Source organism: Pseudomonas sp. GT1P32 (assembly GCF_054897805.1).
This window is the reverse complement of record NZ_CM142704.1, coordinates 2890608-2945934: the sequence shown is the minus strand read 5'-3', so window position 1 is coordinate 2945934 and position 55327 is coordinate 2890608. Positions and strand designations below refer to the sequence as shown.

The 55327-nt window shown below is 59.7% G+C and carries 54 protein-coding genes and 1 tRNA gene (2 of these 55 only partly in view); 29 read left to right on the top strand and 26 right to left on the bottom strand.

The genetic code is table 11. The features are described 5' to 3' along the window. The 5 genes from ACYZUC_RS13535 to ACYZUC_RS13515 form a co-directional block, all read left to right on the top strand. Nucleotides 1-45, top strand: the final stretch of a protein-coding gene (locus ACYZUC_RS13535) for an acyl-CoA dehydrogenase middle domain-containing protein (protein WP_461996273.1). It extends 834 nt beyond the left edge of the window; only the last 45 of its 879 coding nucleotides appear in the window; its start codon lies off the left edge, out of view; the stop codon is at nt 43-45. 154 nt (nt 46-199) lie between these two features. Continuing rightward, nucleotides 200-1294 carry a serine hydrolase domain-containing protein gene (locus ACYZUC_RS13530; protein ID WP_461996272.1) on the top strand — a complete coding sequence of 365 codons (1095 nt, stop codon included), beginning with the start codon at nt 200-202 and terminating at the stop codon, nt 1292-1294. Continuing rightward, nucleotides 1291-1620 carry an amidase gene (locus ACYZUC_RS13525; RefSeq protein ID WP_461996269.1) on the top strand — a complete coding sequence of 110 codons (330 nt, stop codon included), beginning with the start codon at nt 1291-1293 and terminating at the stop codon, nt 1618-1620. The genes ACYZUC_RS13530 and ACYZUC_RS13525 overlap by 4 nt, the downstream gene beginning before the upstream one ends. 267 nt (nt 1621-1887) lie before the next feature. After that, nucleotides 1888-2478, top strand: a complete 591-nt coding sequence (locus ACYZUC_RS13520) for a YceI family protein (protein ID WP_461996267.1) — start codon at nt 1888-1890, stop codon at nt 2476-2478. Nucleotide 2479: 1 nt separating this feature from the next. Continuing rightward, complete coding sequence (locus ACYZUC_RS13515) at nt 2480-3637, top strand: phospholipase D-like domain-containing protein (protein WP_461996265.1); 1158 nt, start codon at nt 2480-2482, stop codon at nt 3635-3637. 255 nt (nt 3638-3892) lie between these two features. On the opposite strand, the gene bglX is transcribed toward ACYZUC_RS13515, so the two are convergent. After that, nucleotides 3893-6184 (bottom strand): beta-glucosidase BglX, encoded by a 2292-nt coding sequence (gene bglX, locus ACYZUC_RS13510; RefSeq protein WP_461996263.1) that lies wholly within the window; start codon nt 6182-6184, stop codon nt 3893-3895. A gap of 239 nt (nt 6185-6423) precedes the next feature. Here bglX and ACYZUC_RS13505 point away from each other — a divergent pair, with 239 nt between their 5' ends. The 4 genes from ACYZUC_RS13505 to ACYZUC_RS13490 all read left to right on the top strand — a co-directional run bounded on the left by ACYZUC_RS13505 (nt 6424) and on the right by ACYZUC_RS13490 (nt 9911). Then, a complete protein-coding gene (locus ACYZUC_RS13505; protein WP_461996261.1) occupies nt 6424-7032 on the top strand; it encodes a LemA family protein in 609 nt (202 codons plus the stop codon). A gap of 34 nt (nt 7033-7066) precedes the next feature. Next, nucleotides 7067-7822, top strand: a complete 756-nt coding sequence (locus tag ACYZUC_RS13500) for a TPM domain-containing protein (RefSeq protein ID WP_461996260.1) — start codon at nt 7067-7069, stop codon at nt 7820-7822. A gap of 28 nt (nt 7823-7850) precedes the next feature. Further along, complete coding sequence (locus tag ACYZUC_RS13495; protein WP_008025698.1) at nt 7851-8468, top strand: TPM domain-containing protein; 618 nt, start codon at nt 7851-7853, stop codon at nt 8466-8468. A gap of 228 nt (nt 8469-8696) precedes the next feature. Beyond that, the gene (locus ACYZUC_RS13490; protein WP_461996257.1) at nt 8697-9911 is read left to right on the top strand and encodes a class I SAM-dependent methyltransferase; all 1215 of its coding nucleotides are present in this window, start codon (nt 8697-8699) and stop codon (nt 9909-9911) included. 111 nt (nt 9912-10022) lie between these two features. Here ACYZUC_RS13490 and ACYZUC_RS13485 read toward each other — a convergent pair whose 3' ends face one another. After that, nucleotides 10023-10913, bottom strand: coding sequence for a DMT family transporter (locus ACYZUC_RS13485; RefSeq protein WP_461996255.1), 891 nt, complete (start codon nt 10911-10913; stop codon nt 10023-10025). Between the two features lie 268 nt (nt 10914-11181). Between ACYZUC_RS13485 and ACYZUC_RS13480 the strand changes: the two genes are divergently transcribed. Together ACYZUC_RS13480 and ACYZUC_RS13475 are read left to right on the top strand one after the other, a co-directional pair. After that, nucleotides 11182-11763 (top strand): DJ-1/PfpI family protein, encoded by a 582-nt coding sequence (locus tag ACYZUC_RS13480; protein WP_008025704.1) that lies wholly within the window; start codon nt 11182-11184, stop codon nt 11761-11763. 14 nt (nt 11764-11777) lie between these two features. Continuing rightward, nucleotides 11778-12083, top strand: coding sequence for a ribbon-helix-helix domain-containing protein (locus ACYZUC_RS13475; RefSeq protein WP_090317308.1), 306 nt, complete (start codon nt 11778-11780; stop codon nt 12081-12083). A gap of 116 nt (nt 12084-12199) precedes the next feature. On the opposite strand, the gene ACYZUC_RS13470 is transcribed toward ACYZUC_RS13475, so the two are convergent. The 3 genes from ACYZUC_RS13470 to ACYZUC_RS13460 form a co-directional block, all read right to left on the bottom strand. Beyond that, nucleotides 12200-14758 (bottom strand): TonB-dependent receptor, encoded by a 2559-nt coding sequence (locus tag ACYZUC_RS13470; protein ID WP_461996254.1) that lies wholly within the window; start codon nt 14756-14758, stop codon nt 12200-12202. 121 nt (nt 14759-14879) lie between these two features. Further along, nucleotides 14880-15839 carry a FecR family protein gene (locus ACYZUC_RS13465; RefSeq protein ID WP_461996252.1) on the bottom strand — a complete coding sequence of 320 codons (960 nt, stop codon included), beginning with the start codon at nt 15837-15839 and terminating at the stop codon, nt 14880-14882. Beyond that, nucleotides 15836-16372 (bottom strand): RNA polymerase sigma factor, encoded by a 537-nt coding sequence (locus ACYZUC_RS13460; protein ID WP_461996250.1) that lies wholly within the window; start codon nt 16370-16372, stop codon nt 15836-15838. The genes ACYZUC_RS13465 and ACYZUC_RS13460 overlap by 4 nt, the downstream gene beginning before the upstream one ends. A 166-nt stretch (nt 16373-16538) precedes the next feature. On the opposite strand from ACYZUC_RS13460, the gene ACYZUC_RS13455 reads away from it, so the two are divergent. Then, on the top strand, nt 16539-16883 hold the full coding sequence (locus tag ACYZUC_RS13455) for a YegP family protein (RefSeq protein WP_226298757.1): 345 nt from the start codon (nt 16539-16541) through the stop codon (nt 16881-16883). A gap of 112 nt (nt 16884-16995) precedes the next feature. Here ACYZUC_RS13455 and ACYZUC_RS13450 read toward each other — a convergent pair whose 3' ends face one another. Both ACYZUC_RS13450 and ACYZUC_RS13445 read right to left on the bottom strand, forming a co-directional pair. After that, nucleotides 16996-17883: a dihydrodipicolinate synthase family protein gene (locus ACYZUC_RS13450; protein ID WP_461996248.1), complete on the bottom strand. Its 888-nt coding sequence runs from the start codon at nt 17881-17883 to the stop codon at nt 16996-16998. A 29-nt stretch (nt 17884-17912) separates the two neighbouring features. Further along, complete coding sequence (locus tag ACYZUC_RS13445; protein WP_461996246.1) at nt 17913-18695, bottom strand: aldolase; 783 nt, start codon at nt 18693-18695, stop codon at nt 17913-17915. Nucleotides 18696-18853: 158 nt separating this feature from the next. On the opposite strand from ACYZUC_RS13445, the gene ACYZUC_RS13440 reads away from it, so the two are divergent. Beyond that, nucleotides 18854-19396 (top strand): helix-turn-helix domain-containing protein, encoded by a 543-nt coding sequence (locus tag ACYZUC_RS13440; protein WP_461996244.1) that lies wholly within the window; start codon nt 18854-18856, stop codon nt 19394-19396. A gap of 138 nt (nt 19397-19534) precedes the next feature. On the opposite strand, the gene ACYZUC_RS13435 is transcribed toward ACYZUC_RS13440, so the two are convergent. Continuing rightward, on the bottom strand, nt 19535-20554 hold the full coding sequence (locus tag ACYZUC_RS13435) for a DUF4917 family protein (protein ID WP_461996243.1): 1020 nt from the start codon (nt 20552-20554) through the stop codon (nt 19535-19537). 156 nt (nt 20555-20710) lie between these two features. On the opposite strand from ACYZUC_RS13435, the gene yiaY reads away from it, so the two are divergent. Further along, nucleotides 20711-21859 carry an L-threonine dehydrogenase gene (gene yiaY, locus ACYZUC_RS13430; RefSeq protein WP_461996242.1) on the top strand — a complete coding sequence of 383 codons (1149 nt, stop codon included), beginning with the start codon at nt 20711-20713 and terminating at the stop codon, nt 21857-21859. Here the strand turns inward: yiaY and ACYZUC_RS13425 are convergent. Both ACYZUC_RS13425 and ACYZUC_RS13420 read right to left on the bottom strand, forming a co-directional pair. Next, the gene (locus ACYZUC_RS13425; protein ID WP_461996240.1) at nt 21856-22974 is read right to left on the bottom strand and encodes an MFS transporter; all 1119 of its coding nucleotides are present in this window, start codon (nt 22972-22974) and stop codon (nt 21856-21858) included. The two genes, yiaY and ACYZUC_RS13425, sit on opposite strands and share 4 nt — an antisense overlap. A gap of 15 nt (nt 22975-22989) precedes the next feature. Beyond that, on the bottom strand, nt 22990-24225 hold the full coding sequence (locus tag ACYZUC_RS13420) for an aminotransferase class I/II-fold pyridoxal phosphate-dependent enzyme (protein WP_461996238.1): 1236 nt from the start codon (nt 24223-24225) through the stop codon (nt 22990-22992). Nucleotides 24226-24466: 241 nt separating this feature from the next. On the opposite strand from ACYZUC_RS13420, the gene ACYZUC_RS13415 reads away from it, so the two are divergent. The 9 genes from ACYZUC_RS13415 (at nt 24467) to ACYZUC_RS13375 (ending at nt 33120) form a co-directional block, all read left to right on the top strand. Beyond that, nucleotides 24467-25375: a LysR family transcriptional regulator gene (locus ACYZUC_RS13415; protein WP_461996237.1), complete on the top strand. Its 909-nt coding sequence runs from the start codon at nt 24467-24469 to the stop codon at nt 25373-25375. 230 nt (nt 25376-25605) lie between these two features. Further along, a complete protein-coding gene (locus tag ACYZUC_RS13410; RefSeq protein WP_461996235.1) occupies nt 25606-26799 on the top strand; it encodes a CaiB/BaiF CoA transferase family protein in 1194 nt (397 codons plus the stop codon). Continuing rightward, nucleotides 26796-27722, top strand: coding sequence for a hydroxymethylglutaryl-CoA lyase (locus ACYZUC_RS13405; protein WP_461996234.1), 927 nt, complete (start codon nt 26796-26798; stop codon nt 27720-27722). The genes ACYZUC_RS13410 and ACYZUC_RS13405 overlap by 4 nt, the downstream gene beginning before the upstream one ends. Before the next feature lie 172 nt (nt 27723-27894). After that, on the top strand, nt 27895-29226 hold the full coding sequence (locus tag ACYZUC_RS13400; RefSeq protein WP_008025730.1) for an MFS transporter: 1332 nt from the start codon (nt 27895-27897) through the stop codon (nt 29224-29226). Between the two features lie 481 nt (nt 29227-29707). Continuing rightward, nucleotides 29708-30172 (top strand): fosfomycin resistance glutathione transferase, encoded by a 465-nt coding sequence (fos, locus tag ACYZUC_RS13395; RefSeq protein WP_461996232.1) that lies wholly within the window; start codon nt 29708-29710, stop codon nt 30170-30172. A gap of 17 nt (nt 30173-30189) precedes the next feature. Beyond that, complete coding sequence (locus tag ACYZUC_RS13390; protein WP_461996230.1) at nt 30190-30828, top strand: LysE family translocator; 639 nt, start codon at nt 30190-30192, stop codon at nt 30826-30828. Between the two features lie 87 nt (nt 30829-30915). Further along, nucleotides 30916-32265, top strand: coding sequence for a sensor domain-containing protein (locus tag ACYZUC_RS13385; protein WP_461996228.1), 1350 nt, complete (start codon nt 30916-30918; stop codon nt 32263-32265). Between the two features lie 118 nt (nt 32266-32383). Next, entirely contained in the window at nt 32384-32542 is a 159-nt protein-coding gene (locus ACYZUC_RS13380) for a KGG domain-containing protein (RefSeq protein WP_008025734.1), read from the top strand. Nucleotides 32543-32616: 74 nt separating this feature from the next. Beyond that, entirely contained in the window at nt 32617-33120 is a 504-nt protein-coding gene (locus tag ACYZUC_RS13375) for a DUF4142 domain-containing protein (RefSeq protein WP_461996225.1), read from the top strand. 104 nt (nt 33121-33224) lie between these two features. On the opposite strand, the gene ACYZUC_RS13370 is transcribed toward ACYZUC_RS13375, so the two are convergent. Both ACYZUC_RS13370 and ACYZUC_RS13365 read right to left on the bottom strand, forming a co-directional pair. Further along, nucleotides 33225-33761 carry an AidA/PixA family protein gene (locus ACYZUC_RS13370; RefSeq protein WP_461996709.1) on the bottom strand — a complete coding sequence of 179 codons (537 nt, stop codon included), beginning with the start codon at nt 33759-33761 and terminating at the stop codon, nt 33225-33227. A 126-nt stretch (nt 33762-33887) separates the two neighbouring features. Beyond that, nucleotides 33888-34391 carry an inclusion body family protein gene (locus tag ACYZUC_RS13365; protein WP_008025740.1) on the bottom strand — a complete coding sequence of 168 codons (504 nt, stop codon included), beginning with the start codon at nt 34389-34391 and terminating at the stop codon, nt 33888-33890. A 393-nt stretch (nt 34392-34784) separates the two neighbouring features. On the opposite strand from ACYZUC_RS13365, the gene tam reads away from it, so the two are divergent. Further along, a complete protein-coding gene (gene tam, locus ACYZUC_RS13360) occupies nt 34785-35555 on the top strand; it encodes a trans-aconitate 2-methyltransferase (RefSeq protein ID WP_461996223.1) in 771 nt (256 codons plus the stop codon). Between the two features lie 298 nt (nt 35556-35853). Here tam and ACYZUC_RS13355 read toward each other — a convergent pair whose 3' ends face one another. The 4 genes from ACYZUC_RS13355 to ACYZUC_RS13340 all read right to left on the bottom strand — a co-directional run bounded on the left by ACYZUC_RS13355 (nt 35854) and on the right by ACYZUC_RS13340 (nt 37842). Beyond that, the gene (locus tag ACYZUC_RS13355) at nt 35854-36120 is read right to left on the bottom strand and encodes a short-chain dehydrogenase (protein WP_461996221.1); all 267 of its coding nucleotides are present in this window, start codon (nt 36118-36120) and stop codon (nt 35854-35856) included. A gap of 437 nt (nt 36121-36557) precedes the next feature. Next, nucleotides 36558-36965, bottom strand: a complete 408-nt coding sequence (locus tag ACYZUC_RS13350; protein ID WP_461996708.1) for a type II toxin-antitoxin system HicB family antitoxin — start codon at nt 36963-36965, stop codon at nt 36558-36560. Between the two features lie 37 nt (nt 36966-37002). Further along, nucleotides 37003-37182 (bottom strand): type II toxin-antitoxin system HicA family toxin, encoded by a 180-nt coding sequence (locus tag ACYZUC_RS13345; protein WP_007984690.1) that lies wholly within the window; start codon nt 37180-37182, stop codon nt 37003-37005. A 321-nt stretch (nt 37183-37503) separates the two neighbouring features. Then, a complete protein-coding gene (locus ACYZUC_RS13340; RefSeq protein ID WP_461996218.1) occupies nt 37504-37842 on the bottom strand; it encodes a hypothetical protein in 339 nt (112 codons plus the stop codon). Between the two features lie 454 nt (nt 37843-38296). Between ACYZUC_RS13340 and ACYZUC_RS13335 the strand changes: the two genes are divergently transcribed. The 5 genes from ACYZUC_RS13335 to ACYZUC_RS13315 are packed head-to-tail and all read left to right on the top strand — an operon-like array spanning nt 38297 to nt 43372. Then, nucleotides 38297-39775 carry a c-type cytochrome gene (locus ACYZUC_RS13335; RefSeq protein ID WP_461996216.1) on the top strand — a complete coding sequence of 493 codons (1479 nt, stop codon included), beginning with the start codon at nt 38297-38299 and terminating at the stop codon, nt 39773-39775. 43 nt (nt 39776-39818) lie between these two features. Then, nucleotides 39819-41594 (top strand): cytochrome c oxidase subunit I, encoded by a 1776-nt coding sequence (gene ctaD, locus ACYZUC_RS13330; protein ID WP_461996707.1) that lies wholly within the window; start codon nt 39819-39821, stop codon nt 41592-41594. Further along, nucleotides 41591-42283: a cytochrome c oxidase subunit 3 gene (locus tag ACYZUC_RS13325; protein WP_461996214.1), complete on the top strand. Its 693-nt coding sequence runs from the start codon at nt 41591-41593 to the stop codon at nt 42281-42283. Before ctaD ends, ACYZUC_RS13325 begins: the two co-directional genes overlap by 4 nt. Before the next feature lie 6 nt (nt 42284-42289). After that, nucleotides 42290-43000 (top strand): heme-copper oxidase subunit III family protein, encoded by a 711-nt coding sequence (locus ACYZUC_RS13320; protein WP_461996212.1) that lies wholly within the window; start codon nt 42290-42292, stop codon nt 42998-43000. A 54-nt stretch (nt 43001-43054) separates the two neighbouring features. Beyond that, nucleotides 43055-43372, top strand: coding sequence for a cytochrome C oxidase subunit IV family protein (locus ACYZUC_RS13315; RefSeq protein WP_007988247.1), 318 nt, complete (start codon nt 43055-43057; stop codon nt 43370-43372). Nucleotides 43373-43425: 53 nt separating this feature from the next. On the opposite strand, the gene ACYZUC_RS13310 is transcribed toward ACYZUC_RS13315, so the two are convergent. From ACYZUC_RS13310 to ACYZUC_RS13265, 10 genes are all read right to left on the bottom strand, one after another. Next, a complete protein-coding gene (locus ACYZUC_RS13310; protein ID WP_461996210.1) occupies nt 43426-43980 on the bottom strand; it encodes a magnesium transporter in 555 nt (184 codons plus the stop codon). A 289-nt stretch (nt 43981-44269) separates the two neighbouring features. Continuing rightward, a tRNA-Gly gene (locus ACYZUC_RS13305) sits at nt 44270-44343 on the bottom strand. A gap of 174 nt (nt 44344-44517) precedes the next feature. Continuing rightward, nucleotides 44518-45402: an alpha/beta fold hydrolase gene (locus tag ACYZUC_RS13300; RefSeq protein WP_192228682.1), complete on the bottom strand. Its 885-nt coding sequence runs from the start codon at nt 45400-45402 to the stop codon at nt 44518-44520. 314 nt (nt 45403-45716) lie between these two features. Continuing rightward, complete coding sequence (locus tag ACYZUC_RS13295) at nt 45717-46409, bottom strand: pseudouridine synthase (RefSeq protein WP_461996207.1); 693 nt, start codon at nt 46407-46409, stop codon at nt 45717-45719. Nucleotides 46410-46466: 57 nt separating this feature from the next. Next, entirely contained in the window at nt 46467-46661 is a 195-nt protein-coding gene (locus ACYZUC_RS13290) for a cysteine-rich CWC family protein (protein WP_008025763.1), read from the bottom strand. A gap of 6 nt (nt 46662-46667) precedes the next feature. Then, on the bottom strand, nt 46668-48155 hold the full coding sequence (locus ACYZUC_RS13285) for a sensor domain-containing diguanylate cyclase (RefSeq protein ID WP_461996205.1): 1488 nt from the start codon (nt 48153-48155) through the stop codon (nt 46668-46670). Between the two features lie 190 nt (nt 48156-48345). After that, entirely contained in the window at nt 48346-50112 is a 1767-nt protein-coding gene (gene atzF, locus ACYZUC_RS13280; protein WP_461996203.1) for an allophanate hydrolase, read from the bottom strand. Nucleotides 50113-50137: 25 nt separating this feature from the next. Further along, nucleotides 50138-53755, bottom strand: a complete 3618-nt coding sequence (gene uca / locus ACYZUC_RS13275; protein ID WP_461996201.1) for an urea carboxylase — start codon at nt 53753-53755, stop codon at nt 50138-50140. A 280-nt stretch (nt 53756-54035) separates the two neighbouring features. Continuing rightward, nucleotides 54036-54677: an urea amidolyase associated protein UAAP2 gene (locus ACYZUC_RS13270; protein ID WP_017336948.1), complete on the bottom strand. Its 642-nt coding sequence runs from the start codon at nt 54675-54677 to the stop codon at nt 54036-54038. 11 nt (nt 54678-54688) lie between these two features. Then, nucleotides 54689-55327, bottom strand: the 3' portion of a protein-coding gene (locus ACYZUC_RS13265) for an urea amidolyase associated protein UAAP1 (RefSeq protein ID WP_008036212.1). The gene runs 87 nt beyond the window's last position; only the last 639 of its 726 coding nucleotides appear in the window; its start codon lies beyond the right edge, outside the window; it ends in the stop codon at nt 54689-54691.

Genomic DNA, 55327 nt, shown 5'->3' with positions numbered 1-55327 from the left:
GGCGCGCGGGGCAAGCGGTTGGCCAAGGCACTCGCGGCGATCTGACGGGCCTCTTCGCGGGCAAGCCTCGCTCCTACGGATTGCACCGTCCCTGTAGGAGCGAGGCTTGCCCGCGAAGGCGTCTTCATTGACGACACAAACTCCGAAACTGTCATCAACCTCAACTAGGCTCAGCAATCAAATCCGCCGAGCCCCTGCCATGTTCAAAGGCTTGTCCCTGTTTTTCATGCTGCTGCTCAGCCTCTCGACCCAGGCCGAAACCTGGCCCGCCGAGCAATGGTCGTCCGGTCCGACCCTGAGCGGCCCGGCGCTGCAAGCCCTGGAAACCTACGCCTTCCCACCCCGTGATGACATCAGCCGAAAAGGCGTCCGCACCGACGCCTTGCTGGTGATCCGCGACGGTCAGTTGATCTACGAACGCTACGCCGGCCCGACCAGCGTCGACACGCCGCACCTGACCTGGTCGATCAGCAAGAGCCTTATGGCCACGGTGCTCGGCGTTGCCTATGGCGAAGGCCTGTTCAAATTGCAGGACCCGGCGCTGAAGTTCTATCCATCGCTGGTAAAGCACCCGGCAATCACCCTGGCCGATCTGCTGCACTGGGCCTCGGGCCTGGACTGGCAGGAAGACTACGAATACGCGCCGTTGAAGTCCTCGGTGGTGGCGATGCTCTACACCCGCGGCCATCACGACATGGCCGCCTTCACCACCGATCACGCCGAGTACGCCAAGCCCGGTCAGGCTTTTCGCTATTCCAGCGGTGACAGCAATCTGTTGTCCGCGGCGTTGAAGAACATCGTCGGTCCGGCGCGTTATCCCGACTATCCATGGTCCGCGCTGTTCGAGCCGCTGGGGATTCGCCACGCGGTGTGGGAAACCGATGGCACGGGCACTTTCGTTGCCTCGTCCAATGCCTACCTCACCGCCCGCGACCTGGCGCGAGTCGGCCTGTTGATGGCGCGTGACGGCCGTTGGGGGGACCGGCAATTGCTGCCCAAAGACTGGGTCACCTTCAATCGCGAGCCCTTCGCCCACTATCAAGCGAATCAGGACGACGCGGTGCCAGGCGGTCAGTGGTGGCTCAATCGCGCCGTGGATGGCGCAGCGCAACCCTGGCCCGATGCACCCCACGACACCTTCGCCGCACTCGGTCATTGGGGCCAGGCGATGTACGTGATCCCCAGCGAAAAGCTGGTGATCGTGCGCTACGGCGACGACCGCGACGGTAGCTACAGCCACAACGCGTTGCTCAACCTCGCGCGCAAGGCAATCGCCGGGAAGGTGCAGCCATGAGCCGTCGCCCGTTTGTCCGCCGCCGACCGTTCAGCTCGGTGTTGTTGATCCTGCTGATCGCGTTGCTTGGCTGGATCTGGCACGAGCGGGTAGCGCTGTGGGCCTTCCCGGACATCATCAGTGCCTACACCGCCAAGGAATACTGCTCGTGCCGATACGTGATGAACAACGACGCCGAGTATTGCCGTGGCTATGTGAAGCAGTGGCTGCCCTTCAGCGGTTTTACCGATGACGCCGCCGGCAAACGCGTGACGGTCAGCGGCATGGGGCGCAGCAACAGCGCGCAATGGATCGGCGAACACCAAGGCTGCCGTCTGCAACCCTGACAGGTCACTTTTGTAGGAGCCGGCTTGCCGGCGATGGCGATCTCAGGGATGCCATCGCCAGCAAGCCGGCTCCTACAGGTTTGGCGTGAACCTTCAATCCCGAGCACACCGCAAATCCGTAGGAGCCGGCTTGCTGGCGATGGCAATCTCCGGGACGCCATCGCCGGCAAGCCGGGCTCCTACAGGGGTGGTCTTCAATCTTCGCGGTTTGCAATGCGCTCGCGGACGGTTAAGGTTCGTTCAGGTTTATCTGCCCCACGAGTCTTTATGTTCAAGCGGTCCCTCACCAAAACCCTCGCCTTTGTGCTGCTGGCCAGCGCTACTTTGTCGGCTCAGGCCAATTGGTACCTGGACGGCGAATCCTCGCGGCTGTCGTTCGTCAGCACCAAAAACGCCAATGTTTCCGAAGTGCAGCGCTTCCTGGTGCTGCATGGCAAGGTCAGTCCCAAAGGCCTGGCCGAGGTGGAAGTCGAGCTGGATTCGGTGAACAGCGGCATCCCCTTGCGCGACGAACGCATGCGCAAGGAGCTGTTCGAGGTCCAGACCTTTCCCGAAGCGTTGATCACTGCGCAGATTGATTTGCGCCCGATCAACGACCTCGCCCCCGGCGCGCAACTCGAACTGCGCTTGCCGGTCACCGTCAACCTCCACGGCAAAACCCGTGAGTACAACGCCGAGTTGTTGGCGACTCGCCTCGATGACCGGCGCTTTCAGGTGGTGACGCTCGAACCGCTGGTGATCAACGCCGAGGATTTTGATCTGGCGCCGGGGCTGGACAGCTTGCGCAAGGTCGCCGGGTTGTCGGCGATCAGTCTGTCGGTGCCGGTGGGTGCGGTGCTGATTTTCACGGCGCGCTGACATGGCCGGCGCGATTTTTCCCTGGCGTGAAGGCAACAGCTTCGAACTGCTGATTGACGGTCCGCAGTTCTTTCCACGGATGCTGGTCGCGATTGCGCGCGCCGAGGAACAAGTCGAACTGGAGCTGTACCTGGTGGAGGCGGGCGCGTGTGCCGAGGCCATGGTTCAGGCACTGGTCCAGGCCGCCGAGCGCGGCGTGCGGGTGCGCTGCCTGTTCGATGATTACGGCAGCCTCGCGTTTACCCTGACCTTGCGTCAGCGGCTGATGGCGGCCGGCGTAGAGCTGCGCTTCTACAATCGCCTGAGCTGGCGACGCTGGGTCGGCAATTTCTACCGCGATCATCGCAAGTTGTTGTTGGTCGATCAGAGCATGGCCGTGGTCGGCGGCACCGGTGTCACCGATGAGTTCTGGACGCCGGGCGAAGACGCCAGCGAATGGCACGAAGTGATGGTGGAAATCACCGGTCCTCTGGTCATCGACTGGCAGTTGTTGTTCGATCGCCAATGGATCGCCAACCGCCATCGCCGCGCATGGAAACCTGCCTCGCATTTCGGTTTGCCGCGATTGCCCCGCGTGCCGCCGATGGGCGAGGGCATGGGCCGGGTCGCGTATGCCGACGCCCGCCAGCACCGCGACATCCTGCAATCGCTGGTTCGTGCGCTGAACAGCGGACAAAAGCGAATCTGGCTGGCCACACCGTATTTCCTGCCGACCTGGAAAGTCCGCCGCTCGTTGCGCCGGGCGGCTGGCCGAGGCGTCGATGTACGGCTGTTGTTGACCGGGCCGCGCACCGATCACCCGTCGGTACGTTATGCCGGGCATCGTTACTACCCGCGATTGCTCAAGGCCGGGGTGAAGATCTTCGAATACCAGCCGTGTTTCCTGCACCTGAAAATGGTGCTGGTCGATGATTGGGTGAGCATTGGCTCGTGCAACTTCGATCACTGGAATTTGCGATTCAACCTGGAAGCCAACCTTGAAGCGCTGGACCCGGGGCTGACGCGTGCGGTGGCGGCGAGTTTCGAGAATGACTTTGCGCTGAGCCAGGAAGTGAGCCTGGAGGCCTGGCAACGCCGACCGCTGTGGCGGCGGGTGAAGCAGAGGATCTGGGGATGGGTGGATCGGTTGGTGGTGAATCTGCTGGATCGACGGGGCTGAACCCAATCTCCGCAACCCCCTAAAACCACTGTGGGAGCGGGCTTGCTCGCGAAGAGGCCGTGTCAGTCAACAATGATTTCGACTGACAGTCCGCTTTCGCGAGCAAGCCCGCTCCCACAGGGAATCGAGGTTGGATCGCTATTCTTTTGTCGACGCAATCCTTGTAGGAGCCGGCTTGCTGGCGATGGCATCACCGCGGTGTATCTGACAAACCGCGGAGATGCCATCGCCAGCAAGCCGGCTCCTACAAAGGTTCTACAGGAGTTCGAAGCTCTGCTGCGTCACGTCCTGGGAGTCCAGGCCGATCTGCACGTTGAACTTGCCTGGCTCCGCTGCGTACTTCAACTGAGCGTTGAAGAACTTCAGGTCATCCTCGGTGATGGTGAAGTGCACGACTTTCTGTTCGCCGGCCTTGAGCGTGACTTTCTGGAAGTTCTTCAGTTCCTTCAGTGGCCGGATCATCGAACCGGTCACGTCCTGGATGTACAGCTGCACCACGGTTTCGCCGTCGCGTTTGCCGGTGTTTTTCACCATGACGCTGGCGTCGAGCTTGCCGGTCTTGTTCAGCGTGGTCGATGACAGGGCCATGTCGGTCAGGCTGAAATCGGTGTAGCTCAGACCGAAGCCGAACGGGAACAGAGGCCCTGTGGTGTCATCGAAATACTGCGAGGTGTAGTTGCCCGGTTTGCCCGGCGTGAACGGCCGGCCAATGCTCAGGTGGTTGTAGTAGGTCGGAATCTGGCCCACCGAACGCGGGAAGGTGATCGGCAGTTTGCCCGACGGGTTGTAGTCGCCGAACAAAACGTCGGCGATGGCATTGCCGCCTTCGGTGCCGCTGAACCAGGTTTCCAGAATCGCGTCAGCCTGGTCTTTCTCTTCGAGAATCGACAGCGGACGGCCGTTCATCAACACCAGCACCAGCGGTTTGCCGGTGGCTTTCAAGGCCTTGAGCAATTCGCGCTGGTTGGCCGGGATGTTCAGGTCGGTGCGGCTCGACGATTCGTGGGACATGCCACGGGATTCGCCCACGGCTGCCACCACCACATCGGCATCCTTGGCGGCTTTCACCGCTTCGTCGATCAGCACTTGTGCCGAGCGCGGGTCATCGACCACTTCCGGGGCATCGAAGTTGAGGAAGTTCAGGTAATCCAGCGCCTTCTTGTCGCTGGTGATGTTGGCGCCACGGGCGTAGATCAGCGTCGACTGCGCACCGAGTGCGGTGGTCATGCCGTCGAACAGTGTCACCGATTGCGCAGGGCGACCGTTGGCGGCCCAACTGCCCATCATGTCGATCGGTGCCTTGGCCAATGGACCGACCAGCATGATTTTCGCGGTTTTCTTCAGCGGCAGGGTTTCGCCCTGGTTCTTCAGCAACACCAGGCTGCGGCGCGCAACGTCGCGCGCCTCGGCGCGGTGCAGGCGGCTGTCGGCGTTAGTGTCGACCGGATCATCTTCAGCCTTGCCGATGCGCAGGTACGGGTCCTTGAACAGGCCCATGTCGTACTTGGCGTCGAGCACCGCTCGCACGGCATTATCGATGTCGCTCTGCTGGATCTCGCCGGCCTTGAGCAGCCCTGGCAGCTCCTTGCCGTAGAGCGTGTCGTTCATGCTCATATGAATGCCGGCCTTGATCGCCAGCTTCGCGGCTTCGCGGCCGTCAGCGGCAACGCCGTGCTTGATCAGCTCGAAAATCGCCCCATGGTCGCTGACCGCCAGGCCCTTGAAGCCCCAGTCCTTGCGCAACAGGTCGTTCATCAGCCAGGTGTTGGCGGTGGCCGGTATGCCGTTGATCGAGTTCAACGCGACCATGACCCCACCAGCGCCGGCGTCAATCGCCGCGCGGTACGGTGGCAGATAGTCCTGGTACATCTTGACCGGGCTCATGTCGACGACGTTGTAGTCGCGACCGCCCTCGACCGCGCCATACAAGGCGAAGTGCTTGACGCTGGCCATAATGCTGTCGGCCGCGTTCGCGCCGGCGCCCTGGAATGCCTTGACCATCACGCCGGCGATGCGCGACACGAGATAGGTGTCTTCACCGAAGCCTTCGGAAGTACGGCCCCAGCGCGGGTCACGGGAGATGTCGACCATCGGTGCAAAAGTGAGGTCGACGCCGTCCGACGCAGCTTCCTTGGCGGCGATGCGCCCGGACAGGCCGATGGCGTCCATGTCCCAGCTCGAAGCGAGGGCGATAGGAATCGGGAAAATCGTGCGGTGGCCGTGGATCACGTCGTAGGCGAAGAACATCGGGATCTTCAACCGGCTGCGCATCGCCGCGTCCTGCATCGGACGGTTTTCCGGGCGGGTGATCGAGTTGAACGTACCGCCGATGTTACCGGCGGCAATTTCCTTGCGGATCAGCTCCCGAGGCATTTCCGGGCCGATGCTGATCAGGCGCAACTGGCCGATTTTTTCATCGAGGGTCATCTGCTTCATCAGGTTGCTGATGAAAGCGTCCTTGTTCTCCAGAGGTGTGGGCGTCGTGGCGGCCAATACGTTATGACTGGCCAGGCTGACGAACAGGCCCAGCAAACACAGCTTCTTCATGAATGGTTTTCTCAAAAGCCCAAACGGCAGTGAATACGCGCCGGTCAGCCAAAATTTAGGGAGCGACTATTGTTGTTCAAGTAAATGCGGGCACACTTGCGCAGTGTTTTTACGCTGGGGCATCTTTTAGCCCATTGGCTCGATGCAATCCAGTGGCGGCGGCAGATTATGCCCGAAGAGTCCGGTCAGGAGGTTGCTGGTTGTTTTTTCAACGGAATGTGCACGGGAGCGTCAACCAGATGAATGTACGACATCACACTCGGTCGAGCCTGCAGGTCGCAGCCTTGATGTTGCTGACCACGTTGCTGGCCGGTTGCGGCATCAACAATATTCCGACCCTCGACGAACAGGCCAAGGCCGCCTGGGGCCAGGTGCAAAACCAGTATCAGCGCCGCGCCGACCTGATCCCCAACCTGGTGGAAACCGTCAAGGGCTATGCGAAGCACGAGGAAGAAACCCTGACCGCGGTGATCGAAGCCCGGGCCAAGGCGACGTCCATTCAGGTGGATGCCAGCACCCTCGACAACCCCGAGAAACTCAAGCAGTTCCAGCAGGCGCAGGATCAGTTGACCGGCGCCTTGAGCCGTTTGATGGTGGTGTCCGAGCGTTACCCGGACCTCAAGGCCAACCAGAATTTTCTGGCGTTGCAATCGCAACTGGAAGGCACCGAGAATCGCATCGCCGTGGCGCGTCGCGACTTCATTCTCGCGGTGCAGAACTACAACACCGAAATCCGCACCTTCCCGGGCCGCTTGTGGCACACCGTGATGTACAGCGACTTGCCGATCCGCGAAACCTTTGAAGCCACCACCCCCGGTGCCGAGAAAGCGCCGCAAGTGAAGTTCTGACCGGCTTGAAGCATTACCACGGATGAGGTTGCCAATGCGCGTGTTGAATGTGGGCCTGGCGCTGTTGCTCTGGGTGTTTGCTGCCACGGCCCAGGCCGAGCTGAAGTTTCCGGAGTTGACCGGGCGGGTGGTGGACAACGCCGGGATGATCGAGCCGTCAGTGCGCGAGCAGGTGACGCAACAGCTCAATGCCCATGAAAAGGCCACTGGCGAGCAGTTGGTGGTGGTGACGGTGCCGGACTTGCAGGGCGCCGAGATTGCCGACTTCGGTTACCAACTCGGGCGCCACTGGGGCATCGGTCAGAAGGACAAGAACAATGGCGCGTTGCTGATCGTCGCCCGTGATGAGCGCAAGCTGCGGATTGAAGTCGGTTATGGCCTGGAAGATCGCCTGACCGATGCGCAGAGTTCGGTGATCATCCATCAGGTGATCACCCCGGCGTTCAAGACCGGAAACTTCAGCAAGGGCATCAGCGACGGGGTCGCGGCGATGCTGGTGGTGTTGGGCGGCAGCCCGCTGGATGAACCGTCGACTATTTATGAGTCGGGCGGCGATCAGGACGGTGATTTTGTTTCCCGACACCCAGGAATTTTCGTGTTTCTGGTGGTGCTGTTCATCCTGACGATATTCGTCTTGCAGATGTTCGGGATTCTGCCGGCGGGTCGAGGCGGGTCGGGCGGTTCGAGTGGTGGTTTCGGCGGTGGAGGTTTTGGGGGCGGCGGTGGAGGCGGGGGCTTCAGCGGCGGTGGGGGCAGTTTCGGGGGCGGCGGTTCGTCGGGCGGCTGGTGATAACAATAATGAACGAGCACTTTAAGACATGGCATTACTGACTGAACACGAACAACGCAAAGTCGCCGAGGCAATCGCCCGGGTCGAGCGCGACACCGACGCCGAGCTGGTGACGGTGCTTGCAGCCCGCGCCGACGACTATGCGTACATCCCGCTGCTATGGGCCAGCCTGCTGGCGCTGGTGGTGCCGGGTGTCGTGCATTATTTGACCGGCTGGCTGACCATGCACAGCCTGCTGCTGGTGCAATGGCTCACCTTCATCGTGCTGTGCCTGGTGTTCCGCATTCCGAAAGTCACCACGCACCTGATCCCGCGCTCGGTGCGTCACTGGCGCGCCTCGAACCTGGCGCGCCGGCAGTTCCTGGAGCAAAACCTGCACCACACCGTGGGCAGCACCGGCATGCTGATTTTCGTCTGCGAGGCCGAGCGCTATGTGGAAATCCTGGTGGACGAAGGGATTTCCAAACGGCTGGATAACAAAAACTGGGACGCCATTGTGGCGGCGTTCACCCAGCAGGTGAAACAGGGGCAGACGTTGCAGGGCTTTGTGACGTGCGTGGAAGCGTGCGGTGAGCTGCTCAAGGTGCACGTGCCGGTGACGCATGTGCGCAATGAGTTGCCGAATCGGTTGGTGGTTCTAGGCTAGTCGCGACGCATTCCCCTGTGGGAGCGAGCCTGCTCGCGATGGTCGTCAACGATAACGCGGGGTTACTGGATACTCGCGGTGCTCTTTAGTCCATCGCGAGCAGGCTCGCTCCCACAGGGGAATGCGTTCACATGCTGAACCGTTCGGGAAATTACCCGTGCCCTCAATCCTTATCCCCCCTAAAATACCCGCCATTCCCGATTCGCTCCGCCCGAGGCCGTTTTTTTCATGTCAGTCATTGCCACTTCCGCCAGCCTCGCGCCGGATCACCACGCCCAGTTCATCGACCTGCTGCAAACCAGCCTCGACGCCAATGCCTTCATCAAGCTGGTGCTGGCCAAGTACGTCGGCACCGAAGCGGATCTGCAACGGCTGATCATCAAGCAACTGACGGTCAAGGATCAGCCTTGCCTGTCCTTCGTCTACCGCTACAAAACCCGCGACATCACCAAGAACCTGCCGCTGGCCGAGGGCGTGGCGACCATCGCCGCGTTGCTGCCGGCCTCGTTCAAAAATGCGCATTTGTTATCGCTGACCGACGAAGCCCAGCTCGAATACAGCAAAAAGGGCAAGTCTTCGCTGTTCAAGAGCAAACCTCAGCAATTGCGTGAAGTGCCGTCCGCGGAGCACAACCGCGAGAAAAACCGCTTCCTAGACCTCAGCCGGCCGTTCCTCGCCGACCTCGGTGTGACCAACAGCAAGCACGAGCTGATCCCGGCGATGTCGCGCAAGTGGAAGCAGATCAACAAGTTCATCGAAGTCTTCAGCCATGCGCTGACCACCTCACCGCTGGCACTGGACAAACCGGTGCGGGTCGCAGATTTCGGTTCGGGCAAGGGCTACCTGACGTTTGCGATTCACGACTACCTGCGCAACACCTTGAACGCCGAAGGCGAGGTGACCGGCGTCGAGCTGCGTGAAGAAATGGTCAACCTGTGCAACGCCGCCGCCGCGAAACTGGAACACCCGGGGCTGGTGTTCAAGTGCGGTGACGTGCGCAGTGTGGCGCCGAGCGAGCTGGACGTGATGATCGCGCTGCATGCCTGCGACATCGCCACTGATTATGCGATCCACACCGGCATTCGTTCCGGCGCGTCGATCATCATGTGCTCGCCGTGCTGCCACAAGCAGATCCGCCTGCAAATCCAGAGCCCGGCGCTGCTCAAGCCGATGCTGCAATACGGTTTGCACCTGGGTCAGCAAGCGGAAATGGTCACCGACAGTTTGCGTGCGTTGTTCCTTGAAACCTGCGGTTACGAAACCAAGGTGTTCGAGTTCATCTCACTGGACCATACCAACAAGAACAAGATGATCCTGGCGGTCAAACGCGCCGAGCCGGTGGACCCGGCCCAGTTGTTGGTGAAGATTCAGGAGCTGAAGGATTTCTACCACATCACCGAACATTGCCTGGAAACCCTGCTGCGCGCTGACAACTACCTCTGAAACACCTTGTAGGAGCCGGCTTGCCGGCGATGGCGATTTCACGGACGCCATCGCCGGCAAGCCGGCTCCTACAGGGTTGAGTTGTGTCAATGCATTCGGGGGCGGTCAGAGTTACGTGGTGGCTATGCGGGCAGGTTTGACCGCGGTTTTGCGTCCGAGCATCACGGTAACAATCACCCCGGCAGCAAACAGCCAGGTGATCGGCTCGATGTGTTCACCGAAGAACAACGCCGAAAACGCGATGGTGAAGAAGATCTGCAACAGCTGGATCTGACTGACCCGGGCAATGCCACCCATGGCCAACCCGGCGTACCAGGCGAAGAAGCCAATGAACTGCGAGAACAGCGAAACATAACCAAACGCCCACCAGGTCTTGGCCGAAATTTCGCCCTGGTGTTGCAGCGCCAGGTACACCACCGGTCCGATCAACAGCGGCGTCGACAGCACCAGCGCCCAGCAGATCACCTGCCAGCCGCCCATCTCCTTGGCCAAGCGCCCCCCTTCGGCATACCCCAGACCGCCCACGGCAATCGCGCCGAGCATCAGCAGATCCCCGGCCTGAATGCTCCCGGCACCGCTGATCAACGCGTAACCCAGCACCAGCGCACTGCCCAGCGCGGCGCAGGCCCAGAAGGCTTTCGACGGGCGTTCGTGGGACAACCACGCGGCGTACAGCGCCACGCACAAGGGTTGCAGGCCGTTGACCAGTGCGCCGTGGGACGCGGGCAAGGTTTGCATGGCCCAAGCGGATAAAACCGGGAAGCCAAGGATCACGCCGGCGATCACCAGCGTCAGGCCTTTGACTTGTTTCCAGGTCGGCCATTTTTCCCTGCGCCACAGCAACAACAGCGCCGCCGGAACCGCCGCGAACAACGCACGACCGAGGCCGTTGAGCAACGGATGGAGCTCCTGCACGACGATCCGTGTGAAGGGCAGGGTCAGGCTGAAAATCACAACGCCGAGCAGGCCGAGGGCCATGCCGGTGTTTTCGCGCGTGGACATGATGGGAACCAGAATTCAGGGTGGCGGGAAGTGTCTTCATCTAGCCATAAATCCGGTGGCGGCCGCTGTTACAGCTAGGTGCAGAGTTATCCGTACAGTTGAGGACGCCTTCGCGGGCAAGCCTCGCTCCTACAGGGATCACGCATAACCTGTAGGAGCGAGGCTTGCCCGCGAAGAACGATAACGCCGTAGTAGCTGGTTATTACCCGACCCTCTGGATAACGACTACCTTGAATACTCCTGCCTATTTCCCAGAGGAGTCCTCCCCATGGCTGCCAAGAAAATCCTGATGCTGGTCGGCGATTACGTCGAAGACTACGAAGTGATGGTGCCGTTCCAGGCACTGCTGATGGTTGGTCACACGGTGCACGCGGTGTGCCCGGACAAATCCGCCGGCCAGACCGTGCGTACGGCGATCCACGACTTCGAAGGCGACCAGACCTACAGCGAAAAGCCTGGCCATCTGTTTGCCTTGAACTTCGATTTTGCCAAGGTCGCTGAAGCCGACTACGACGCGCTGCTGATCCCCGGCGGTCGTGCCCCGGAATACCTGCGCCTGAACGAAAAAGTCCTGGACCTGGTGCGTGCCTTCGACAAGGCCGGCAAACCGATCGCCGCCGTGTGCCACGGTGCGCAATTGCTGGCGGCGGCGGGAGTTCTGGAAGGTCGCGAATGCAGCGCCTACCCGGCTTGCGCACCGGAAGTACGCTTGGCCGGTGGAACGTTCATCGATATCCCGGTGACGGAAGGTCACGTTCAGGGCAATCTGGCCACTGCTCCGGCCTGGCCGGCCCACCCGAGCTGGCTCGCCGGTTTTCTCGGGTTGCTGGGCACCAAAATCACGCTGTAACGAGGGACTTTTTCATGTGCGAGCTCTACGTCAAGGCCGACCCGATCCTCTATGAATCGCGCTCCCGCTCGCTGCGCATCTGCGGGGTGGTCACCACCCTGCGGCTGGAGAATCAGTTCTGGGACATCCTCAGCGAAATCGCCGAGGTCGACGGCATGACCACCAACCAGTTGATCGCCAAGCTGTATGAAGAGGTGATGGATTACCGCGGGGAAGTGGTGAACTTTGCTTCGTTCTTGCGGGTGAGTTGTACGCGGTATTTGTCGCAACGGCGGGTGGCTGCTCCGGAGCTGTCGGTGGTGCGAACCGCTGTGAAATAACTTGGACCGCGTCGCCCCATTCGCGGGCAAGCCTCGCTCCTACAGGGGATCGCATACCACCGTAGGAGCGAGGCTTGCCCGCGAAGGCGTCAGATCAGGCATTACAAAAAACAGGATCAGAAGAACCGCGTCACGCTCACCTTGGCATTGCGCCCCTGGCTCCACGCACGATCACCGCTCAGCGCCGGCCGGTAGTTTTCGTTGAACAGGTTGTCGACCGTCAGATTGACCTCGGTACCTTTCAGGTAAGCCTGTTGCGGTTTCCAGTTGGCGAACAACCCCTGAACGTTGTAGCGCTCGTTGGCGAACTGGTTGTAGAACGCGTCCCCCACACTGTTTTTGCTGGCACCGTATTTGTCGCTCGGCAGGCGGTCGGTCTTGCGTACGAACTCGCCCTGCCAGCCAACCTGGGCATCCCAACTCGGGATTTTCACACCCAGCGTGGCATTCCATTTCGCTGGCGGAATGTCCCGTGCCCAAACGTCCGGTCCCCACGGGTTGGTGTACGCCCCTTCGTGTTTGCCGGTGAACCACGCATAGGACAGCGAGCCAAACAGGTAGGTGGAATCGTAGAAGCTTTCCACTTCAAAGCCTTTGATGGTCAGCCCGCCAATGTTGCGGTAATTGCCCATCGGGCCAGAGCCCTTGCAGTCTGTGGCGATGGTGCCGCCCTTGATCGCCTGGTTTTCGCAGCCGACACCGGTGGCCTTGAAAATTTCGTCGTCGATCTTGTTGCGCATCAGCGTGGTGCGAATCTGCACGCTGTCGTGGTCGGCGAACACGTTGGAGAAGCTGCTGATGTTACCGGCACGCCAACCGGTGATGCGTTCCCGGTCGAGGTCGACGCTGGTGGCGGTGCGGCTGCCAGTACCCTGGACTTCGTACTGCTCGTCGATGACCGGTGCGCGCCAGGTTTTGCTGTAGTCGACAAAGAACCCGACATTGGGCGTGACCCTCCAGAACGCCGACAGGCGCGGCGACCAGCCGGCGTAGGTCTGGTTGCTGTAATCGTGGCCGAACGACGGGTTCGGGTTGGTGTAGACCGACGCTTCGTTTTCCTCGCCACGGTTGCGCACATGGTCGTAGCGCAGGGACGGCGTGAGGGTGAAGTCGCCCAAAGTGATGGCGTCCTTCAAATAGGCGCTGTTGGTGTCGACCTTGCCTTGGGGCATGAAGCTGGGCTGGAAATAGCCGTAGTTGTAACTCGCCACTTCGTAGGTCTTGCCCGGCATCCACATTTCGGTGTCGCGGCTGTGCTTGCGGATTTCCACACCGCTGGTGACTGCGTGGGCCAGGTCGCCGGTGTCGAAGAGGCTGATGTTGCGCAACTCGACGATGCGGTCCTTGTAGGCGGTTTCCATCTTGCGTCCGCCGGTGGACGTCTGGAAAAACGCCGTGGCATCGCGCTCGTCGGTCTGGTCGGTGTGGGATTCCGAGTAAGTCAGCTCGAGGTCGACCAAGCGGTTCTCCAGCGGCTGGTAGCGGTACTTGGTCGACCAGGTAGTATCGATGGTTTCGCGATTGGCCAGAAAACGTTTCAGGGCATTTTTGTAGCCGTATTGCTTGATGTTTTGACTGGTCGGCGGGGTCGGGTAACTGGTCGAGGAAAAGGGTGTCCAGCGTTCGCTTTCGGAGTGCGAGTACGACAGGCCGACACTGTGCTCATCGTTGAGGCGCAGGTTGAGTTTGAACAGTTGGCCGTCCAGATCCTGGGCGCTGTTGGGCAGGCGCTTGGGGTTGATCGGGAAGCGGTTTTCCGGATCTGGGGTGGTGCCCGCCAGCTTCATGTCGTCGCCATCGCGCTTGGTCAGGTACAACAAGGCGTCGGCACGGCCATCGTCGGTGCGACCGAACAGCGCCGAGCTGTAGATTTGTTGATGGTCGTTGCTGGCGTAACCGTATTTGACCATGGCGCCGCTGTTGCGCCCGTCCTGAAGCAAGTCCGGGGCGTTCTTGGTTTCCATGTGCACGGTGCCGCCGAAACCACCGTTGCCGGTGAACACCGAGTGCGGGCCTTTTTCCACTTCAATGCGCTTGATCAGCTCCGGCTCGATGAACACCGTGCCTTGCTGGTAGCGCTCGAAGCCGCTTTTGGTCGCGCCGTCCACCGTCAGCGGTACGTCCTCGGCATCGCCCAGGCCCCAGATGTTGATGGTCTGGCCGCCGGGTTTCATCGAACCGCCCATGCTCACGCCGGGCAAGGTCGCCAGCAGGCTGGGAATGTTGCTCGGTTGGCGCCGATCGATATCGGTTTGGGTCAGGGTCGAGCGGCCGACAGTGCTGGAATCGACCTCGGTGCCGCTGCCGATCACGCTCAAGGCGTCGAGCTGAATCCCTTCGCTGCTGCTGGTAACCGGCTCGGCCGGGCGCACCACGTAAGTCTGATTGACCTTGATCAGACTGAACGGGCTGTTGTCGAGCAATTGGCGTATCGCCGCTTCCGCGCTGAAGTCGCCATCGAGGGCCGGCGCCTTGAGGTTGCGCAACTGCGCCTCGTCGAACAGCAACTGAATCTTCGCCTGCTGGGCAATCTGGCTCAGCGATGTGGCCAGCGGTTGCGCCGGCAGATGCAGGTTGATCGACTCGGCATGGGCTTGCAGGCTGAGCGCCAGGCATGCGGCGAGCAGGGTCGGTCGAAGGCAGGTGAGCGGATAAGGCGAAGACACGCGAAACATTGAATCCCCCGGGGCGGCTAAAAGGCCAAAAAGGTGTGCGTAAGGAACGCAGACCGGAGGAAGACGCGGCAGCCAAAAAAAACCTCACATGCGAATGAAAAATATTCTCATGTGAGATGTTTCAACGTGCTTCGATGCGCAACTGGCCGTCAGCGAGGGCGACGGTTTTCACCGGGATCAGCGCTGGCAGGGCGTTGAGCAGCGCATCGGGATCAGTGACATCGAGGTTGCCGGACACCTTGAACCGCCCCAGTTTCGGATCGGCCAGCAGTACCGGGCGGGCGCGATACAGGTTCAACTCGTCGACCAGGCTCGCCAGTTCCCGATTGCGAAACGCCAGGTGCCCGCTGCGCCAGTCGGCCACTTGCCCGTCGGCCAGGGTCTGCTGTTGCAGGGCGCCGCTGGCGAGGTCAACCGTGGCTTGCTGTTGGGCGCCGAGCATCACTTGCGTCTTGCTGCTCGGGGCAAACGCGACCTGGCCATGGGCGACACTCACCACCAGTTGCTTTTCGCCGCGCCGCACATCGAAACCGGTGCCGACCACGCGCACCGTGGCATCGCCCGCATGCACCCACAGCGGGCGCTCCTTGTCGGGGGCGACGTCGAGATAGAGCTGGCCCTGTTCGAGATAGAGCTGACGTTGCTGGCCAGTGAAATCAATGCGCAGCCGCGTATTGGCATTGACCGACAAGGTGCTGCCGTCCGGCAGGTTGAACGTCCGCGCGCCTTGGGACTGGGCGGCAATCTGTTGCTGATAGACACCGCGGGGCGTGCCGAGGCTGAACGCCAGCACGGCACACACCAGCGCCGCCGCGACGGCCAGGGACGGACGCCAGGCATTGGATTTACGGCGCGGAGTGAGGGGCAGCGGTTTGTTCAGTTCCCGGAGTTCGGCCAGGTCGGTCCACAGGTGTTCGAAGGCGTGGTAAGCCTTGGCCTGCTCGGGCACGCTCAGCCACTGTTCGAACGCCTTGCGATGAGCATCGCTGTGATCTTCGCGGTTGCGCACAAACCACACGGCCGCCTGGGCCTCGATGCTGTCATCCGGCAGGTCGCTGTCAATGTCGTGAGGGCCGTTCATTCTGGCTGCTCCATGCCGTTGTCGTGATCCAGGCGTTGCTTGCAATGCAGCAGGGCGATGGCGATGTGTTTTTCCACCATGCTCAGGGAAATGCCCATGCGCTCGGCAATCTGCGCCTGACTCAGGCCTTCGAAGCGGTGCAGCATAAGGGCTTCGCGGCGACGTGGCGAGAGTTCGGCGAGCACACTTTTAAGCTGTTCCAGACGTTGCATGCGTTGGGCTCCGGCCATCGGGTCATGATGGTCGTCAGAGACGGGTTCCGGCTCGGTGTCGTGACTTGGGTGCACGAGGTTGCGCACCTTCTGCCGACGCCAGTGATCACGCAGCAGGTTGCGCGCCATTTGAAACAGGAACGCCCGCGGCTGCTCGACCTTGGCCCGGTCGTTGTAATCCAGCCATTGGGTGAAGACGTCCTGCGTCATGTCCGCCGCGTCGCTGGGGTTATCCGTGCGTTTGCGCAGGTAATGCAGGATGTCCCCGTAGAACCGGCGAAAGAAATCAGCCGACAACGGGTCGGGCGTGAGGCGAGGCATGGATATCCTTCTTGACGACGCGCAGTGCAGAAAGTCGCGAATGATATCGAGAATTATTACTATTTGTCTTGTGGCAAATGCGGGATTTTGTTCGACAGTGGCTAAACCGTGCAGACGGTCTTTACTGTCAGGCAACTTTCGTTGAACGGTCTACAGGAGCAGCATCATGTCTGGATGGTATGAGTTGAGCAAAACCAGCAACGGCCAGTTTCGCTTCGTGCTGAAAGCGGCGAATGCCGAAACCATTCTGAACAGCGAGCACTACACCACTCGCAGCGCCGCCGAAAACGGCATCGCCTCAGTGCAGAAGAATAGCCCGCTGGATGAGCGCTACGAGAAAAAGACCACCAAGGATGGCCATCCGTATTTCAACCTCAAGGCCGCCAACCACGAGATTATCGGCAGCAGCGAGGCCTATTCTTCCGAGGCTGCGCGGGAAAAAGGCATCGCCAGCGTGAAGGCCAACGGCCCGACCACGGTGATCAAGGACAAGACCCTACCGGTGCTCTAAAAAACCACACAAAACCCTTGTAGGAGCCGGCTTGCCGGCGATGGTGTGTCAGCTACACAGGTGTCGACTGACACACCATCGCCAGCAAGCTGGCTCCTACAGGGTTTGGTGATCAACGCAACGCGTTCAACAAGCCTTGCAACTGACTCCGCCCAGCCTCACCGAGAGGAAACACCGGCAACCGTGGATCGCCCACTTCCAACCCGGTCGCACGCAAGCCGGCCTTGATCGTTGCCGGCAAGCCACCCTTCAAAATGAAGTCCAGCAACGGCAACTGGCGATAGAACAGTTCACGCGCCTTGCTCAAATCATTGGCCAATACAGCTTCATACAAATCAAGATTGAGCTGCGCAATCAGGTTCGGCGCCGCCGTGCACCAGCCTTTCGCCCCGGCGGCAAACGCCTCCAAAGCCAGCGGATTACAGCCGTTGTAGAACGGCACCTGACCTTCGCCGAGCCGTTGCAGTTGGTGCATGCGCTGGATGTCGCCGGTGCTCTCCTTGACCATGGTTACGTTGTCCACGGCGTTGACGATGCGCAGGATCAGGTCGACCGACATGTCCGTGCCGCTGGTGGCCGGGTTGTTGTAGAGCATGATCGGTACGCCGATGCTGTCACCGATGGCGCGGTAATGGGCGAGGATTTCCGCTTCGCTGAGTTTCCAGTAAGACGTCGGCAAGACCATCACCACGTCGGCGCCATGGGCTTCGGCGAAACGTGCGCGGCGTACGGCTTTGGCGGTGGTCAGGTCGGATACGCTGACGATGGTCGGCACCCGTTTGGCCACGTGCTTGATGCTGAACTCGCTGACCTGGTCCCACTCCGCGTCGCTCAGGTAAGCGCCTTCGCCGGTGCTGCCCAGCGGCGCGATCGAGTGGACGCCGTCGTCGATCAGACGGTCGATGGAACGTCCGAGCGCGTCGAGATCAACGCCTTCGCCATTGGCGGTGAACGGGGTGATGGTGTAGCCGATGATGCCGTGAATCGTTGGGGTCGACATGGCGACGCTCCTCTTGAAAATGCGTGGGTTCAGTTCAGGCAATCGGCGTGTTGGCGCAGGTTTTGCCGAGCGTAGTAGTTGAACGCAGCGCCATGGCGCTTGGGTTTCGAGATCCAGTCATGGGCTTCACGGCCCAGTTCCGGAATGATCGGTTTGATGGTCCCGGCGCTCATGGCCAACAGTTGCAGCTTCGCGGCGCGCTCGATCAGTTGCGCGATCACGCAGGCTTCCTCGATGGTCGTGCCGGTGGACAACTGGCCATGGTGAGAGAGCAGGACCGCACGCTTGTCGCCGAGGGCGCCGGCAATCAGTTCGCCTTCTTCGTTACCGACCGGCACACCCGGCCAGCCTTCGAGAAACGCGCAATCGTCGTAGAGCGGGCAGAGGTCCATGTGGGAAATCTGCAGCGGCACTTCGAGCATCGACAGCGCCGCGACGTGCGTCGGGTGCGTGTGAATGATGCAGTTCACGTCCGGTCGGGCGCGGTACACCCAACTGTGGAAACGGTTGGCCGGGTTGGGCATGCCGTGACCTTCAAGCACTTCCAGGTCTTCGTTGACCAGCAGCAGGTTGCTGGCGGTGATTTCGTCGAAACCCAGGCCCAGTTGTTGAGTGTAGTAAGTGCCGGGCTGCGGGCCACGGGCGGTGATCTGCCCGGCCAGGCCGGAGTCGTGGCCGTTCTCGAACAGAATGCGGCAGGTCAGGGCCAGCTTTTGCCGGTCGGTCCACGTATTATCTGCCAGGGTATTTTGCATCTGGGTCAGCGCTTGCTTGACCAGTTGCTCTTTGGGTAATGCTAAGGTCTTGGCCATATCGGTGTCCTTTGGGTGGTTCAATGGACGTCGGATTTGCCGTTCACTCGTTGCTCGCAAGGCCTTGGTGAATGCAAATGACACAAATGATGCTATATGACACTTTGTGTCATTGGCAAGGATGAATCGTTGCCTCCTCGATGGATTAATCGTTCTGCATGTCTATCCGTTTGAAATTACTGAGAAAAAAATTGGGCGTGACGCTTGAGGCCCTGGCTGAAAAATCCGGGATGACCAAGAGCTATCTGTCGAAAGTCGAGCGCGGGTTGAATACGCCGTCCATCGCGGCTGCGCTGAAGCTGGCCAAGGCGCTGAATGTCAAGGTCGAGGAATTGTTCTCCGAAGACAGCGTCAGCCTCGACAGCTACAGCCTGGTGCGCAGCCATGAGCGTCAGTCGCTGGCGGCCAATGATGAGAGCCTCGGCTATGCGGTGCTGGCGCATCAGGTGAGTGAGCGCAGTCTGCTGCCGTTCATCATTTATCCGCCGTTCGAATTCGCGGACAAAACCTTCAAGGAACACTTGGGGGAGGAGTTTCTGTTTGTCCACGAAGGGCAGGTGGAAGTGGACTTCATGAACGAGCGCGTGCTGCTCGAACGCGGTGATGCGCTGCACTTCAATGCGCAGAAACCGCACCGGATCCGCTCGGTGGGCGAGGTTCAGGCGCAGTTGCTGGTGGTGGTGCATAGCGCTGAGGAGTGAGCTGCATAAGTCGGCACTTTCGCAAACACCGCGGCCCCCTGTAGGAGCCAGCTTGCTGGCGATGGCGTACGGTCAGCCAATGCAGATGTTGACTGACCCACCGCCATCGCCAGCAAGCTGGCTCCTACAGGACCGTTGTTAGACCTCGACGGGAACGGTCAGCTTCGGGCTGCCCAACGCATGCGTCTTCGAATCAAAAAACCGCAGCTCCGATCCGGTCCCCTCAAACACCTTCGCGTAATGCCGCTTCTGATGCTGGATAAACGCCTTGCTGCGCGGATAAATCGAAATCGCCACCACCTTGGGTTTCGCCTGGCGCAGCGCATGAATGATGTGGCTGTCCTGCTCGCCCAGCGCATGCCCGAAGACGCACAACCCTTCCGCATGCCCCAATAACTGGTCATAGCAAAACGACAAATAATCCGAGCTGCGGATGGTCTTGAGCTTGTCTGCGCTCGGCCCTTCGTTCACAAACAGCGGCACGTCATCCAGCGTCTTGATCGTGTTGTTGATCGCAAAACTGCCCAGCAGCGTGCCTTCGGTCGACATCAGTTTGCGCGCCGTGCCGTCCTGATTGCGCACCAGATGCAAACCGCCGTGCAGGTACAGCAGACGGGTTTTATCGGTCGCCGTGGCGCTCAAATCAAACCCCGGCTCGGCACCCTGGAACAGGTCGGTGATCGCATTCGGCTGGTGCTGGATTGCCCAGTAGTTGAGCAAGTCGTAATTGGTGGTGAACACCGTCCGGTAACGGCCCAGTTCCTGATTGATCGTCGCCAATGTCGAAGGCACCACCAGTCGCCACGGGATGTGCACCGCGTGCACGGTGTTGATCAGCGCTTCCTTGATCGCGTAGTAGCGATTGCGCGGCGCGGCGGAGCTGACGGCCAGGGCCTTGTTCACCCGGCTGGTGGTTTTCAGCGCACCCAGCACCTGCTCGAAACTGCGCGTTTGCATTGCGTCGAACACGCTGAGCTCGGACTGGCTCAGGGGTTTTTCTTCGACGGTACGGGCGTTTTCGAACAGCGAGTCGTAGCCGAAATCGTCCCAGACCGCGCGGCTGGCGCCGTTGCCCACCAGCAGGCCGCTGATCGAGGCGGTGGCGCGCAAGGCGTTCCAGTCTTCAAGCTGGGCATCGACATCCTGGAAATCGGTCATTGCGGTCGTCGTCTCAAAAAGCAAAAGGTCGGATGGGCGGCGACTTTATCACGACCCGGACTTGAGCCAGATCAAGTTAACGCCGGGCCGATGGGTCGATCCTGTGGGTATCCGCCGGATCGAACCGCCGATACGGCCCAGACCTGGAGATTCGCCATGAGCAGCACGTTTTTCATCCCCTCCGTGAACATCATGGGTATTGGTTGCCTCGACGAGGCCATGGACGCCATCGGCAAGTACGGTTTTAAAAAGGCGCTGATCGTCACCGACGCCGGGCTGGCCAAGGCGGGCGTGGCTGCGATGATCGCCGAGAGGCTGGCAATGAAAGACATCGACTCGGTCATCTTCGACGGCGCCAAGCCCAACCCGAGCATCGCCAACGTCGAGAGCGGGCTGGGCCTGCTCAAGGAAAGTCGCTGTGATTTCGTGGTGTCGCTGGGCGGTGGTTCGCCCCACGACTGCGCCAAAGGCATCGCATTGTGCGCGACCAATGGCGGGCAGATCCGTGACTACGAAGGCGTCGACCAATCCGAGAAGCCGCAACTGCCGTTGATCGCCATCAACACCACCGCTGGCACCGCCAGTGAGATGACGCGTTTCTGCATCATCACCGACGAATCCCGTCACGTGAAAATGGCCATCGTCGACCGCAACGTCACGCCGCTGCTGTCGGTCAACGACCCGGCGCTGATGGTCGCCATGCCCAAAAGCCTGACCGCGGCCACCGGCATGGACGCGCTGACCCACGCCATCGAAGCCTACGTGTCCACCGCTGCCAACCCGATCACCGATGCCTGCGCGCTGAAGGCGATGACGCTGATCAGCAGCAACCTGCGCCTGGCCGTGCGCGATGGCAGCGATCTGGCCGCGCGGGAAAACATGGCTTACGCACAGTTCCTCGCGGGCATGGCGTTCAACAATGCGTCCCTTGGCTACGTGCATGCCATGGCCCACCAGTTGGGTGGTTTCTACGACTTGCCCCATGGCGTTTGTAACGCCGTGCTGTTGCCGCATGTGCAAAGCTTCAACGCGCTGGTGTGCGCCGAACGCCTGACCGACGTGGCCCACGCAATGGGCGCCGATATTCGCGGCTTCAGCCCGGAAGAGGGCGCGCAGGCAGCCATCACGGCGATCCGCAGCCTGGCCAGGGATGTGGAAATCCCCGCCGGGTTGCGTGAACTCGGCGCCCGGCTCAACGACATCCCGACGCTCGCCAGCAACGCCTTGAAAGACGCGTGCGGCGTGACCAACCCACGTGCAGCGGATCAGCGGCAGATTGAGGAGATTTTCCGCAGCGCGTTCTAAGCGGTTTTACGGCCGGGCGCGATGATCACGCAGAGCATCGCGCCCAGGGCCAGCAACGTGCATAACAGTGACAACGGCCATGCCTGCTGGCTGGCGATCAGGCTCGCGATACCACCAATGACGGCAGCCATCAGTTGATGGATGAACCCGCTCAACGCCATCGCATAGGCACCGCCGACCGGCGAACCGTCGTTGGCCAGCGACAGGCTGATCGGGTAATTCAACGACTGGCCGAACACCGCTACGCAGTAGGGCAACCAGAACAACAGCGCAATCGAAGTGCCGGCGATGCTCCCCAGCAACATCACCGCGCTGCCGGCCAGCACCAGACCGTTGACCGCCAATGCCCCGAGAAAATACCCCGCGCTGATGGGCCAGCCCAACAGCCCGTATTCCACAGCCGACCAGTTGAACGGTCCTTGCAGTATCAGTGGCGCCGCGGTGTTGAAGGCGATGATCACCCCATAACCCAGCCCACCGGTGAGCGCCGGCAGCAGAAAGGCCCTATCACGCAGAATGCGCCAATAGCTCGGCCACGCGGACGACTGAACGGTGTCTTCCACCCGCACCGGGAACGTGACCCGTGCCACGACCATCGCCAGCAACAGACTCACACTGCCCAGCAGGTAGAAAATCGCCGGCCAGCCCAACGCGACCTGGATGACCGACCCCAGATATTGGCCGATCCCTAGCGCCACCACGAAAGAAATCGAAAGCCAGGACAGCGCTTTGGCCAACAGGTCGCCACGAAAACTGTCACGGATCAACACCCGGGCCATGACCGAAATCCCGCTGGCGCCGATGCCCTGAACCAGTCTGAAAAAGAGAAAGGATTCCAGCGTCTGGCCCAAGGGCAGCGCAAGGTTGCCCACCCCATAAATACCAAGCGCCGCCAGCAGCACCGGTTTTCGGCCTATACGCTGACCAAGGCTGCCCCAGAACAACATTGGCAGCGCCATGCCGATCAGATACACGGCCAGTCCCCACGAAACCTGCGAGGCGTCGGCAGACAGATATCGAGCCATCTCCGGCAGCGCCGGCAGGTAAATGCTCATGCCTAACTGCGCGAGAAAAACCGTGCTGCAGGTGACGAGGAGGGTGGTGCTGCTCTTCATGAATATTCCCTGGTTTCAGTCGCTGACATCTCCGGCGTGTGAGTGCAACAGCTCGGTCACGCGTTCACAAAACTGGCGAATCAGCACCGGCTCCATGTCGGCACGCAGAGTGATTCTGATCGCAGCATTACCTTGTGCAACCACCGGAAAAAATACGGCTGAGGTAAAGAATCCGTGATTCGCCAGTTCGATGGCAACGCTATTGGCCAGCGACGCTTTACCGCAGCGAATCAATCGAATGGCCATGTTGCTGCCGCATTGTGCGGTTCGAATCAGCGTGTCAAAGAGCCGGATATTAACCTGAAGTTTTTCCTGCAATGCAGCGAACTCCGGTGTGCGATGCAACTGGATGGACGCTCTGCCCGCACCAATCGCTGCACTGTTCAGACTTTGCGACCAATTGCTGGGGCCGCCATAACGCTGAATGAGGGTCTTGTGTCGGTCGCTGCCGAGCATCACCAGTCCACCACTGGCGCCAAACGATTTGGCCAGGGACGCGACGATCAGGCTGTCTTCATCAAGGGCGTTCATCCAGGGACGGACGAGGCCGGCGCCGAAGGTTCCAACCGCTGAAAGTGCGTGGGAATCATCCAGATAGAGAAACAGCCCATAGCGTTCCTTAAGGTACAAAAGACTGTTCATGTCTGCGACTCCGCCCATGCTGTACGCACCGTCGGCGATGTACGCAACGTTGGCGTGTCGTTTACACAGGTCTTCGACGAAATCCATATCGTTGTGCGGGCACGTCACCACTCGGGTTTCATCCGCACACGCCGATTTCAAGTGGTTCATCGAGTAATGGGCCAGTCGGTCGAAAGCCATCAGCGGAGGCTGGTTTTGCGTAAATACGCCACTGGCGAGCATCGGCAGTATCCCTGCACTCGCGGCGCTGCACGACAGGGTGCTCAGGCAGGTAGCCCCGAACAACTCCGACAGTTCGCTTTCGTACCGCTCCAAAGCGGCCAACTTACAGCGGTTCTTTGAGTTGGCAATGCGCAACGTGCCGACTTCCCGCAACGCAGTCATGGCGCCTTCAAGCAGGGCGGGATGATGATCCAGTCCTAAATAGGACGTGGTACAGAAGTGGTGAAACGAACGCCCGAACTGATCAACCATCTGGTTTGGGCTTTTGACCTCAACATTAAGCCCTGCAATTTTCCCGGCTTCAGCGGTTTCCCAGTCGTGATCGGCTAGGGAGACGAGTTTTCGAAAGTTGGTGAAGGTGTTTGCCGCGTGCGCTGTCTGGTCCATGTGTGCGTTTCTTTCCTTGAGTGCGAAGCGATCCATCGCTTTGAAGCGAACGGTGTACGTTTCCAGACTTTACAGCGTGTGGTCAGGGGCTTTGAATCAGCCGTTTCCGGTACAGCTGAGTGTTACAAGAGATAAATGTGTAGGGCGATGCCTCGTGAGGTTGTGGGTCAATTGCTTTGCCGAGTTGCACAAAAACCGGGCTATCCTCCCGACTCAGCCCCCCCAAACCATCGAGCCCTCCATGCTGCAAAAAAGCCTGATCCGCCGTCTCGATCTGATGACCCTTCAGCTATTTGTCGCCGTCCACGAAGAAGGCACGCTGACCCGTGCCGCTGCGCGCGAAGCGATTGCGGTGTCGGCGGCGAGCAAGCGGTTGATGGAGTTGGAGGAGGCGCTGGGCATCAGTCTGTTTGTGCGTCAGGCCAAAGGCATGACCCTGACTCCGGCCGGCGAAACCCTGTTGCACCACGCTCGGCAGATGTTGTTCAACGTCGAGAAAATGGGCCTGGAGTTGGGTGAGCACAGCCACGGTATTCGCGGCTATGTGCGGATGCTCGCCAACCTGTCGGCGATCATTCAATTCCTGCCGGAAGACCTGCGGGATTTTTCCGAACGTCATCCGCAGGTCAAGACCGACCTCGAAGAACGCCCCAGCAGCGGGGTGATTCAAGGGGTGCTGGATGGCGTGGCGGACCTTGGGATCTGTTCCAGCGACAGCGATGTGAAAGGTCTGCACAGCGTGCTGTATCGCCAGGACAAACTGGTGGTGCTGATGTTGCCGGATCATCCCTTGGCCAGCCGTTACAGCCTGGCGTTCGCCGATACGCTGGACAGCGATTACGTCGGCCTGCACGCCGCCAGTTCCATCAACATGCGCACCCACGCGGCCGCGCGTCAGGCGGGCAAAGTGCTGCGGCTGCGGATTCATGTGCCGGGGTTCGATGCGATGTGCCGGATGGTCCAGGCCAACATGGGCATCGGGATTTTGCCGCAGAAGGCTTACGAGTTGTTTGGCCGGGCGCTGGGTTTGCATGCGGTGCCGTTGACGGATGACTGGTCGGATCGGGCGTTGATTATCGTCGTGCGCGATGAAGCGGCGTTGTCGCCGGTGAGCCGGATGTTGTTTGAGCAGTTGCGCGGGGTGGTCTGATCATTCTCGATTGGATGGGCCGGCCTCTTCGCGGGCAAGCCTCGCTCCTACGGGTTATGCGTGATCCTTGTAGGAGCGAGGCTTGCCCGCGAAGGCGGTCCTGAGGTCGCGGCAATTCCTCTACCGACCGTTCGCGTTTGGCGAACGCCCGTTGCCAACTGAAGGTTGGATTCCATTCCCCTCGCTCCTCTAGCCTTGGCGCATATTCCAAGAATAAGAGGTACCCCGCGATGACTGCCCCCCTGAGCGCAATCAAAGTGATCGAAATCGGCACGCTGATCGCCGCGCCGTTCGCCGCCCGCATGCTCGCCGAGTTCGGCGCCGAAGTGATCAAGATCGAAGCCATGGGCCAAGGCGACCCCCTGCGCAAATGGCGCAAACTGCACGAGGGCACCTCGCTGTGGTGGTACCTGCAATCGCGCAACAAGAAGTCCCTGGCGCTGAATCTGAAATCCCCCGAAGGCATCGAACTGGTCAAGCAACTGGCGACCAGCGCCGACGTGCTGATCGAAAACCTGCGCCCCGGTGCCCTGGAAAAACTCGGTCTGGGCTGGGACGTGCTGCACGCGCTCAATCCCAACCTGACGCTGGTTCGCATATCCGGTTACGGCCAGACCGGCCCGTACCGCGACCGCCCGGGTTTCGGCGCTATCGGCGAAGCGATGGGCGGGATTCGCTACACCACCGGCACCCCCGGTTCGCCACCGGCGCGGGTCGGTGTCAGCCTCGGCGATTCCCTGGCGTCTTTGCACGCGGTGATCGGTGCGTTGATGTCGCTGCTGCGGGTCAAGACCGGGCAGGGCGGTGGGCAAGTGGTCGATGTGTCGCTGGCTGAAAGCGTGTTCAATGTCATGGAAAGCCTGGTGCCGGAATACGACATGCTCGGTCATGTGCGTGAACGCAGCGGTGGCGCCTTGCCCGGCATCGCGCCGTCCAACACCTACCTGACAGCCGATGGCGCCTACGTGGTGATCGCCGGCAACAGCGACCCGATCTACAAGCGTTTGATGGACGTGATCGGTCGTCGCGATCTCGCCGAAGCGCCAGAGTTTGCCCACAACGACGGTCGTGCTTTGAAAAGTAACGTGCTCGACGCCGCCATCACCCACTGGACCAGCAGCCTGCCCATCGATGACGTGCTGGCGGCGCTGGAAGCCGCTGAAGTACCAGCCGGGCGCATCTATTCCGTGGCCGACATCGTCGCCGATCCGCACTATCAGGCGCGGGACATGTTGCTCAGCGCCGACCTGCCCGGCGGCGCGAAAGTGAAGATGCCGGGTATCGTGCCCAAACTTTCCGAAACCCCCGGCGGCGTGAACTGGTCGGGGCCGAGCCTGGGCCAGCACACCAACGGGATTCTCGCGGGGCTGGGCCTGACGGATGCGGACATCGAACGCCTGAAAACCCAAGGGGTGGTGCAATGATCACTGATTTTTCCGAGACCCTGATTGTTCAGGAAGTGTCGCCGCGCGACGGCTTGCAGATAGAGCCGACCTGGGTGGAAACGGTCGACAAAATCGCGTTGATCGATCAGCTGTCACTGGCTGGATTCAGCCGCATCGAAGCCGGCTCGTTCGTGTCGCCCAAGGCCATTCCCGCACTGCGCGATGGCGAGCTGGTGTTCAAGGGCATCACCCGCCAACCGGAGGTGATCTATGTCGCGTTGATTCCCAACCTCAAGGGCGCGCAACGGGCATTGGCGTGTCGCGCCGATGAGCTGAATCTGGTGATGTCCGCCAGCCAGACTCACAACCAGGCCAACATGCGCATGCGTTGCGAAGCTTCATTGGCCGCGTTCGGCGAAATCGTGCAATACGTGGGCGACACCCAAGTGCGACTGAACGGCAGCATCGCCACCACCTTCGGGTGCCCGTTCGAGGGCAAGATCGACGAGGACCGCGTGCTGCAAATCGTCGATGAATATCAGGAGCTCGGGATTCAGGGCGTCACCCTGGCCGACACCACTGGCATGGCCAATCCGCGGCAGGTGGATCGGCTGGTGCGGCGGGTGTTGCAGCGGGTTTCGCCAGCGGATTTGACCCTGCATTTCCACAACACCCGCGGCCTCGGTTTGTGCAACGTGCTGGCGGCTTACGAGGCGGGTGCCCGCCGTTTCGACGCGGCCCTCGGCGGGCTCGGTGGTTGCCCGTTCGCACCCGGTGCCTCGGGCAATATCTGCACTGAAGACCTGGTCAACCTGTGTGATGAAATTGGCATTCACACCGGCATTGATCTGCCGTTGTTATTGAAGTTGTCGCGAGGATTGCCTGCGCTGCTCGGCCACGAAGTCCCCGGCCAACTGGCCAAGGCCGGCCGCAATTGCGACCTGCACCCAAGCCCCTCCTGACCACACAAATCCCCCTGTAGGAGCCGGCTTGCCGGCGATGAGGGCTGCCCATCCAACATGGATGTTGCCTGACCCACCGCCATCGCCAGCAAGCTGGCTCCTACAAAAAACGATATCCACCAGACAACAAAAACAATCGGACACCCACGGGAAGTCCGCCTGGAGAAACAGCATGAGCCTTAACGTACTGGAGGCGGGCGCGAGCCCGTCCGTTAGCCACGACGAAGAAAAAGCCCTGGTCAGTAAAGTCGCCTGGCGCCTGATGCCGCTGATCATGGTCTGCTACCTGTTCGCCTTTTTCGACCGAATCAACATCAGCTTCGCCAAGTTCCAGTTGCAGGCCGACCTGAGCCTGAGCGACACCGCATACGGCCTCGGCGCCGGGCTGTTCGTGGTCGGTTACGTGATCTTCGAAGTGCCGAGCAACATGATGTTGTACAAGGTCGGCGCGCGGCGCTGGATTGCCCGGATCATGATGTCCTGGGGCCTTGCAACGGCGGCGATGGTCTTCGTCAACAGCGAATGGCAGTTCTACGCGCTGCGCTTCGTGATCGGCGCGATGGAAGCGGGTTTTGCGCCGGGAGTCCTGTATTACCTGACGCTGTGGTTCCCGCAGCATTATCGTGGGCGCATCACCTCGATGCTGTTCCTGTCATCGGCGTTTGCCGGGCTGGTCGGCGCACCGTTCTCCGGGCTGGTGCTGCAACACCTCGATGGATTCCTGGACATGCGCGGCTGGCATTGGCTGTTTCTGCTTGGCGGCGTGCCCTGCATCGGCCTCGGTTTGCTGGTGCTGACCTTGCTCAAGGACCGCATCGAAGACGCCCATTGGCTGACGCCATCGGAGAAGACATTGCTGGCCAGCCGCATCGCCCACCACGAACCGCACAAGAGTGGCGGTTCGTTGCTCGCCGCGCTGCGGATTCCCGGTTTTCTCACGCTGGGCCTGATCTACTTCCTGATTCAGGTGGCGTCCTACGGCTTGAACTTCTGGGCTCCGCAACTGATCCGCAGTGCAGGCACCGAGAGCCCGGTGATGATCGGTTTGCTGACCGCGATTCCGTACATCTGCGGGGCGATCAGCATGGTGGTGATCGGGCGGTTGTCCGACTCGACCGGAGAGCGGCGCAAGTTTGTCGCAGGGCTGGTGGCGGTGGGCGCGCTAGGGTTCTTCTGTGCTGGGATCTTCGCCAACCACACGACCTTCCTGATCGTCGCGCTGGGCTTGCTCGGCGCCGGGATCATCGCCTCGATTCCGAGCTTCTGGACCCTGCCACCGAAGCTGCTGGCCGGTGCCGGCGCAGGGGCTGCCGGCGGGATCGCGGTGATCAACACCCTCGGCCAATTCGGCGGCATCGTCAGCCCGGTCATGGTCGGGCGCATCAAAGACCTGACCGGCAGCACCACCCCGGCGCTGTACGTCATCGGCGTCTGCGCGTTGATCGCGGTTGCGCTGTTGTTGTGGGGCTTGCCGCAAAAACTGCGCACACTCGACAAGTTCTAAGGCGGTGCACAACCCTGTAGGAGCCGGCTTGCTGGCGATGGGTCCCTCGAAATCTGCATTGCAATTTCAGACCGCCATCGCTGGCAAGCCAGCTCCTACAGGACCGAGACGTTCAGGCAGTAATGATCGCTCCTGAAGCACGCAAAACCCTGTAGGAGCCGGCTTGCTGGCGATGGGGCCCTCGAAAACCGCATTGCAATTTCAGACCGCAATCGCCAGCAAGCCGGCTCCTACAAGACCGAGGCGTTCAGGTGTTAACGATCGCCCCCGAAGCACGCGCAACCCTGTAGGAGCCGGCTTGCCGGCGATGGGTCCCTCGAAAACCGCATTGCAATTTCAGACCGCTATCGCTGGTAAACGGAACGCCGTCCGGCCGCGCATACAAGGGATCTGGTCCTGGATCAGACGTTGAACGGGTTGTATGAGCGGATTGAGGAGGAGATATTGCACAGCCTGTCTTTCGACGTTCGAGGTAATCAGATTGCTAACCGGCCTCAACCACCTGACCCTCGCTGTCACCGACCTGAACCGCAGCGTGGCGTTCTATCGCGACATCCTGCAGCTTCAGCTCGAAGCCACCTGGGACTCCGGCGCCTATCTCTCGCTACCCGGCCTGTGGTTGTGCCTTTCCCTCGATCCCCTGCGCAACACCGAGCCCGCCGCCGACTACACCCATTACGCCTTCAGCATCAGCGCATCCGACTTCCCGTCATTCGTCGAACGCCTTCAAGCCGCCAACGTCCGCGAATGGCGCGATAACCGCAGCGAAGGTGCGTCGTTCTACTTCCTCGACCCCGACGGCCACAAGCTCGAAGCCCATGTCGGCGACCTGGCGTCGCGATTGGCCGCCTGTCGTCAACGGCCGTACGCAGGAATGAAGTTCTTCGACGATCAGTCAGTCGATTCCCCGGGACCTGATATAGACTTGCGCCCATTCACCGGATAGTACAAAAGGATTTCCCGATGACTCCATCGCTGCTAATGGCCGTTCTCGCCTCGGGCTTTATCTACGGCATCACGCCCGGGCCCGGCGTTTTGGCGGTGTTCGGCATTGGTGCAGCGCGTGGGCGAAGGGCAGGGGCAGGCTTTTTGTGCGGGCATTTGCTCGGGGACGTGGTCTGGTGCAGCACGGCACTGATCGCGATTGTCGGTGCGCGGGAAATCGGCAGCACCGCGTTTGACGTGTTGGGCGTGCTCAGCGGGCTCTATCTGTTCTGGCTCGGTTTTCGCGCGGTGCGGGCCAAACGCAGCAGCGGCGAAGCGCCACAAGGCCCGGCGCGGCAGCCGTTCTGGCACGGCATTCTGTTCGGTCTGACTAATCCCAAAGCTTACCCGGTGGCGGTGGCGACTTTTACGGCGTTGCTGTCCAGCCGTGCGGAACTGCTGCATTGGTCGATGTTGCCGTGGCTGATCGTTCTGAGCTTCGTTGGCGGTTTGATCGCCTACGCTATCCTCATTGGCATCGTCGGTGCACGGCAGGTGCGCAGCCTGTATCAACGGCATGAACTGGCGATCACCCGGTTGTGCGGGGTGATGTTTATCGGTTTCGCCATCAACGCCCTGGTGCATGCCTTGCCGGGGTTGATGCCGAACAAGGCTTGAAACTGATCGCAGGGACGCGTCAGCGGCATCATCACCGGTCAGGGATGGTTCTTTATTGCTGCATTGTTCGGACATGCTCTCTGCACCATGGCAACCAGAAATTCCGCGCCGTCGGCGAGTTACATCGATCTACTGCTGGACGCCGTTTGCGCGGTCGATAAACAGGGGCGCTTTGTTTTTGTCAGCGCGGCCTGCGAGCGCATTTTCGGCTACACGCCTGACGAGTTGGTCGGCCAGCCGATGATCGAACTGGTGCATCCCGCCGACCGCCAGCGCACCCTCGACGCCGCGCGGGAGATCATGGGCGGCGACCCCAAACTCAACTTCGAAAACCGCTATGTGCGCAAGGATGGCCGGGTGGTGCATATCCTGTGGTCCGCGCGCTGGTCGGAAGTTGATCAACTGCGCATCGCCGTGGCCCGTGACATCACTGAGCGCAAGCAGGCCGAGTCCCGACAAGCGGCGCTGTACGCGATTTCCGAAGCGGCCCATGCGGCGGAGGATTTGCTGGCGTTGTTCAAACGCATCCACCTGATCATCGGTGAATGGCTGCCGGCGCTGAACTTCTCCGTGGCGCTGTATGACGAGCATTGCGCGCAGCTCAATTTCCCTTACCACGTCGACGACAACGAGCAGCAACCCGAACAGCCTGGAACGGTGACCGGACGTTTGTGTGCCGAAGTGATCCGCAGCGGTCAACCGATCCTGCTGACCCCGAATCAGGAAAACACCCCCGCCGGATTCGAGGCGCTGGTCACGGGCCAGCATTCGCCGTGCTGGCTGGGCGTGCCGTTGAACTCTCAGAAAGGCACCATCGGCGCGCTGATCGTCAAAAGTGTGGCGGGCGGCGAGCGCTACACCGAGCAAGACAAGGAACTGTTGCAGTTCGTGTGTGCCCAAGTCGCCACCGCCATCGAGCGCAAGCAGTTGCACGCCCGGCTGCAGCGCATGGCCCAATACGATCAACTGACCCAACTGCCCAATCGCGAGTTGCTCCGGGACCGGCTGAAAGCCTCGCTGGCACTGGCCAAGTCGGAATGCGGGCGCATGGCGCTGTTGTACGTCGACCTCGACCGCTTCAAGGAAGTCAACGACACCCACGGCCATGCAGTCGGCGACATGCTGCTGCAAGCGGTCGCCAATCGCCTGAAAGGCTGCGTGCGGGAAACCGACACCGTGGCGCGCATCGGCGGCGATGAGTTCGTGGTGCTGCTGCACAGCATCCAGGCCTCGGAAGATGCCGACAGCGTGGCGGGCAAAATTCGTCAGATCCTGGCGCAACCGCTGCGGCTGGATGGGCACAGCCTGAACATTCAATTGAGCATCGGGGTCGCGCATTTTCCCGAGCATGGCACGGAAGAAAAGCAACTGTTCCGTCATGCCGACGAGGCGATGTACACAGCCAAACGCCAGCATCACCTGCGGCTCGGGGCCTGAAAACCACGGCACCGTTCGTCGCGTCGATCCCGTTTTTTTTTAAACCTTTGCGGTGATGGAAATTCAGATTCTATGCGGGCTCCTGCTCGCTGCGATCATCACCAAGAGGTAGAGAATCATGCCTAACTCAAGAAACTCGAACTCGGGAAGTTTCGCCAACGATCGAACGAAGGCGTCTGAAGCCGGTCGCAAAGGTGGGAAAACGACCACCACGACTGTCGATAAAGAACCTTTGAAACCCGACATGGGCCGCAAAGGTGGCCAGAAATCCAAGTAAGTGGTGAAAGTGGTTTTGATTGAGAGGCGGGAGCGAAAGCTCCCGTTTGAATTTATACAGAGGAGGGCGCGACCATGAACCGGATGGCCACCCGATTACGCAACGCCGTTTTTGCCACGTTACTGGGCCTGTGTGCCAGCAGTGCCTTTGCCCAGTCCCCCGCCGAATTCATCGATGATGCCTCGGCCAAAGGCATGGCCGACATCGAAGCCAGTCGCCTGGCGCACCAGAAGTCCGAATCGAAAGAGATCAAGGACTTCACCATCATCGTCATCAACGACCGCACCACTGCCAATCAGCACCTGGCGAAAATCGCCAGGCAACTGGATCTGCCGGTGGCGCCACGGGAAGAGGTGGTCGACAAGGCCAAAGCCTTGATGCCGCAAGTGCAGGAGGGCGCGTCTTTTGACCAGGCTTACGCCGCCAGCCAGGTAAAAACAACGCAGGAAGCCATCGAACAACTGGAGCAGGAAGCGCAGAGCACCGACGTACCGGAAATCAAAGCCTTCGCCGAAGAAACCCTGCCTAAACTGCAGAACCACCTGCAAATGGCCAGGGTGCTGCAAGCAGGTTGCTGACGCGCATTCTGTATCTGTAGGAGCCGGCTTGCCGGCGATCCGGACAACGCGGTGTGGCTGATTAACCGCGGTGATGCCATCGCCAGCAAGCCGGCTCCTACAGATCAGGGCACCCTTACTTCAACCGCCCAGCTGAAATACCCCAGCGCCTCACAATTTTTATCAACCAGCATGAAATGCAGCTCACACGCCTCGACCCCGGCGGCGAGTCGGGTGCATGCCCAATAATGATCATCAGCTTGGTGAGTACCCGGTTCAGTCGGGTTTTCAGTGTCGGGTGCCGGCACTGTGAGGTCGCCCCGCACCACCAGCTCCGGCGGCGACAATACGCCGGCATCACCAACAGACATCTCGTAAAACACCACGCTGTGCTCAGCGAGCAAGCTGACGGTTCTTCCGCGGATATGGACAGTCGCATCGCTGCCAGCGGTCAACGTGATTATGCTGTCATTTTTTGTACTTTGTGAGTCTGGCGATCCGTTGATGCTGAAGACGAACCCATCGGAAATGGGTGTCGGATTGTCCGCCTCAAGACTTGGGTTCGGATAGCGTAAAAGCAGTGATTCGGCATCGACGATCAGCAACACATTGTTGGCAGTCGCGACGCTTGAGGAAGGAGATTTGATCGGTTCGGAAGTCATCATGGATTCCTTTCATGATGGTGACACTTGACGGTAGCCGCTTCGGTTAATGCAAGGTATTCCGTTCCTGTCGAGGCGGCAACGCAGTCAGCAAAAGCCCCTCGTTGCCAAGGGGCCTGACGCTCGTCAGTTGCGGATGGTAATGAACGGGTCCCACGAACAGCAGCCGACGATCTTGCACTCGCGATCCACGATCAGGAAGTGGAAGTGATAGGTCACGCTGCCGCTGGACAGGGTTTCCGATGACCAGTAATGGTTATCGACTTTCTGGCAGCTCGGCACTGATGGATTGCTGGTGTTGGGCACGGCTACGCAGGCGACAGCCTTGCGTGGCGTGGGTGTGGAGATCAAGTCGAGGCCGATATTGCCGACGAACTTGTAGAAAATCACCGCTGTCTCGAAGCTCTGCGACAGGCTGGTTTCACGCCAGCGAATCAGGTCGCCGACCTGAGCTTTCAAGTTGAGTTCGCCACCGGCCTGGCCGCTCACCACGTTGTTCTGGTTGGTCACCATGTACACGTGATTGACGTCGATCAGCGTTGGTGCAGCAGGGTTTTTGCTGATGTTCGGGTAGTTTTTCAGAATGGTTTCGGTGTCGATGGAAACCAGTACATCCGTGACTCGAGACATAGTGAAACTCCTTGTTCATAGTGAATGCCTGGCATCTTTCCAGGCTCAACAACGCTTGCTTGCCTTGCGGTCGTTGCGCAAACACTACGGACGGAACCCACCTGTCACGGGCATGAGCTGGCCTTGCTCCTTGAGTACAAACCAACGGGTTCGGGTTCCTTCCGACGGGCCGCGATTGGACTATAGAAGTGAAATTCAGGCTGTCAAAACTGCTTTGGTGATGGCTCGACGAACGGTCGATCTGGTTATGGGTTCTGATCATTTGGCGATAAGAAGCGACTTGCATAGCCTTCGAACATCCAAAAGTCGGATAGGGAGGGATGCGTGGGGCGATGTATCGTAGCGAACCGGTTGTCGGCCCAGGCCCGGACAACGATTCGACAGGAGAACGCAATGAGTTGGTCCGCCAAGCAATACGTCGCTTTTGAAGATGAACGCACGCGCCCGGCCCGGGATCTGCTCGCGGCGATCCCGCCTGTTGAAGCACGCTCGGCCATCGACATTGGTTGTGGCCCCGGCAACTCGACCGAGTTGCTGGTGGAACGCTTCACCAGCGCCACGGTGCGTGGCGTCGACAGCTCGACCGACATGATCGACACCGCCCGCAAGCGCTTGCCGCAGGTGCAGTTCGACACCGTGGATATCGGCACCTGGAACGAGAACGGCCCGTTCGATGTGATCTTCGCCAACGCAGTGTTGCAGTGGCTGCCCGATCACGCGAATTTGCTGCCGGCTCTGGTGAGCAAGCTTTCTCCCGGTGGCAGCCTGGCGATTCAGATGCCCGACAACCTCAACGAACCGTCCCATCGCCTGATGCGCGAAGTCGCTGCCGATGGCCCGTGGGCCAGCAAATTGGCCGACGCCGCCGGGCAACGTACGGAAATGGCCAGTGCCAGCGACTATTACTCGATGCTGCGACCGCACTGTGCGCGCGTCGATGTGTGGCGCACCACCTACCATCATCCGCTGGCGGGCGGTGCGTCGGGCGTGGTCGAGTGGTTCAAGGGCAGCGGCTTGCGGCCGTTTCTCGAACCGCTGGATGACGCGGAAAAGGCGCAATACCTCAAGCAATATCACGCCGCGATCGAGCAGGCGTACCCGACGCTGAGCGATGGTTCGGTGCTGCTGCCATTCCCGCGATTGTTCATCGTCGCGACCCGCTAAGTGCGCAAAAGGGACGGATAACGCTGAACGTCATCTGTCCCTTCGCTTGGTGCTCAAGTAATCGAAAAGAAACGACGCAAAGCCGAATAACCCGATCATTGAAATGATCATGAGCCCCAACTCTGAATTGTCCATGCTGATCTCTGCGTGAAAGGTGAGAGGGCAGGGTAGGGGTTTTTTTGTCGGATTTGAGGGGGGGCTACGGCTTCTTTACTGGCTGGTGGGGATCTATACGGAAACTATACGTGGGGCGGTTAAATGCGGAGAGCGCCCCGAAAGACGCCCTCAAATCACGGCACTACTTTTCCGCATCCATACGTCGTGCAATGACATCCATCACGTCGCAGCCATCGCGTAGCGGTATGGCGCAGAGCAGTGCGAAGTCGCTGAGAATCACCGAGTCGGTAATGATTTCACCACGCATCGCGAGGTTTTCCAGGACCTGCGTTACCGCGCCAATTCTGTAGCGGGCGGAGCTGAGAAGGGAATGCAGCGGTTGGGTGGTGTTTACGTAGAAGGTGGGGAGGTCGTCGGCGTTGCTGGTTAAAGCCATGTATTCATTCATGAGTGATCACCATATCTAAGGGAAGACCTACCACTCAATCGTCGCCAAACAATAGGGTGGTAGCTGTACGTGGGTTGGCGAACCGGGACATGGCAAAACCGGCAGACCCTGGGGTCTCCCACGCACAGCCACCAAAAAAGAGGCAGCCAAGTGCGTTCAAAAGCGCTCCGAGAAATTCTCGGAGGCTTCTGTACCAGTCATAGAGTCGCCAAACCCGATACGCCATTTGGGCGCGTTCGGACTATAGGTCTCATGACAAAGGCACAGCAATGGACAAGTCTACGGACAATTCCCAGAGTCGTGTAGGACCTTGCCTATTCAGCTATTGGCCACTTTCGGGCCATCAGTGAGGGGCAATCACAATCAACGTTTCACTACATCCCGCCCACAAAAAACCGGCCACTTGGGGCCGGTTGAGCATGTTTGAAACAAGATCTTCAGCTCTGCTGCAATACCTTGAGAGCTGCCGAAGCCAGAAAACCTGAACGGCTTTTCTCTTCCGGGTGATGCAGTACGTATTCGTCGATGCGGTTGAGCAGGTAGCCTGGCAGGGTGATGTTCAGCTTCTGGGCTTTGCCCAAGTACTTGGTAACATCGATGTCCACCACCGCCCATGTACAACCTGCGTACTGAGGATTGGCCGCGTGCAGAGTGACTTTGTTCGCGGGTGGAATCGGTGAACCGTCCTCGGCAAGAATCTCGAAATGGCCCTCAATGGCTTCGCGAGCCATGACCATCGCATCATCAAGATCCTCACCAGCAGAGAAGCACCCCGGAATATCCGGTACCTCCACGCCCCAAGCGTGTTCGTCATCGCCCATTGAAATCGCAATTGGGTAAAGCATGTTCATTGTCCTCCAGGGACGCCGCGCATTGAGATCATCAGAGCAGCGCCTGTTGCAAAATACTGATTGCCGTTTTTTTGAGCAGGTCCTTTTTCGGATGAGGAACTGTCACCAGCCCCGGTTTGGTCGGGTGCTTGAAGTGATGATGGCTACCCCTGATTCGAACCAGATACCAGCCATCCGCAACGATTTGGCTTATCAAAAATCGGCTATTCACATCACCTCCGTGTGGTGTGCTTAGGTGGTTACTATACCTACTGAATTTTTATGATCAACACTATAACCACTGAGCCTTCCCGGGCATCGATGGACAGGTGGTAAGAAATGAGTCTAGGAGGGCGTGAGGATAGGGGGTGGAGATGGCCTTAAATGAGGCATTTCTATATTGCGGGGTTTTGCCAGCCCAACCGAAGCGCTTGCGTAGCTCAATCTTCAAGCATAAAAAACTGGCTATCAAAGCCGGTTTTTGAAACAGGGCAGACGCCACTCTTTTCGTCCGCCCCTTTCGCGCATTTGAGGGCCGAAAATCCCTTAGCCGCTAATCAATCAACTGATCAACCAAAACCGCGTTGCTGTAGATCAGGCAGCCATCACTCGCTCGATGTCCCACCAGATGAAACTGACCGCGCTCGTTGTGGATATAGACGCGCATCTGGCAGTCGGACAAAGGCCCGTACCCCCCTGGCAAGACCAACTCCAGTGTGCTCATGTCGACGTCGACCATGGCTTCCTTTTCATGGGACTCCTGCAAGCGTTCCTCCGCCGCCTCCAGGCCCCGATGGAGGGGGCCATCGACGTAAAAATGGATTTCACCTATTGGCGTCGATTTTTGTGCGCCGTTGAATTTGCACCAGCCTTCGATCGTCAAGGCACTCATGACGAAATCTCCGTTGTGGACGGCTGGACGTTGTAGCTCTTAGCCGTCATGGGTCTGACCGCTATACCCGGCAAGGACCGTCTTCAGTGGCATTTTCAGCCGATCCCTGCCTGCGTAACACAGATACTAATTATAGCTGGCCACCGCGTTTCGCTTACTCGATGTCTCTCCACGCCTTATTAGACTGAGGGGTGTTAATGAATAGAGACAGTTATATATAGCGAATGGGTTTTAAGTAGTCAGCTTGATGCCGAAGTTGGAATATCCAGGTGCGCGGGCCTTGTAGCAACAGCGTCTGTAGCGCCCTTGAACTATACTTCCAGCGAACTTTGCCACGACGAAAGGTGGTATTGGGTCAGCCTGTTTTGGCGTCGGATGGGTCGTGATTAGACGCTGCTGTTCTGTGGGGATGCTGATGCATGCCAATGAGTGACAGGAATAGGAAGAAGGCAAAATGGCAATGGCAATTATTCTTGTCCTGATCGTTATTGCATCCGTGCTCTTCCATTTATTAGCGCCCTGGCATGCGGCACCACCAGCTTCCAATTGGGGTTCAATAGACACCACGCTGTTCATCACGCTGGTCATCAGCGGGATATTTTTCATCGCCATCACCGTGTTCATGGCGGTGGCCGTCATGCGTTTCCGTCACAAGGAGGGCGTCAGAGCCGCCTACCAGCCAGAAAATAAAAGGTTGGAGTTCTGGTTGATAGTCGTGACGTCGATCGGGATTGCCGGGATGTTGGCGCCAGGTCTTGTTGTTTATAACGACTTCATCCGGGTGCCAAAAAATGCGTATGAACTTGAGGTGGTCGCCCAGCAATGGCAATGGGCTTTTCGTTTTCCGGGCCAGGACGGGAAGTTAGGGAAGTCGGATGTAAAGTTTGTTGATTCGGCCAATCCACTCGGTCTTGATCCCAAGGATCCTGTTGGGCAGGACGATGTAATAGTCAGAAGTAATGAAGTTCGACTTCCGATCAATCAACCGGTGAAAGTCTTGTTGCGTTCAAAAGATGTTCTGCACGATTTCTATATACCGCAGATTCGCAGCAAGATGGACATGGTGCCAGGAATGGTGTCGTACTTCTGGTTTACGCCAACTGTCATCGGCAAGTATGAAATTCTGTGTGCCGAGTATTGCGGTGTAGGTCATTACAATATGCGTGGCGATATGATCGTGGAAGACCAGGCGGCCTTCGCTCAATGGCTGGGCAGCCAACCGACCTTTGCGCAGACATTGACCGCAGCCGTCAGGCCCGGTCGGGACAGCGTGCTGGAAAAAGGTCGCCAGCTGGTCGAACAATACGGCTGCCATGCCTGCCATAGCCAGGATGGCAGTGCCAGTCTCGGCCCGGGATGGAAGGGCTTGTACGGCCGCACCGAACAACTTGCCGATGGCAGCAGCGTGCAGGTCGACGAGGCCTATCTGAAAGAGTCGATCCTCGATCCGAAGGCCCGCCTGGTGCAAGGCTACCCGCCGGTGATGGTGGCCTATACTCTCAAGGATGATGAACTGGCTGCTCTCATCGCCCTGATCAAATCGCTGGGGGCTGGGCAGCCAGCCGAAGAACCGTCTACCGGCGACGTGTCTGGCCCGGGTGACGACCTGGCGACACAGGGACAGCGGCTGGCTCAGTCGCTCGGCTGTCTGGCCTGTCACAGTGTCGATGGCAGTAAGGGTATCGGCCCCAGTTGGCAGGGCCTGTATGGCAAGGCAGAAACCCTTGCCGACGGTAAGAGCATCAAGGTCGATGAGGACTATTTGAAAGAGTCGGTTCTCAATCCCGCTGCCAAAATCGTCAAGGGCTACGCAGCCGTCATGCCGCCCTTCACGCCGAGCGACAAGGAGCTGAACGCCCTGATCGCTTTTATCAAGTCCAAAGCGAATGCTGACGCTGACGCGAGCAAGGCTGAGCCAGGGAAATCGCCGTAAAGCCGCCAGATACACACTGAAACTTCGGCAGGAGGATGACGTGATGGCCTATGCGGAGCAAGCCGAAACAGAGGCACTGCACGAGCCGAAGAGTTTCCTGACCAAATACATCTGGAGTCAGGACCACAAGGTCATTGCCATTCAGTATTCCTTGACGGCGCTGTTCGTGGGGCTTATCGCCTTGGTGCTGTCCGACTTGATGCGCATGCAGATTGGCTTCCCCGGCAGTTTGGCGTTCATGGACGCCAGTACGTACTATCAGGCGATGACCATGCACGGCATGATCATGGTCATTTACTTGCTGACAGCCTTGTTTCTGGGGGGCTTCGGTAACTATCTGATCCCGCTGATGGTGGGCGCCCGCGACATGGTCTTCCCCTATGTCAACATGCTGAGCTACTGGTTCTACCTGGTGGCGGTCGTGGTGTTGCTCGCCGGTTTTTTTGTCCCGGGCGGCCCCACCGGTGCGGGCTGGACGCTCTATCCGCCACAGTCCATTGCTCAGGGGACACCGGGGGTTGAGTGGGGCATTGTCCTGATGCTCGTCTCTCTGGCGATTTTTATTGTCGCGGCCACCATGGGCGGGTTGAACTACGTCACCACGGTGTTGCAGGCGCGCACCCACGGCATGACGTTGTTTCGCATGCCGCTCTCCGTATGGGGAATCTTCATGGCCTCGATCATGGCCTTGCTGGCCTTCCCGGCGTTGTTTGTCAGCGCGGTCATGATGCTGTTCGACAAGCTATTGGGCACCAGCTTCTTTATGCCGGCGATGGTCTCGCTGGGGCAGCAGCTCGATCACCAGGGCGGCAGCCCCATATTGTTCCAGCACCTGTTCTGGTTCTTTGGCCATCCGGAGGTCTACATCGTTGCGCTCCCGGCGTTTGGCCTGGTCTCGGACCTGATCAGCACCCATGCGCGGAAAAATATCTTCGGTTACCGAATGATGGTGTGGGCCATTATCGCGATTGGCGTACTCAGCTTTGTGGTCTGGGCGCACCATATGTATGTCAGCGGAATGAACCCGTACTTTGGCTTTTTCTTCGCTGTCACCACCTTGATCATCGCGGTACCGACCGCATTGAAAGTCTACAACTGGGTGCTGACCCTGTGGCACGGCGACATTCATCTGACCGTGCCGATGCTGTTTGCCCTGGCCTTTATCGTCACCTTCCTGGTCGGTGGCCTGACCGGGTTGTTTCTCGGCAATGTGATCGTGGACATTCCGCTCTCGGACACCTATTTCGTCGTCGCCCATTTCCATATGGTCATGGGGGTCGCGCCGGTACTGGTGGTGTTCGGCGGCATCTATCACTGGTTTCCGAAAATAACCGGGCGCATGACGAACGACATCCTGGGCAAGTTGCATTTCTGGATTACCTTTCTGGGCACTTACGCCATCTTCTTCCCCATGCACTACCTGGGTTTCCAGGGCATGCCGCGCCGTTATTACGCTTATGACAACTACGCGTTCATCCCGCAGTCGGCGCATGAGTTGAATGCCTTCATTACGGTGGTGGCCTTGACCGTCGGCGTTTCCCAGTTGCTGTTTGTGTTCAACCTGGCCTGGAGCACATTCAAGGGCAAGCCCGCCGGCGGCAACCCTTGGGGCGCGGCCAGCCTGGAATGGCAAACGCCGAACACTCCGCCTATTCACGGTAACTGGGGCGCGAAGCTGCCGGTCGTGCACCGTTGGGCCTATGACTACAGCGTGCCGGGGATCGAACAGGATTTCGTGCCGCAAACAATCTCTGCCGAGGAGTTGGAGCAGATGCGGCAACTCAGTGCCGGCCCCCGGACAGCGGACGTTAAAACATGAACAGACTGCTGCTGAAAAACGCCGATGACGCGGACCCCAACGGCAGCTGGAGTCGTGGTCCCGAAGGGATTCAGTCCGCTGAAGGTGCCGATCGAAACCAGACCGCAAAAATAGGCCTGCGCCTGTTTCTGGTCGTGGTGAGTTCGTTGTTCTTTCTCTTTCTGCTGGCCTTCATCGCCCGTTCACAAATGTCCGACTGGCTACCCCTGACAGAGCCCTTGGCGCCGTTAGCCAATCCATGGCAACTCTGGGTGAATTCGGCATTTCTGGTCTTGAGTTGCATCGCGTTGCAATGGGCGCGCATGGCCGCTCGCCAGGCTCGGCTGAACGCAACGGTCATTGGCTTTGTATTGGGAGGCGTATTTGCAATTGTCTTTCTGGCGGGACAGTTCTGGGTCTGGCAGCAGTTTGTTGCCTGGGGCTACTTTGTCGCCAGCAACCCGGCCAATAGCTTTTTCTACCTGTTGACCGGTGTGCACGGGCTCCACCTGCTGGGCGGGTTGATTGCCTGGGGCAGAACCGTCGCCAGATTCCTGAATCGCGTGCCGTTGCCGCAACTCAGCGCCAGCGTAGAACTCTGTGCCATCTACTGGCATTACTTATTGGGTCTGTGGATTGTGTTATTCGCTTTGCTGACCAGCACGCCGCAGACTTATGAAGCCATCGCCAGACTCTGCGGCTTGAGGTGATCAGCCATGGCATCGCACCCACAAGCTCCAGGCGAAAGCTCATCCAATCCCCTCGGCTCGCCGTCTACGCCAGGATGGCAAGGCATCGCCAATGACTGGGCCTCGGACAAGGAGGCTTTCAAGCAGGTGCCCTGGGGCAAGGCGATGATGTGGATATTCCTGCTCAGCGACACGTTTATATTCACCTGTTTCTTGACCGGCTACATGTCGGTTCGCATGACTATCACCACGGCCTGGCCAAACCCCAGTGAAGTGTTCGCCTTGACCATCGGCGGTCGAGAAATCCCGCTGATTTTGATCGCCATCATGACGTTTGTGCTGATCAGCAGCAGCGGCACCATGGCCATGGCGGTGAACTATGCCTATCGCCGTGATCGCGCGAAAACCACCGCCCTGATGTTGGCGACCGCTGCCTTGGGCGTGACCTTCGTCAGCATGCAGGCATTTGAATGGAGCAAGCTCATCGCAGAAGGGGTACGTCCCTGGGGGAACCCCATGGGAGCGGCGCAGTTTGGCGCCAGTTTTTTCATGATTACCGGTTTTCACGGCCTGCATGTGTCCATCGGTGCCCTCTACCTCAGCATTGTGGCGATGAAAGTAAGGCGGGGAGATTATGAGCGCTCCGGAAACTATCAAAACGTCGAGATAGCCGGGCTGTACTGGCACTTCGTGGATTTGGTGTGGGTGTTTATTTTTGCGTTTTTCTACTTATGGTAAGTCCGGGACGCTGTTCATGAAGGGGAGAGCAGGATCCGCAGAGGAGCACTGATGATGGCGCATGCTCAAGGTCAGCAACATCCGATCAGCCTGTACCTGAAAATCTGGGGGCTGTTATTCGTCCTCAGTACCCTGTCATACCTTGTCGATTACTTTCACTTCCACGGCTACCTTCGCTGGGCCCTGATCATCACCTTCATGTTGCTGAAGGCCGGTTTGATCGTCTCCATCTTCATGCACATGGCCTGGGAACGATTGGCCATGGTCTACGCCATCCTGGTGCCACCCTTGTGTTTACTGGTGCTTGTCGGACTGATGGCCACCGAGGCGGACTATGTTTTCCTCAGTCGGGTGATTTTCTTCGGTCAATAGCAAACGCCCCGGACGGCCTTGAGCCTCCGGGGACTGATCGACAACAAATGCCTTTATATCGTTCGCTTGAACTGATGCCACCTGTGCAGCCAGGCGACTGTCCAGTGAGGGGCTGCCGTGCCTGTACCGGCGATCTTCAGCAGTGGATGGTGTTCGAGAACCCCGTCCAGAACCGGCTCTTGATTCGGCTCGACGTCCACAAAGAAAATGTGTTTTCCCTCTTCTACCACCTGTTTAAAACTGCGGAAGTGAGCGTTTGGTACCTGGATACCAAAAAAACCGCCTTCCCAGATGCAGAAGCCGAATACAACAACGGCGAGAAAGATAAAAGGCATCCAGCCTGCGACGGATTCGGTCCAGCCCAGCCAGTAGGCGCCGCCAAGGACCAACGCGGCGAGTGGCACACCGATCACCGCACCGATTTCGCCAGAGTGAACGACATCCTGCTCCATCAGCGAGTTGATCTCGTGCAGATGATGTTGTTCAACATCAGCAACATGTTCGCTGAGCACATGGATTTGTTCGGAATTGATGCCGTTGGCTTCCAGTTCATTTTCAACGGCTTCAAGATCGTCGAGATTGTCACTGATGTAATAGTGTCGATTCATGCCACACCTCCCATCCCGTGCTTGCCGTAGACCTCCTTTGTCTTGCAGCTGTTTGCCGGAATTTGCAGTCGGTATCGGTACCCGTGGGCAACGCTTGCACTTCGTTCAAGCCATAAAAAAGTATAGCACTGCATGGCGTGCGGGCAGGGTAGGGGCATCGGGGCAGCTGGCCTTGCGGCAGGTTCGCGGGACTCCAGATTCAGGGCACAAAAAAACCGGTCACTTGGACCGGTTTTTTGTGTTCTTGCGTCTCCCGTCAAAACCATCCTGACGTGAGACAAAATTCGATTGGAGCGGGTGAAGGGAATCGAACCCTCGTTATCAGCTTGGGAAGCTGGAGTAATGCCATTATACGACACCCGCTCAGAGCGGCTGACTTTGTACCAGATGTGCGCGTGGAAATGAAGTTTTTCTTTGCGCGAGATGGCTTTGGCACAGGTGTAACAAGACATCAGACCGGGTGACGGTCGTTCGCGGGCAAGCCTCGCTCCTACAGGACTGCATTAGGCTGCGGGGCTTGCTCGCGATGACGCTGTTTCAGATGGACAATGCATGGTGGTCCTGGACGTAGTGGTAACGCGGTCGGCTTGCCTGTTGCTCAGGTTTCAGGAAACCCAGCAACGCATTGCGACTGTCTCGGCAGGCGGCTTTGTGTTCCATGTCGAGAAAGTGGCCCGTCGCATCCAGCGTCTTGAACGTGGCGTGTTGCACGTGGTTGGCGAACAATGCCGCGCCATCGGCGGCGGTGTATTCGTCCCATTCGCCGTTCATGAACAGCACCGGCACGTTGATTTTCTCCGCAGCCTTGAAGAAGCACTGGCGGTCGCTGTGCAGCAGGTCGCTGATGTGGAAGTGCATCTGCCCGTATTCATGATCGGCCAGGCTGCTGACGTGGCGGTAGTTGAAGCGCTTGAACAGGGTCGGCAGGTGTTTGCCGATGGTGCTGTTCACCAGGTTGCCGACCCGGTCGCCGTCACGGCTGCCGAGGTAGTCGACGCCGCGCTCGAGGTAGTCGAGCATGTGCGCGTTGATCTCCGGGGAGAACGAGCTGATCACGGCTTTTTCGATCCGTCGCGGTTGTTGGGCGAGGGCGACCAGGGTTGCAGCGCCGCCCCAGGAAAACGACAGCACGTGTTCGGCGGCGAAGTGGTCGATCAGCTCCAGGAGGATCTGCCCTTCGACTTCCTTGGTCAGCAATTTTTCATGCAGGTTGTGGGCTTTTGACTTGCCCGCGTAGGGCTGGTCGTAGCAGACCACATTGAACTGCGGGTGGAGGTTTTTCACGGTTTGTGCAAACGACGCAGTCGTGGCCATCGAGCCGTTGACCAAGATAATGGTCTTCTCTGCGGCGTCTGCGCGATAGAACTCCGTGTAAACCCGATACTGACCCTGTATATCCAGCACAGCGATTTCTGGCCTCATGTCATAAGACTCCTGGCAAGCGGGTATGCGCGCAAATGAGATTGCACGAGCTTTGTGACAGGTAGGCATATGCCTGGAATTTTTGAAGCCCATGTCGATCCGTTGCAGTCTGGTCGACGGGTTTTATTATTGGCGGGCAGTCTGCCGGTCTGAGGCGGAACCTGAGGGTTCTCTAACCGACAAAAAGTTTCTTAGAAGTATGTTGTGACTCGTCAGTCACATTTCGGCTGACGACCTGATTCAAGCAGGGGAGTCGGCATCGCGCAAGTGCCATTCGTAAATTGTTCGACAACTTCTGCTGAGCGGTAGGCTGCTTAGATCAATCCGATCTCTTCATCGCTCAAAGGGCGGTATTCGCCCGGTTTCAACGTGCTGTCGAGCGCCAGCGGACCCATGCGTTCGCGGTGCAGGCGCAGCACTTTGTTGTCGAAGTGGCCGAACATCCGCTTCACCTGGTGATAACGACCTTCGACAATGCTCAGCCGCGCTGACTTCGGCCCGAGCAGCGCGAGCTCGGCCGGCAGCGTGGTGAGGTCCTCGAAGGCGAAGTACAAACCCTCGGTGAATTTCAAAGCATATTCCGGGCCGATGTCCTGCTCGGTCTCGACGTAGTAGACCTTGGGCAGTTTGGTCTGCGGCTGGGTCAGGCGTCGTGACCAGCTGCCGTCGTTGGTGATCAGCATCAGGCCGGTGGTGTTGAAGTCCAGGCGGCCGGCGATGTGCAGGTCCTCCTTGTCCGGCTCATCGAACAGATCGAGCACCGTCGGGTGCTCCGGGTCTCGAGTGGCGCTGACGCATCCGGGGGGCTTGTGCAGCATGAAGTAGCGCGCGGGTTTGCCGACTTGCAGGACTTCTGTATCGACTTCGACGCGGCTGAATTCCAGCACCTCGGTGTGAGGGTCGCTGACGATTTTTCCGTCGACCCGCACGCGCTTTTCCACCAGCAACAGGCGAACCTGCTTACGGTTGAAGCGGGGCAGGTTGCTGAGGAAACGGTCAACGCGCATGACAAAACATCGGCAGGAATCGGGCCGCGCATCTTACGTGATCGGCCACAAGGATGCTTACAACTGCGCCTCGACCTGCGCGCAGCGCGGGCACAGGCAGGATTTGTCGCGCAGTTCGGGCGGTAGTGCTTCGAGCACCGCCGGGTCGATGCTGACGCCGTAGCACCAGCAGGCCCGATCGGCGGTTCGAGGGTCGGCCAGGGTGCAGTCGTTGGAGGCGCCGCAGGCCGGGCAGAATTCAGGCTTGTTCATGTAGGACTATGCATAACTGGTGTGAGGCATTTCCGCGCAGGTACGGTTACGGCCGGATTGCTTGGCCCGATACATCGCATGATCGGCGCGGGAGAGCAGGGTGTGCAAGGTGTCATCCGGTTGCAGCGTGGTCAAGCCAATGCTGACCGTCAGCTGCAAGGTGTGACCGTTGTAGGCATAAAGCTGTTTTTCGACATGCTGACGAATTTTCTCGGCAATCATCAGACCGGTCTCACCGTCTGTGTCCTTGAGCAGCACGATGAATTCTTCGCCACCCCAACGGCAGACGATGTCGGAATGGCGCAGGCAACTCTCCAGATCCCTTGCGAAGCCGATCAGCACCTGATCACCGGCGAGGTGACCGTAGGTGTCGTTCAAGGCCTTGAAGTGGTCCAGATCCAGCAGCAACGCGGTCAGCGGTTTCGGTTCGCGTTGGGCTTCGTGCATGGCTTGCGCCGCCAGTAGATCGAAGCCGCGACGGTTTGGCAGTTCGGTCAGGCTGTCGAGGGTTGCCTGCGCCTGGATCTTGCCCTGATAACGCTTGATCACCCGGTTGAGCAGGGCTAGCACAGTCAGGGTCACGAGCAGGCAAATCAGCAGGTTGAGGTACAGCGACTGGCGGATTTCGCTGAGGGCGCCGTCTTCGCGTTTGTCGACGAACAGGTACCAGTTCAGTTCCGGAATGAAGCGCACGTTGAGGAAATGGCCCTGGCCCTGGACGGAATATTCGTAGCTGCCGCTGTGGGGCTTGGGCAGCAGGTTGACCAGGCCTTTCATGCTTTCCAGGTTGCTGAGTTTCTGGCCGATATGCGCGCCCTGCGGGCCACCCTCGGCACCGGTAAGCACCAATCGGCCGAAACTGTCGACGAAATACACGCTGCGTTGATAGCGCTGTTGATACTTGTCGATCAGCTTGATCACCGCATCGACGGTCAGACCAACGCCTGCCGCACCGATGAAACGGTTGTTGTAGTCGTAGACCTTGTAGTTGATGAAGAACGTCAGGTTGTCCTTGTTGGCCAGGTCCGGGTCGACGTTGATCTCGTAAGGGGTCGCCATGTCACGCACGCGGAAATACCAGGCATCGCGCGGCTCAGTGGCCTTGACCTGCTTGAGCACGCCTTTGGCGTGGTAGTAAGTGAGTGTGCCGTTGGAGACGAAAAATGCGGTGTAGGCGCCGTAGTGGGTCATGACCTCGTTGAGGTAGCGGGTCATCTGGTCGGGGTCGTGTTCGCCGTTGACCACCCAATCACGCATGAAGGTGTCGCGGGACATCATCGAGGAAATCAGGATCGGTCTGACAAGATCTTTCTGGATTTCCGAGTAGACCGTGTCCGAAGTCAGCGGCAGCTCGGTGTTGACGATGTTGTCGCGGATCGAGGCGCGCGAGGCGTAGTAGCTGAGAAATGACGTGGCGAGAAAACCCGCGCCCAGCAGCGCGATTAGCGTGAGGACCAGCGAACGTTGCGAATACAGCGGCGAGTGAAGCAGCATGGCGATTCCGTTGGCAGTGACCCGTTGGGGAGCATTCTAGTGGGACTGCGGGGAAATAACTGCGAGATTTGCAGGGTGAATCGGCAAGGATCAGGTGCGGAGGCGTCTGGACTGGCGCCTTCGCGGGCAAGCCTCGCTCCTACAGGTCACCTGGATCTGTAGGAGCGAGGCTTGCCCGCGAATCGAAAGATCACCCCATATCTTTCAGGTAAGCACGCCATCCGCCCAAATGACTGATATCCACCGCCCCCTCCAATCCGTACTGCTCACAGTTAAACCCACTCTCCCAACGCCCATCCGCCAGTTGCACCTTGCCCAACCCCAGCGGCGCCGGAATTCCGGTCAGGAACGACCCCAGTTCACTGCTCGGCAACTCCCAGACCTCCACCGCAATCGCTACGCCGCCATCCTTCACCCGCACCATCCCTGGACGAAACGGCGGGCCACCGGCCAATGCATACAGTTGATAGTCCGGAGAACTGAACGTCGTCTCGACCAACGTCGCACCGCGCCGCTTCAACTGCCAGTTCAGCGCCAGCCCATCGAGATGCGCGCCGCACACCACCAACCGCGCACGATCGTTACGCGCGACCGTTGCGGGCGCAGGAGAATGACGCTGAAACGCATCCGCCACACTCAACAAATACTGATCGGTAAACGCCCGGCCAAACACCGTCACGCCCCACGGCAAACCATTGCCCATGAACCCGCTCGGCACCGCGACGGCGGCGTAGTCCAGCAGGTTCATGAAGTTGGTGTAGTAACCCAGTTCCGAATTGCGCAGCACCGGTTCAGCCTCAAGCTCTGCCAGTGTGACGGGACGGCCGATGGTCGGCGTGACCACGCAGTCGAGTCCTTCCAGCGCCTTGTCGCACAGCGCTTTCAAGGCTTGCAGCCGATACTGGGCGCGGAAGGTTTGCACGCCGTTCACCGCCGGCGCCTTGGCCAGCACCGCACGAATCACCGGCAATACCGCTTGAGGATTTTGCTCCATCAACTCGCCGGCGACGCTGTAGCGCTCCGCCACCCACGGGCCTTCATACAGCAGGCGCGCCGCTTCAAGGAAGGGCGACAAATCCAGTTCCACCGCTTCACCGCCCAATGCCTTGAGCCGGTCGATGGCATCGCCGAACAACAGCGGACCTTCAGGGCAACCGAAGAATTCCAGGTCTTGCGCACGCGGCACGCCGAAGCGGAAGGGGCGCGGTGTGCCGAATGCCGAGCCGTCATTCCACAGCGGGTTGCTGCGGCTGTATTCGTCCCGTGGATCGAGATGCGCGGTGAGCGCCAGCAACTGACTGGCTTCCCGAGCCGTCGCGGTGAAGGTCGTGACGCAATCGAGCGTACGACACGCCGGCACCACGCCCGCCGTGGAGATCAACCCCTTGGTGGCTTTCATCCCCACCAGATTGTTCAACCCCGCCGGCACTCGCCCCGAGCCCGCCGTGTCCGTGCCCAACGAGAAACTCGCCACACCCAGCGCCACCGCCAGCGAAGAACCGGCGCTGGAACCGCCCGACGGATACTCCGGCAACACGCTGTTCGGGCATGCGCCATACGGCGAGCGGCTGCCATTGAGCCCGGTGGCGAACTGGTCGAGATTGGTCTTGCCCAGCGGAATCGCGCCCAGCGCCAGTAATTGCTCGACGATGGTCGCCGACTGCTGCGGCACATAGGCAAATGCCGGGCACGCTGCCGTGGTCGGAATGCCCGCCAGATCGATGTTGTCCTTGATCGCGAATGGCACGCCGTACAGCGGCAGGCTGTCGATATCGCGGCCGTCGAGCGCGGCGAGGTACGGTTCCAGTTCCTCAACGCTGAGCAAATGAATGAACAGGTGATAGTCCGGGTTCAGGGCGGCGGCTTTATCGCGCAGGTTCAGCAGCAGTTGTCGCGGTGTGATGCTGCCGTCGCGGTAAGCGCTACGCAGGGCGTCGAGTTGCAGATTGATGGTCATGAAGTGAGTCCTTTGCAAAATGGGTTCAGTCGAGTTCCAGCACCACGACGCGCTGTCCGGCGCGCACGGCCGAACCGGGTTGCACGCGGATTTCGCGCACCACGCCGGCCATCGGTGCGAGCAGCGGGATTTCCATCTTCATCGACTCCAGAACCACCAGCACATCACCGGCGGCAACGCGGCTGCCGGTCTCCACCTGGACCTGCCAGAGGTTGCCGGCGATGTGGCTGTCGACACTCATTTCGCCACTGGCCAATGGTGCGTCTTCGGTCGTTTCCGGGGCCGCTTCTTCACTGTCGAAGTGGGCCTGGCCGCTGGCGATCCAGCGCTCGCGCTCGGCGTTGAACGCGCCTTTCTGTTGATCCCGAAAAGCTGCAATGCTCGAGGACTCTTTGGTCAGGAACGCCTGGTAATCGGCAAGGTTCAACTGGCTGTGCTCGATGTTCAACTCGAAGCGCCCGAGGGGGAAATCCCGGCGGATGCGCAGCAGTTCATCGGCGCTCACCGGGTAGAAACGGATCTGGTCGAAGAAGCGCAGCAGCCACGGTTTGCCATCGAACGCGGCGACTTCGCGGTAGCGGTTCCACATCTGCAACGTGCGACCGACGAACTGATAACCGCCGGGGCCTTCCATGCCGTACACGCACATGTACGCGCCGCCGATGCCCACCGAGTTTTCCGCAGTCCAGGTGCGGGCCGGGTTGTATTTGGTGGTCACCAGACGATGGCGCGGGTCGAGCGGGGTGGCGACCGGCGCGCCGAGGTAGACGTCGCCCAGCCCCATCACCAGGTAGCTGGCGTCGAACACCGTGCGCTGCACTTCGTCGAGGTTCGGCAGGTCGTTAATGCGGCGGATGAACTCCAGATTGCTCGGGCACCACGGTGCGTCCTTGCGCACGGTGGTCATGTATTTCTCGATCGCCAATTGGCAGGCCGGATCGTCCCAGGACAGCGGCAGATGGACGATGCGCGACGGCACTTGCAGGTCCTTGGCGGCACACACCGCGTCCCATTCACCGGCGACGATGCCGAGCAGATCGGCCAGCGGCAGTTGTTCGGGTTGGTAGTGCACTTGAAGCGAGCGGATGCCGGGTGTGAGGTCGATGACGCCGTATAGGTGTTTGCTTTCCAGGGCTTGCATGAGGGCGTGGGCGCGGAAGCGCAGGACCAGATCAAGCTCCGGTGCGCCGATCTCAAGCAACAGGTGCGTATCCCCCGACAGTCGCGCAACCAAGCGCGTATCGTCCTGACCCAAATCCAAAACCACAGGCGACTGTAGGAGCCGGCTTGCCGGCGATGGGGCCCTAACAGGCACCGCATTAACTTCATCGCCGGCAAGCCGGCTCCTACAAGGGTTCCATTTCAGGGCGAGGGTGCGGGCGGTTTTGATATCGACTGGCTGGAACTGCACTTTGTCCCCTGCCTTCAATTGTCCGAGTTGCCAAAGATCCGCCTCGATCACCGTCACCGGGCACACAAACCCGCCCAGGCTCGGGCCGTCGGGCCCCAGAATCACCGGCATGTCCCCGGTGAAATCCACGGCGCCAATCGCATACGGATTGTCATGGATATTCGACGGATGCAGCCCCGCCTCACCGCCATCAGCCCGGACCCATTCCGGCTTCGGCCCGATCAGGCGCACGCCGGTGCGGCTGGAGTTGAAATGCACTTCCCACTGAGTTTCGAAAAACGTGCCGATGTAGTTTTCGGTGAAATATTCCGGTGCACCGTGGGGGCCGTAGATCACCCGGATCTGCCGCACGGCAGGCAACTCAGCAATTACCGGCAGTTGCTCACCGACGCTGTAATCGCTCAACGCCGGCACATGCAGCACATCACCGGCCCGTAATGCGCGACCACCATGCCCACCAAACTGTCCGAGGGTGAAGGTGCTTTTGCTGCCCAGATAGTCGGGCACCTGCAGCCCGCCGCGCAGGCACAGATAGCTGCGGGCGCCTGCGCCGGCAATCGTGCCGAGACTCAACGTGGCACCTGCTGGAATCAGCAGCGCTGTGTTCATCGCCACGGTTTCGCCGTTCAACGTCAGCGGAATCACTGCTCCGGTTACCGCCACCACCGCGTCGCAATTGAAACGCAGCAACGGTCCGCTCATGGTGATTTCCAGCGCGGCGGCGCCTTCTTCGTTACCCAGCAAAAGGTTGCCCAATCGCAATGCGCGACTGTCCATCGGCCCTGACGGAGGCACACCCACGGCCCAATAACCGAGTCGCCCCGGATAGTCTTGAACGCTGGTCTGCGTACCGGCGCTGAGCACTTCAAACGTGTTGGCCTGATACACCAGACCTTCGAGGCAACGGGTCCACGGCTGGCCGCTGGTGAACGGCGCGTCGAGCAAAATCTGCCGCAGGTAGTCGCGGTTGGTTTCCACGCCGTAGAGCTGGCTGTCGCCCAGTGCTTGATGCAAATCCGCACGCGCTTCTTCACGGGTCGGCGCCCAGCAGATGACCTTGGCGATCATCGGGTCGAAGTACGGCGGTATCTCGCAACCGGCCTCGACCCAGGTGTCGATCCGCAGCTGTTTGCCGTCGGCGGCAGGGAAATTTACAGCGGTCAGTAAACCAGGGCTCGGCTGAAAATCACGACCCGGATCTTCCGCATAAAGTCGCGCCTGAATCGCATGACCTTCAGCTTTCAAACCTTGGCTCAACACGCTCAACGGAGGCAAATCACCCGCCGCCAGTTCCACCATCCAACGCACCAGATCCACGCCCCACACCTGTTCGGTGACGCCGTGTTCCACCTGCAAACGGGTGTTCACTTCCAGAAAGTAGAAGCGCTGGTCTGCGCTGTCGAACACAAATTCCACGGTGCCGGCGCTGCGGTAGTTCACCGCTTTTGCCAGTTTGATCGCCGCCGCGCACAGCTCATCGGCCATGCCGTCGGGCAGGTTCGGCGCCGGGGTTTCTTCGAGGACTTTCTGGTTGCGCCGTTGTACCGAACAGTCGCGCACGCCGAGAGCGATCACTTCACCGCGACCGTCGCCGAACACTTGAACTTCCAGGTGTCGGGCGCGTTGGATGTACTTCTCGATGAACACGCCGGCATCGCTGAAATTGTTTTGCCCGAGGCGTTTTACGGCTTCGAAGGATTCACTCAACTCGTCAGCACTGCGACACACGCGCATGCCGATGCCACCACCACCGGCAGTGCTTTTGAGCATCACTGGGTAGCCGACCTGATCGCCGGCGATCAATGCCGCGTCGAGGCTGTCGAGCAGCTCGGTGCCTTCGAGCATCGGCACGCCGTGTTGCTTGGCCAGGGCGCGCGCGGTGTGTTTGAGGCCGAACACGCGCAACTGTTCTGGCGTCGGGCCGATGAACGCGATATCGGCCGCTTCGCAGGCTTCGGCGAACGCGGTGTTTTCCGAGAGGAAACCGTAGCCGGGGTGAATCGCCGTGGCGCCGCTGGCTTTGGCGATGGCGAGGATTTTATCCACCGCCAGATAGGTACCGGCGGCCGCGCCTTCACCGAGGCTGTGGGCTTCATAGGCTTGCAGGATGTGCAGGCTCGCGGCATCGGCTTCGGAGTAAACGGCGACACCTTTGACGTGCAGTTCACGCAAGGTGCGTAGGACGCGGCAGGCAATGGCGCCACGGTTGGCAATCAGGACTTTTTCGAACATGGCATAACCCCTGGAGGGGATGCGGGCCGTCCCGCAGTTTTTCGTTGGGCGCCGGGGTCGTCCCCGACGGAAAAATCACAAGTTTTGTGAACACCGCTGAACCTGTGGGAGCGAGCCTGCTCGCGAAGAGGTCGTTACATACAGCATTGATGTCGACTGACACTCCGTCTTCGCGAGCAGGCTCGCTCCCACATTGGAAGGGTGGTGCTTTACTTTTTGAGGCACTGCCCGGAACGGGCCTGGCACAGGGCAAACAACCATTTACGCAACCGCGCTAATTTCAGTTCCATACCAATAACTCCGCAGGCGTAGGGTTGTAGGCATTGCACGGATTATTCAGTTGCGGACAATTGGAAATCAGCACGATCACGTCCATCTCGGCCCGCAAATCCACGTACTTGCCCGGCGCCGAAATACCGTCCTCAAAGGTCAGCCCACCATCCGCCGTCACCGGCACGTTCATGAAGAAGTTGATGTTCGGCCCGATGTCGCCCTTGCCCAGTCGCCCGTCGTGGACGCAGGCGCGCAGGTAGTTGTCGCGGCAGCTGTGCATGTAGCGTTTTTCCAGGGCGTAACGCACGGTGTTGCTCTCTTGCGCGCAGGCACCGCCCAGGGTGTCGTGGCGCCCGCAGGTGTCGGCGACGATGGTCAGCATCGGTTTGCCGAGGTTGGAATAGAGCACGCTGCCGGTGCTCAGGTAGACGCTGTTCTGCCGGCGCAAGGTGCGTTGCACGTCGTAGCGTTCTTTCGGGTTGGCGACGCTGTAGAACAACGTATCAACCGCCTGATTGCCTTCCAGGTCGAGGATGCGCAGGGTCTGGCCGGCCTTGACCTCCATCAGCCACGGTTCGCCGGCGGGAATGGTGGCGCGGTAGACCGCTGTTTCTGGATGCTTTTGAGCGGTAGCGATTGCGAGTGACATGGCAGCGATCCTCAGGCGAACAGGCGGTCGGTGTTGATGAAGCCGCGCTCGTTTTCCGGGCGCGAGGTGCGGCAGTGTTCGGCGACACTGGCGTCGGCGTTCATCCAGCTCAGCTTCAACGGTTTTGGTGCGTATTCCGGCGACGGGTCCATCGGATGTTGCAGGGCGGTGAGCACCACCAGCGTGTCCATCGGTGCGTACAACTCGATGTAGTCGCCGGCCTTGGAGTTGCCTTCGACGAAGTGGAAACGCCCGGCCTCATCGACGTTTACGCGGCTGAAGAGGTTGAGGGTCATCAGCAAGTCCGACAGGCCCAACCCCCACTTGCCGAGTTCCACCAACAGGTTGTCGGTGCCGTTGCGGAAGAAGCCGTTGCGCAGTTCCTGATAGCGGCCTGCGCCGTATTTTTCCGCGACTTCTTCAGCGCAGAGCACGCCGCCGAGGCTGTCGCTCCAGCCGCAGGTGTCGGCGGTGATTGCCGCCAGCACGCGGCCCATGTCCGAGTACAGGCAATGACCCGTGGTGAGCTTGGCGGTGTGTTGGCATTTAAGGCTGTCGGGCAGGTTCAGGCGTTCGGTTTTTTCGTTGGCGTTGAGCAGCGTCAGGCTGACGTTGGCGCCGCCGCGCAGGTCGGTCAGGCGCAGCAATTG

What these genes read in the sequence shown, in the direction of transcription:
- ACYZUC_RS13530 (WP_461996272.1), top strand. Translation starts at nt 200, where the DNA reads ATGTTCAAAGGCTTGTCCCTGTTTTTCATGCTGCTGCTCAGCCTCTCG.
- ACYZUC_RS13525 (WP_461996269.1), top strand. Translation starts at nt 1,291, where the DNA reads ATGAGCCGTCGCCCGTTTGTCCGCCGCCGACCGTTCAGCTCGGTGTTG.
- ACYZUC_RS13520 (WP_461996267.1), top strand. Translation starts at nt 1,888, where the DNA reads ATGTTCAAGCGGTCCCTCACCAAAACCCTCGCCTTTGTGCTGCTGGCC.
- ACYZUC_RS13515 (WP_461996265.1), top strand. Translation starts at nt 2,480, where the DNA reads ATGGCCGGCGCGATTTTTCCCTGGCGTGAAGGCAACAGCTTCGAACTG.
- bglX (WP_461996263.1), bottom strand. Translation starts at nt 6,184, where the DNA reads ATGAAGAAGCTGTGTTTGCTGGGCCTGTTCGTCAGCCTGGCCAGTCAT.
- ACYZUC_RS13505 (WP_461996261.1), top strand. Translation starts at nt 6,424, where the DNA reads ATGAATGTACGACATCACACTCGGTCGAGCCTGCAGGTCGCAGCCTTG.
- ACYZUC_RS13500 (WP_461996260.1), top strand. Translation starts at nt 7,067, where the DNA reads ATGCGCGTGTTGAATGTGGGCCTGGCGCTGTTGCTCTGGGTGTTTGCT.
- ACYZUC_RS13495 (WP_008025698.1), top strand. Translation starts at nt 7,851, where the DNA reads ATGGCATTACTGACTGAACACGAACAACGCAAAGTCGCCGAGGCAATC.
- ACYZUC_RS13490 (WP_461996257.1), top strand. Translation starts at nt 8,697, where the DNA reads ATGTCAGTCATTGCCACTTCCGCCAGCCTCGCGCCGGATCACCACGCC.
- ACYZUC_RS13485 (WP_461996255.1), bottom strand. Translation starts at nt 10,913, where the DNA reads ATGTCCACGCGCGAAAACACCGGCATGGCCCTCGGCCTGCTCGGCGTT.
- ACYZUC_RS13480 (WP_008025704.1), top strand. Translation starts at nt 11,182, where the DNA reads ATGGCTGCCAAGAAAATCCTGATGCTGGTCGGCGATTACGTCGAAGAC.
- ACYZUC_RS13475 (WP_090317308.1), top strand. Translation starts at nt 11,778, where the DNA reads ATGTGCGAGCTCTACGTCAAGGCCGACCCGATCCTCTATGAATCGCGC.
- ACYZUC_RS13470 (WP_461996254.1), bottom strand. Translation starts at nt 14,758, where the DNA reads ATGTTTCGCGTGTCTTCGCCTTATCCGCTCACCTGCCTTCGACCGACC.
- ACYZUC_RS13465 (WP_461996252.1), bottom strand. Translation starts at nt 15,839, where the DNA reads ATGAACGGCCCTCACGACATTGACAGCGACCTGCCGGATGACAGCATC.
- ACYZUC_RS13460 (WP_461996250.1), bottom strand. Translation starts at nt 16,372, where the DNA reads ATGCCTCGCCTCACGCCCGACCCGTTGTCGGCTGATTTCTTTCGCCGG.
- ACYZUC_RS13455 (WP_226298757.1), top strand. Translation starts at nt 16,539, where the DNA reads ATGTCTGGATGGTATGAGTTGAGCAAAACCAGCAACGGCCAGTTTCGC.
- ACYZUC_RS13450 (WP_461996248.1), bottom strand. Translation starts at nt 17,883, where the DNA reads ATGTCGACCCCAACGATTCACGGCATCATCGGCTACACCATCACCCCG.
- ACYZUC_RS13445 (WP_461996246.1), bottom strand. Translation starts at nt 18,695, where the DNA reads ATGGCCAAGACCTTAGCATTACCCAAAGAGCAACTGGTCAAGCAAGCG.
- ACYZUC_RS13440 (WP_461996244.1), top strand. Translation starts at nt 18,854, where the DNA reads ATGTCTATCCGTTTGAAATTACTGAGAAAAAAATTGGGCGTGACGCTT.
- ACYZUC_RS13435 (WP_461996243.1), bottom strand. Translation starts at nt 20,554, where the DNA reads ATGACCGATTTCCAGGATGTCGATGCCCAGCTTGAAGACTGGAACGCC.
- yiaY (WP_461996242.1), top strand. Translation starts at nt 20,711, where the DNA reads ATGAGCAGCACGTTTTTCATCCCCTCCGTGAACATCATGGGTATTGGT.
- ACYZUC_RS13425 (WP_461996240.1), bottom strand. Translation starts at nt 22,974, where the DNA reads ATGAAGAGCAGCACCACCCTCCTCGTCACCTGCAGCACGGTTTTTCTC.
- ACYZUC_RS13420 (WP_461996238.1), bottom strand. Translation starts at nt 24,225, where the DNA reads ATGGACCAGACAGCGCACGCGGCAAACACCTTCACCAACTTTCGAAAA.
- ACYZUC_RS13415 (WP_461996237.1), top strand. Translation starts at nt 24,467, where the DNA reads ATGCTGCAAAAAAGCCTGATCCGCCGTCTCGATCTGATGACCCTTCAG.
- ACYZUC_RS13410 (WP_461996235.1), top strand. Translation starts at nt 25,606, where the DNA reads ATGACTGCCCCCCTGAGCGCAATCAAAGTGATCGAAATCGGCACGCTG.
- ACYZUC_RS13405 (WP_461996234.1), top strand. Translation starts at nt 26,796, where the DNA reads ATGATCACTGATTTTTCCGAGACCCTGATTGTTCAGGAAGTGTCGCCG.
- ACYZUC_RS13400 (WP_008025730.1), top strand. Translation starts at nt 27,895, where the DNA reads ATGAGCCTTAACGTACTGGAGGCGGGCGCGAGCCCGTCCGTTAGCCAC.
- ACYZUC_RS13390 (WP_461996230.1), top strand. Translation starts at nt 30,190, where the DNA reads ATGACTCCATCGCTGCTAATGGCCGTTCTCGCCTCGGGCTTTATCTAC.
- ACYZUC_RS13385 (WP_461996228.1), top strand. Translation starts at nt 30,916, where the DNA reads ATGGCAACCAGAAATTCCGCGCCGTCGGCGAGTTACATCGATCTACTG.
- ACYZUC_RS13380 (WP_008025734.1), top strand. Translation starts at nt 32,384, where the DNA reads ATGCCTAACTCAAGAAACTCGAACTCGGGAAGTTTCGCCAACGATCGA.
- ACYZUC_RS13375 (WP_461996225.1), top strand. Translation starts at nt 32,617, where the DNA reads ATGAACCGGATGGCCACCCGATTACGCAACGCCGTTTTTGCCACGTTA.
- ACYZUC_RS13370 (WP_461996709.1), bottom strand. Translation starts at nt 33,761, where the DNA reads ATGACTTCCGAACCGATCAAATCTCCTTCCTCAAGCGTCGCGACTGCC.
- ACYZUC_RS13365 (WP_008025740.1), bottom strand. Translation starts at nt 34,391, where the DNA reads ATGTCTCGAGTCACGGATGTACTGGTTTCCATCGACACCGAAACCATT.
- tam (WP_461996223.1), top strand. Translation starts at nt 34,785, where the DNA reads ATGAGTTGGTCCGCCAAGCAATACGTCGCTTTTGAAGATGAACGCACG.
- ACYZUC_RS13355 (WP_461996221.1), bottom strand. Translation starts at nt 36,120, where the DNA reads ATGAATGAATACATGGCTTTAACCAGCAACGCCGACGACCTCCCCACC.
- ACYZUC_RS13350 (WP_461996708.1), bottom strand. Translation starts at nt 36,965, where the DNA reads ATGCTTTACCCAATTGCGATTTCAATGGGCGATGACGAACACGCTTGG.
- ACYZUC_RS13340 (WP_461996218.1), bottom strand. Translation starts at nt 37,842, where the DNA reads ATGAGTGCCTTGACGATCGAAGGCTGGTGCAAATTCAACGGCGCACAA.
- ACYZUC_RS13335 (WP_461996216.1), top strand. Translation starts at nt 38,297, where the DNA reads ATGGCAATGGCAATTATTCTTGTCCTGATCGTTATTGCATCCGTGCTC.
- ctaD (WP_461996707.1), top strand. Translation starts at nt 39,819, where the DNA reads ATGGCCTATGCGGAGCAAGCCGAAACAGAGGCACTGCACGAGCCGAAG.
- ACYZUC_RS13325 (WP_461996214.1), top strand. Translation starts at nt 41,591, where the DNA reads ATGAACAGACTGCTGCTGAAAAACGCCGATGACGCGGACCCCAACGGC.
- ACYZUC_RS13320 (WP_461996212.1), top strand. Translation starts at nt 42,290, where the DNA reads ATGGCATCGCACCCACAAGCTCCAGGCGAAAGCTCATCCAATCCCCTC.
- ACYZUC_RS13315 (WP_007988247.1), top strand. Translation starts at nt 43,055, where the DNA reads ATGGCGCATGCTCAAGGTCAGCAACATCCGATCAGCCTGTACCTGAAA.
- ACYZUC_RS13310 (WP_461996210.1), bottom strand. Translation starts at nt 43,980, where the DNA reads ATGAATCGACACTATTACATCAGTGACAATCTCGACGATCTTGAAGCC.
- ACYZUC_RS13300 (WP_192228682.1), bottom strand. Translation starts at nt 45,402, where the DNA reads ATGAGGCCAGAAATCGCTGTGCTGGATATACAGGGTCAGTATCGGGTT.
- ACYZUC_RS13295 (WP_461996207.1), bottom strand. Translation starts at nt 46,409, where the DNA reads ATGCGCGTTGACCGTTTCCTCAGCAACCTGCCCCGCTTCAACCGTAAG.
- ACYZUC_RS13290 (WP_008025763.1), bottom strand. Translation starts at nt 46,661, where the DNA reads ATGAACAAGCCTGAATTCTGCCCGGCCTGCGGCGCCTCCAACGACTGC.
- ACYZUC_RS13285 (WP_461996205.1), bottom strand. Translation starts at nt 48,155, where the DNA reads ATGCTGCTTCACTCGCCGCTGTATTCGCAACGTTCGCTGGTCCTCACG.
- atzF (WP_461996203.1), bottom strand. Translation starts at nt 50,112, where the DNA reads ATGACCATCAATCTGCAACTCGACGCCCTGCGTAGCGCTTACCGCGAC.
- uca (WP_461996201.1), bottom strand. Translation starts at nt 53,755, where the DNA reads ATGTTCGAAAAAGTCCTGATTGCCAACCGTGGCGCCATTGCCTGCCGC.
- ACYZUC_RS13270 (WP_017336948.1), bottom strand. Translation starts at nt 54,677, where the DNA reads ATGTCACTCGCAATCGCTACCGCTCAAAAGCATCCAGAAACAGCGGTC.